General features: G+C 72.8%; 56 protein-coding genes and 1 tRNA gene (2 of these 57 only partly in view). 27 read left to right on the forward strand and 30 right to left on the reverse strand.

Going from position 1 to position 56,201, the window contains the following annotated elements; all coding sequences use genetic code 11:
- Positions 1-721, reverse strand: the 5' portion of a protein-coding gene (locus tag G514_RS0119025) for a hypothetical protein (RefSeq protein WP_028653037.1). 77 nt of this gene lie to the left of the window's left edge; only the first 721 of its 798 coding nucleotides appear in the window; it begins with the start codon at positions 719-721; its stop codon lies off the left edge, out of view.
- Between the two features lie 204 nt (positions 722-925).
- On the opposite strand from G514_RS0119025, the gene G514_RS0119030 reads away from it, so the two are divergent.
- The 5 genes from G514_RS0119030 to G514_RS0119055 are packed head-to-tail and all read left to right on the forward strand — an operon-like array spanning position 926 to position 4,996.
- Positions 926-2,464, forward strand: a complete 1,539-nt coding sequence (locus tag G514_RS0119030; protein WP_028653038.1) for a sensor histidine kinase — start codon at positions 926-928, stop codon at positions 2,462-2,464.
- Positions 2,461-3,129 carry a response regulator transcription factor gene (locus tag G514_RS0119035; protein ID WP_028653039.1) on the forward strand — a complete coding sequence of 223 codons (669 nt, stop codon included), beginning with the start codon at positions 2,461-2,463 and terminating at the stop codon, positions 3,127-3,129. The genes G514_RS0119030 and G514_RS0119035 overlap by 4 nt, the downstream gene beginning before the upstream one ends.
- Before the next feature lie 7 nt (positions 3,130-3,136).
- The gene (locus tag G514_RS0119040) at positions 3,137-3,493 is read left to right on the forward strand and encodes a hypothetical protein (protein WP_245582272.1); all 357 of its coding nucleotides are present in this window, start codon (positions 3,137-3,139) and stop codon (positions 3,491-3,493) included.
- Positions 3,490-4,200, forward strand: a complete 711-nt coding sequence (locus tag G514_RS31215; RefSeq protein WP_245582273.1) for a DUF3817 domain-containing protein — start codon at positions 3,490-3,492, stop codon at positions 4,198-4,200. Before G514_RS0119040 ends, G514_RS31215 begins: the two co-directional genes overlap by 4 nt.
- Positions 4,190-4,996, forward strand: a complete 807-nt coding sequence (locus G514_RS0119055) for a putative protein N(5)-glutamine methyltransferase (protein WP_028653041.1) — start codon at positions 4,190-4,192, stop codon at positions 4,994-4,996. The genes G514_RS31215 and G514_RS0119055 overlap by 11 nt, the downstream gene beginning before the upstream one ends.
- A gap of 116 nt (positions 4,997-5,112) precedes the next feature.
- Here the strand turns inward: G514_RS0119055 and G514_RS0119060 are convergent, their stop codons facing one another.
- Genes G514_RS0119060 through G514_RS0119075 form a run of 4 tightly spaced genes read right to left on the reverse strand, consistent with a single transcriptional unit; the run spans position 5,113 to position 8,294 of the window.
- Positions 5,113-5,697, reverse strand: coding sequence for a hypothetical protein (locus G514_RS0119060; RefSeq protein ID WP_157545028.1), 585 nt, complete (start codon positions 5,695-5,697; stop codon positions 5,113-5,115).
- 16 nt (positions 5,698-5,713) lie between these two features.
- Positions 5,714-6,280 carry a TOPRIM nucleotidyl transferase/hydrolase domain-containing protein gene (locus G514_RS0119065; protein ID WP_028653043.1) on the reverse strand — a complete coding sequence of 189 codons (567 nt, stop codon included), beginning with the start codon at positions 6,278-6,280 and terminating at the stop codon, positions 5,714-5,716.
- Positions 6,273-7,157: an alpha/beta fold hydrolase gene (locus tag G514_RS0119070; RefSeq protein ID WP_028653044.1), complete on the reverse strand. Its 885-nt coding sequence runs from the start codon at positions 7,155-7,157 to the stop codon at positions 6,273-6,275. Before G514_RS0119070 ends, G514_RS0119065 begins: the two co-directional genes overlap by 8 nt.
- A gap of 9 nt (positions 7,158-7,166) precedes the next feature.
- Entirely contained in the window at positions 7,167-8,294 is a 1,128-nt protein-coding gene (locus G514_RS0119075; protein ID WP_028653045.1) for an acyl-CoA dehydrogenase family protein, read from the reverse strand.
- Between the two features lie 102 nt (positions 8,295-8,396).
- Between G514_RS0119075 and G514_RS0119080 the strand changes: the two genes are divergently transcribed.
- From G514_RS0119080 to G514_RS0119095, 4 genes are read left to right on the forward strand one after another with little or no spacing between them, the layout of a single operon-like run.
- Positions 8,397-9,068 carry a winged helix-turn-helix transcriptional regulator gene (locus tag G514_RS0119080; RefSeq protein ID WP_028653046.1) on the forward strand — a complete coding sequence of 224 codons (672 nt, stop codon included), beginning with the start codon at positions 8,397-8,399 and terminating at the stop codon, positions 9,066-9,068.
- Positions 9,069-9,081: 13 nt separating this feature from the next.
- The gene (locus G514_RS27835; protein WP_036565545.1) at positions 9,082-9,945 is read left to right on the forward strand and encodes a carbohydrate kinase family protein; all 864 of its coding nucleotides are present in this window, start codon (positions 9,082-9,084) and stop codon (positions 9,943-9,945) included.
- Positions 9,942-10,886 (forward strand): pseudouridine-5'-phosphate glycosidase, encoded by a 945-nt coding sequence (locus G514_RS0119090; RefSeq protein WP_028653047.1) that lies wholly within the window; start codon positions 9,942-9,944, stop codon positions 10,884-10,886. The genes G514_RS27835 and G514_RS0119090 overlap by 4 nt, the downstream gene beginning before the upstream one ends.
- Positions 10,887-10,903: 17 nt before the next feature.
- A complete protein-coding gene (locus G514_RS0119095) occupies positions 10,904-11,083 on the forward strand; it encodes a hypothetical protein (protein ID WP_028653048.1) in 180 nt (59 codons plus the stop codon).
- Position 11,084: 1 nt separating this feature from the next.
- Here G514_RS0119095 and G514_RS0119100 read toward each other — a convergent pair whose 3' ends face one another.
- Entirely contained in the window at positions 11,085-11,612 is a 528-nt protein-coding gene (locus G514_RS0119100; RefSeq protein WP_028653049.1) for a GNAT family N-acetyltransferase, read from the reverse strand.
- 24 nt (positions 11,613-11,636) lie between these two features.
- Positions 11,637-11,963 carry a hypothetical protein gene (locus G514_RS0119105; RefSeq protein ID WP_028653050.1) on the reverse strand — a complete coding sequence of 109 codons (327 nt, stop codon included), beginning with the start codon at positions 11,961-11,963 and terminating at the stop codon, positions 11,637-11,639.
- A gap of 127 nt (positions 11,964-12,090) precedes the next feature.
- Here G514_RS0119105 and G514_RS0119110 point away from each other — a divergent pair, with 127 nt between their 5' ends.
- Positions 12,091-14,214: a thiamine pyrophosphate-dependent enzyme gene (locus tag G514_RS0119110; protein WP_036565547.1), complete on the forward strand. Its 2,124-nt coding sequence runs from the start codon at positions 12,091-12,093 to the stop codon at positions 14,212-14,214.
- On the opposite strand, the gene amaB is transcribed toward G514_RS0119110, so the two are convergent.
- From amaB to G514_RS0119170, 12 genes are all read right to left on the reverse strand, one after another.
- Positions 14,204-15,724, reverse strand: a complete 1,521-nt coding sequence (gene amaB, locus G514_RS0119115; RefSeq protein ID WP_028653052.1) for an L-piperidine-6-carboxylate dehydrogenase — start codon at positions 15,722-15,724, stop codon at positions 14,204-14,206. The genes G514_RS0119110 and amaB overlap by 11 nt on opposite strands.
- 44 nt (positions 15,725-15,768) lie before the next feature.
- Positions 15,769-17,136, reverse strand: a complete 1,368-nt coding sequence (locus tag G514_RS0119120; protein WP_028653053.1) for an NAD(P)/FAD-dependent oxidoreductase — start codon at positions 17,134-17,136, stop codon at positions 15,769-15,771.
- A 17-nt stretch (positions 17,137-17,153) separates the two neighbouring features.
- The gene (locus G514_RS0119125; RefSeq protein WP_028653054.1) at positions 17,154-17,663 is read right to left on the reverse strand and encodes a DUF1360 domain-containing protein; all 510 of its coding nucleotides are present in this window, start codon (positions 17,661-17,663) and stop codon (positions 17,154-17,156) included.
- 3 nt (positions 17,664-17,666) lie between these two features.
- A complete protein-coding gene (locus tag G514_RS27840; RefSeq protein ID WP_036565550.1) occupies positions 17,667-18,260 on the reverse strand; it encodes a hypothetical protein in 594 nt (197 codons plus the stop codon).
- 20 nt (positions 18,261-18,280) lie between these two features.
- Positions 18,281-18,766 carry a hypothetical protein gene (locus G514_RS27845; protein WP_036565551.1) on the reverse strand — a complete coding sequence of 162 codons (486 nt, stop codon included), beginning with the start codon at positions 18,764-18,766 and terminating at the stop codon, positions 18,281-18,283.
- 81 nt (positions 18,767-18,847) lie between these two features.
- Positions 18,848-19,852, reverse strand: a complete 1,005-nt coding sequence (locus tag G514_RS0119140; RefSeq protein WP_028653055.1) for a sugar phosphate isomerase/epimerase family protein — start codon at positions 19,850-19,852, stop codon at positions 18,848-18,850.
- Between the two features lie 22 nt (positions 19,853-19,874).
- The gene (xylA, locus tag G514_RS0119145; RefSeq protein ID WP_028653056.1) at positions 19,875-21,050 is read right to left on the reverse strand and encodes a xylose isomerase; all 1,176 of its coding nucleotides are present in this window, start codon (positions 21,048-21,050) and stop codon (positions 19,875-19,877) included.
- Positions 21,047-22,222, reverse strand: a complete 1,176-nt coding sequence (locus G514_RS0119150) for a Gfo/Idh/MocA family protein (RefSeq protein ID WP_028653057.1) — start codon at positions 22,220-22,222, stop codon at positions 21,047-21,049. Before G514_RS0119150 ends, xylA begins: the two co-directional genes overlap by 4 nt.
- Before the next feature lie 90 nt (positions 22,223-22,312).
- A complete protein-coding gene (locus G514_RS0119155; RefSeq protein ID WP_028653058.1) occupies positions 22,313-23,362 on the reverse strand; it encodes a substrate-binding domain-containing protein in 1,050 nt (349 codons plus the stop codon).
- Positions 23,363-23,413: 51 nt separating this feature from the next.
- Positions 23,414-24,460: an ABC transporter permease gene (locus G514_RS0119160; protein WP_028653059.1), complete on the reverse strand. Its 1,047-nt coding sequence runs from the start codon at positions 24,458-24,460 to the stop codon at positions 23,414-23,416.
- A complete protein-coding gene (locus tag G514_RS0119165) occupies positions 24,457-25,986 on the reverse strand; it encodes a sugar ABC transporter ATP-binding protein (protein WP_028653060.1) in 1,530 nt (509 codons plus the stop codon). Before G514_RS0119165 ends, G514_RS0119160 begins: the two co-directional genes overlap by 4 nt.
- Positions 25,983-27,239: an ROK family transcriptional regulator gene (locus tag G514_RS0119170; RefSeq protein ID WP_051247795.1), complete on the reverse strand. Its 1,257-nt coding sequence runs from the start codon at positions 27,237-27,239 to the stop codon at positions 25,983-25,985. The genes G514_RS0119165 and G514_RS0119170 overlap by 4 nt, the downstream gene beginning before the upstream one ends.
- Positions 27,240-27,431: 192 nt before the next feature.
- Between G514_RS0119170 and G514_RS0119175 the strand changes: the two genes are divergently transcribed.
- From G514_RS0119175 to G514_RS0119185, 3 genes are all read left to right on the forward strand, one after another.
- Positions 27,432-28,676 (forward strand): ROK family transcriptional regulator, encoded by a 1,245-nt coding sequence (locus tag G514_RS0119175; protein WP_051247797.1) that lies wholly within the window; start codon positions 27,432-27,434, stop codon positions 28,674-28,676.
- A gap of 13 nt (positions 28,677-28,689) precedes the next feature.
- A complete protein-coding gene (gene xylB / locus G514_RS0119180; protein WP_028653063.1) occupies positions 28,690-30,099 on the forward strand; it encodes a xylulokinase in 1,410 nt (469 codons plus the stop codon).
- A gap of 61 nt (positions 30,100-30,160) precedes the next feature.
- Entirely contained in the window at positions 30,161-30,535 is a 375-nt protein-coding gene (locus tag G514_RS0119185; RefSeq protein ID WP_028653064.1) for a DUF1801 domain-containing protein, read from the forward strand.
- Between the two features lie 78 nt (positions 30,536-30,613).
- Here G514_RS0119185 and G514_RS0119190 read toward each other — a convergent pair whose 3' ends face one another.
- From G514_RS0119190 to G514_RS0119210, 5 genes are all read right to left on the reverse strand, one after another.
- Positions 30,614-30,799: an ATP-binding protein gene (locus G514_RS0119190; protein ID WP_169576510.1), complete on the reverse strand. Its 186-nt coding sequence runs from the start codon at positions 30,797-30,799 to the stop codon at positions 30,614-30,616.
- Positions 30,799-32,463 (reverse strand): serine hydrolase domain-containing protein, encoded by a 1,665-nt coding sequence (locus G514_RS29505; RefSeq protein WP_028653066.1) that lies wholly within the window; start codon positions 32,461-32,463, stop codon positions 30,799-30,801. Before G514_RS29505 ends, G514_RS0119190 begins: the two co-directional genes overlap by 1 nt.
- A 66-nt stretch (positions 32,464-32,529) precedes the next feature.
- Positions 32,530-33,108, reverse strand: coding sequence for a dihydrofolate reductase family protein (locus G514_RS0119200; RefSeq protein ID WP_028653067.1), 579 nt, complete (start codon positions 33,106-33,108; stop codon positions 32,530-32,532).
- Between the two features lie 11 nt (positions 33,109-33,119).
- A complete protein-coding gene (locus tag G514_RS0119205; protein ID WP_245582274.1) occupies positions 33,120-34,070 on the reverse strand; it encodes an aldo/keto reductase in 951 nt (316 codons plus the stop codon).
- 39 nt (positions 34,071-34,109) lie between these two features.
- On the reverse strand, positions 34,110-34,439 hold the full coding sequence (locus tag G514_RS0119210) for a winged helix-turn-helix transcriptional regulator (protein WP_028653069.1): 330 nt from the start codon (positions 34,437-34,439) through the stop codon (positions 34,110-34,112).
- Between the two features lie 252 nt (positions 34,440-34,691).
- Here G514_RS0119210 and G514_RS0119215 point away from each other — a divergent pair, with 252 nt between their 5' ends.
- Genes G514_RS0119215 through G514_RS27855 form a run of 3 tightly spaced genes read left to right on the forward strand, consistent with a single transcriptional unit; the run spans position 34,692 to position 39,096 of the window.
- Positions 34,692-35,846: a hypothetical protein gene (locus G514_RS0119215; protein WP_051247799.1), complete on the forward strand. Its 1,155-nt coding sequence runs from the start codon at positions 34,692-34,694 to the stop codon at positions 35,844-35,846.
- Entirely contained in the window at positions 35,818-36,630 is an 813-nt protein-coding gene (locus tag G514_RS0119220) for a GSU2403 family nucleotidyltransferase fold protein (RefSeq protein ID WP_028653071.1), read from the forward strand. The genes G514_RS0119215 and G514_RS0119220 overlap by 29 nt, the downstream gene beginning before the upstream one ends.
- 42 nt (positions 36,631-36,672) lie before the next feature.
- Positions 36,673-39,096 carry a DEAD/DEAH box helicase gene (locus tag G514_RS27855; protein WP_084152240.1) on the forward strand — a complete coding sequence of 808 codons (2,424 nt, stop codon included), beginning with the start codon at positions 36,673-36,675 and terminating at the stop codon, positions 39,094-39,096.
- A gap of 193 nt (positions 39,097-39,289) precedes the next feature.
- Here the strand turns inward: G514_RS27855 and G514_RS0119230 are convergent.
- Positions 39,290-39,365: transfer RNA gene (locus tag G514_RS0119230), tRNA-Thr, on the reverse strand.
- 91 nt (positions 39,366-39,456) lie between these two features.
- A complete protein-coding gene (locus G514_RS30490) occupies positions 39,457-39,633 on the reverse strand; it encodes a hypothetical protein (RefSeq protein ID WP_157545034.1) in 177 nt (58 codons plus the stop codon).
- Positions 39,634-39,749: 116 nt separating this feature from the next.
- Here G514_RS30490 and G514_RS0119240 point away from each other — a divergent pair, with 116 nt between their 5' ends.
- Together G514_RS0119240 and G514_RS0119245 are read left to right on the forward strand one after the other, a co-directional pair.
- The gene (locus G514_RS0119240) at positions 39,750-40,667 is read left to right on the forward strand and encodes a LysR family transcriptional regulator (RefSeq protein ID WP_028653072.1); all 918 of its coding nucleotides are present in this window, start codon (positions 39,750-39,752) and stop codon (positions 40,665-40,667) included.
- A 43-nt stretch (positions 40,668-40,710) separates the two neighbouring features.
- The gene (locus G514_RS0119245) at positions 40,711-41,097 is read left to right on the forward strand and encodes a limonene-1,2-epoxide hydrolase family protein (RefSeq protein WP_028653073.1); all 387 of its coding nucleotides are present in this window, start codon (positions 40,711-40,713) and stop codon (positions 41,095-41,097) included.
- A gap of 12 nt (positions 41,098-41,109) precedes the next feature.
- Here G514_RS0119245 and G514_RS0119250 read toward each other — a convergent pair whose 3' ends face one another.
- The 3 genes from G514_RS0119250 to tmk are packed head-to-tail and all read right to left on the reverse strand — an operon-like array spanning position 41,110 to position 44,488.
- A complete protein-coding gene (locus G514_RS0119250) occupies positions 41,110-42,690 on the reverse strand; it encodes an alpha/beta hydrolase (protein ID WP_028653074.1) in 1,581 nt (526 codons plus the stop codon).
- Positions 42,687-43,850 carry a DNA polymerase III subunit delta' gene (locus G514_RS0119255; RefSeq protein WP_028653075.1) on the reverse strand — a complete coding sequence of 388 codons (1,164 nt, stop codon included), beginning with the start codon at positions 43,848-43,850 and terminating at the stop codon, positions 42,687-42,689. The genes G514_RS0119250 and G514_RS0119255 overlap by 4 nt, the downstream gene beginning before the upstream one ends.
- Entirely contained in the window at positions 43,847-44,488 is a 642-nt protein-coding gene (tmk, locus tag G514_RS0119260) for a dTMP kinase (protein WP_028653076.1), read from the reverse strand. Before tmk ends, G514_RS0119255 begins: the two co-directional genes overlap by 4 nt.
- A gap of 87 nt (positions 44,489-44,575) precedes the next feature.
- Between tmk and cax the strand changes: the two genes are divergently transcribed.
- Positions 44,576-45,682 carry a calcium/proton exchanger gene (gene cax / locus G514_RS0119265; RefSeq protein ID WP_051247801.1) on the forward strand — a complete coding sequence of 369 codons (1,107 nt, stop codon included), beginning with the start codon at positions 44,576-44,578 and terminating at the stop codon, positions 45,680-45,682.
- Positions 45,683-46,040: 358 nt separating this feature from the next.
- Here cax and G514_RS0119270 read toward each other — a convergent pair whose 3' ends face one another.
- Positions 46,041-47,192, reverse strand: coding sequence for an ROK family transcriptional regulator (locus G514_RS0119270; protein ID WP_245582275.1), 1,152 nt, complete (start codon positions 47,190-47,192; stop codon positions 46,041-46,043).
- 109 nt (positions 47,193-47,301) lie between these two features.
- On the opposite strand from G514_RS0119270, the gene G514_RS0119275 reads away from it, so the two are divergent.
- The 8 genes from G514_RS0119275 to G514_RS0119310 all read left to right on the forward strand — a co-directional run.
- Positions 47,302-48,714 carry an ABC transporter substrate-binding protein gene (locus tag G514_RS0119275; RefSeq protein ID WP_028653079.1) on the forward strand — a complete coding sequence of 471 codons (1,413 nt, stop codon included), beginning with the start codon at positions 47,302-47,304 and terminating at the stop codon, positions 48,712-48,714.
- A gap of 116 nt (positions 48,715-48,830) precedes the next feature.
- Positions 48,831-49,685: a carbohydrate ABC transporter permease gene (locus tag G514_RS0119280; RefSeq protein ID WP_157545036.1), complete on the forward strand. Its 855-nt coding sequence runs from the start codon at positions 48,831-48,833 to the stop codon at positions 49,683-49,685.
- A complete protein-coding gene (locus G514_RS0119285) occupies positions 49,682-50,557 on the forward strand; it encodes a carbohydrate ABC transporter permease (RefSeq protein WP_157545038.1) in 876 nt (291 codons plus the stop codon). The genes G514_RS0119280 and G514_RS0119285 overlap by 4 nt, the downstream gene beginning before the upstream one ends.
- Positions 50,558-50,562: 5 nt before the next feature.
- Positions 50,563-51,615, forward strand: a complete 1,053-nt coding sequence (locus G514_RS0119290; RefSeq protein WP_028653082.1) for a zinc-dependent alcohol dehydrogenase — start codon at positions 50,563-50,565, stop codon at positions 51,613-51,615.
- Positions 51,615-52,700, forward strand: coding sequence for a Gfo/Idh/MocA family protein (locus G514_RS0119295; RefSeq protein WP_028653083.1), 1,086 nt, complete (start codon positions 51,615-51,617; stop codon positions 52,698-52,700). Before G514_RS0119290 ends, G514_RS0119295 begins: the two co-directional genes overlap by 1 nt.
- A complete protein-coding gene (locus G514_RS27860) occupies positions 52,697-54,001 on the forward strand; it encodes a glycoside hydrolase family 36 protein (protein WP_084152241.1) in 1,305 nt (434 codons plus the stop codon). Before G514_RS0119295 ends, G514_RS27860 begins: the two co-directional genes overlap by 4 nt.
- The gene (locus G514_RS0119305; protein ID WP_051247803.1) at positions 53,998-55,686 is read left to right on the forward strand and encodes an alpha-amylase family glycosyl hydrolase; all 1,689 of its coding nucleotides are present in this window, start codon (positions 53,998-54,000) and stop codon (positions 55,684-55,686) included. The genes G514_RS27860 and G514_RS0119305 overlap by 4 nt, the downstream gene beginning before the upstream one ends.
- 18 nt (positions 55,687-55,704) lie before the next feature.
- Positions 55,705-56,201: the 5' portion of a cation:proton antiporter gene (locus G514_RS0119310; protein WP_028653085.1), read on the forward strand. It continues 772 nt past the right edge of the window; 497 of the gene's 1,269 nt are visible here — the first part of the coding sequence; it begins with the start codon at positions 55,705-55,707; its stop codon lies beyond the right edge, outside the window.

A 56,201-nucleotide genomic window follows, 5' to 3' on the forward strand; every position in this document is an offset into this window, starting at 1 on the left:
CGAGGTGTCCGGACGCCACCACCAGGAGCGCGCCGATCAGGAGGATCTCGGGCCGGAACGACACCTCCCGGTCGGCCGGCACGCCCGAGCGCTCTGCGAGCTCCACCGGGCGCGCGTCGATGCTGCTCGCCGCACCGCCGGAGGACCACCAGAGCGAGAACCCGACGGTGTCGGTCATGGTGTCGTTGCCCATCGCCTCGGCCGGCACGACGGTCATCCGCAGCCGGACGGGCTGCCGGCTGGTGACGGGCACGTCGACGAGCACCCCCCGCTCGCGGTCGGCCAGCTCCACCATCGTCCCGACGAAGAGCGGCACGGCGTCGGTGCCGGCGTCGGTGTCGTCGTCGGTGCTGTCGGTGCCGACGCGCTCGAGGCGCACCCGCAGCCACGGCAGCAGCTCCCCGGTCGTCGCACAGGTCGGGTCGCCGGCGAGCAGCTCGGGACGCACGCAGCCGTTCTCCTGCGAGGCGAGCCGGTCGACACCGAGGCGCACGTCGAGCGGCCGGTCGCTGCCCGTCACCAGCAGGACCTCGCGCGCGCTCCCGATCCCGGGCGCGAGCCGCTCGAACGACAGGTGACCGCCGTCGACCCGGAGCTCGACGCCTGCCCTCGGCGGCCGGTCACCGGCGTCCGCCGCGGGCGACCACGCCACGGCGAGGACCGCCGCCGCGAGGCAGAGCGCGCCGCGCACGCGCTTGACCGTGGCGGACCTCTCCCTCACCCGGCGGCCCGTCATCCCGCGACTGTGCACCGCGGCGGGGTGCCGCCGCTTCGGCGACGTTGGGGATCGCGGGGCTCGCCGGGATCAACAACTCTGACGATGCCCGGACCCACCCGTTGGGAGGAAGTCACGAGTCCTCGGTGCTGATACAACGTTCAACGGAGCCGGGGGGCTCCGCACGAGGGAGCACGGGGGACACGGGGGATGGAACACGCACGTCACGCGCGCCTGCACGCCGACCGCGCACAGCTCGACGGGCTGGAGCGGGCCCGCCTCGTCCTGGTCACGGCCGGTGCCGCGCTGCTGGCGCTGGTGACCTGGATGGTGGCCACGGCCGTCAGGGACGAGCTCGACCCGCGGCTGCTCGGCATCGCCTTCAACGCCGCGACGAGGCTGGGCTCCGCCCTGTTCCTCATCTGCGGGGTGCTGCTGTGGGCCTACGCCCGTCAGCACCGCTCCGACATGGCCGCGCGCGTCGGGGTCGCGGCGGTCCTCCTCGGGACGACCGGCGCGCTGACGGCGTTCGTCCGGGTGCTGCAGCCCCAGCAGTCCGGCTCCCTCGTCGGCCCGCTGGCCGCCACCACGGTCTCGATCCTCGCCGCCGGGGTGCTCCTGCCCGCCACGGCGCCCCGCGCCCCGCGACCGCTGCGAGCCAGCCACGCCGCGGTGCTGCTGGTCTCGGCGATCGGCCTGCTCGTCGGGCTCGGCGCCACGCAGGCCCAGCGGCCGACGCTGCTCGACGGCAGCCACACCGAGCACGCCCTGCTGGCGGCACTCGGCGCGAGCGCCTGGGCCGCCCTCGCCGTGCTCCTCCTGACCCGCCGCGAGTCCGCCGTCACGCCGCGGGGCCGGCGCCACCTGGCCTCGCTGTCGGCGCTGCTGTGCGCGGGCCACCTCCTGACGGCGGTCGACGGGGAGTCGATCTACCTGTTCGCGGTGCTCGCCGTGGTGCTGCGCATCGTCGCGGCCGCCCTGCTCCTGCGGGCCACCTGGTGCTCGCTCGACGAGCGGGTCAAGGCCGCGAGCCAGAGCCAGGCCCGCCTCAGCGCCGCGCTGGTGACCGCGATCGACGCCGCTCAGGACGAGGAGCGCAGCCGTGCCCGGATCACCCACGACGCGCGCAACGCGTGCGCCGGCGTCCGAGCCTCGCTCGAGATCCTGAGCGACCACGGTGAGGAGCTCGACCCGGCGACCCGCGCGCGGCTCCGCCAGGTGGCCATGTTCGGCGTGCTGCACCTCGAGCAGGTGATCACCCGCGCCGACCCCTACGCGCGCGACTTCGCGGTCATGGAGGTGGTGCGCCGGGTCGTCGACGGACGCCGCCTGCTCGGCAACGAGGTCGCGGTCCTCGGCAGCGACGCCGTCGCCCACGGCCGCGCGCACGACCTCGCCACCGCGCTCCTCAACCTGCTGGTCAACGCCGAGCGCCACGCGCCCGCCACCCAGGTCACCGTCGACGTGTCGGTGTGCGACGACCGGGTGCGGATCTGCGTAGCCGACGGCGGCCCCGGCGTCCCGTCCGAGCACCGGGAGCGCATCTTCTCGGCCGGCTGGCGCGGGGCGGCGAGCTGCGGACAGGGCCTCGGCCTCCAGACCGCCCGCGAGCTGATGCGGGGCCAGGGCGGCGACCTCGAGCTCGTGCCGAGCGCGCAGGGCGCGGCGTTCGTGCTGACCCTGCCCGCCGCGGCCCTCGAACCGACCCCCGAGCCGTCCCGGCCCCGACCCGCCCTCCAGGTCCAGTGAACGACGCCGCGGTCCGGGTCCTCCTCGTCGACGACCACGAGCTGCTCGCGCAGCCCCTGGCGATCGCGCTGGGGCTGCGGGACCTGGAGGCGCGGATCGCGCCCCTCGGCAGCGCGGCCGAGGTCGTCGCCACCGCCGAAAGGACCAGTTTCGACCTGGTCCTGCTCGACCTCGACCTGGGAGGCAGCATCGGCGACGGGGCCAACCTGGTGCCGGACCTGGTCGCGACCGGCACCCGCGTCCTCGTGGTCACCGGGTCCACCGCGCCGTCCGCCGCGGGCCACGCCCTCGAGCTCGGCGCCATCGGCGTGGTCTACAAGCACGAGCCGTTCGGCGAGCTCGTGTCCACCGTCGTCGCGGCCGCTCACGGGGAGGCCGTGATGGACCTCGAGCAGCGCCGTGCCCTGCTCAAGGCCGCGCGTGACGAACGCCGCCGGGTGGCTGAGCTCGGTGCGCCGTTCGACCGGCTCAGCGTCCGCGAGTCGCAGGTGCTGCGCGCCCTCGCCGACGGCCTGAGCGTGAGCCAGATCGCCGTGGAGTGGGTCGTCTCCGAGGCCACGGTGCGCACGCAGGTCCGCGGGGTGCTCACCAAGCTCGGCGTCGGCAGCCAGCTCGCGGCGGTTGCGCGGGCCCGCCAGGCGGGGTGGCTTCCCGACCCGGGATGATGTCGGCGTGCGCGTCCTCGACCAGATCAGCTGGATCGCGGTCGGCTACGCCGTGCTCGTCGCTCTCCTCGCCGGCTGGTCGGCGTACCGCTGGCGGCAGCGGCCGCCGTGGCTCGAGTCGATGGCCTGGATGCTGGAGGCCCTCCTCGCGCTCCGGGCGCTGACCGGCCTCGCCGTGGTGGCGTCGGGCGAGCGGCCCGACAGCGTCAGCACGCACGTCGGCTACCTGGTCGCCTCGGTCTGCATCGTGCCCCTGGCGCTGCGCTCGGTGCAGGACGACCACGAGGTGTGGTCGCTCGGCGTGATCGGGATCGCGGCGGCGACCGTCGCGGTGATCAGCGTGCGGATCGTGATGACCCTGTGACGCAGTCCGGCGCCTCCCGCTCGGGGGCGCACCAGCTCCTCCTCGCCGTCTACGCCGTCTTCACGCTGTCGGCCGGGGCGCGCTCGGCCGTCCAGCTCGCGACCAAGGCCGGCGACGCCCCGGTCGCGTACTCGCTGTCGCTGCTGGCGGCGGTCACCTACGCGCTGGGCTGGGTCGGCATCAGGCGGGCCTCGCAGGGTCGCACCCGGTTCGCCTCCTGGATGCTCTGGGTCGAGCTCACCGGCGTGCTGGGCGTCGGCACGCTGAGCCTGCTCCAGCGCGACTGGTTCCCCGACGCCTCGGTGTGGTCCGACTACGGCCTCGACTACGGCCTGGTGCCGGCGGTGCTCCCCGTCGCGGGCCTGTTCTGGCTGCGCACCCGCGACGCGGACCGGGTCGGCACCGGCACGGTGACGGCGTTCCGGGTGATCGCCTTCGCCGAGGCGCTGAGCTGGCTGGGACTCCTGACCGGCATGTTCTTCAAGTACGCCGTCGACGCCGGCGAGCAGGGCGTGCACGTGTTCGGGCCGATCCACGGCACCGTGTTCCTCACCTACGTGGTGGTCGCACTGCTCACCTGGCGCTCGCAGCGCTGGTCGCTGCCGACGGTGTTCGTCGCGCTGGCCTCCTCCGTGCCGCCCTTCTGCACCGTCGTCTTCGAGGAGTGGGCGCGCCGGACCGGCCGCCTCGAGCCCGGTGGACGCTGACGGGCTCGACGCCCTCGTCCGCCGGCTGCGGGCGGCGGGGTGCGTGTTCGCCGAGGACGAGGCGGCGCTGCTCGTCGAGGCGGCCGGCTCCCCCACCGAGCTCGACGACCTGGTCGCACGCCGCGAGGCGGGCGAGCCGCTCGAGCAGCTCGTCGGGTGGGTGGACTTCTGCGGGCTCCGGCTCGTGGTGGAGCCGGGGGTGTTCGTGCCGCGGCAGCGCACGGCGCTGCTCGTCGACGAGGTGGCCGCCCTCGTCGGGCGGGGCTCGGTGCTGGTCGACCTCGGCTGCGGCGTCGGCGCGATCGCCGCGGCCGTGCTCGCCCGGTGCCCCGGGGTCGAGGTGCACGCCGTCGACATCGACCCGGCCGCGGTGTCGTGCGCGCGGCACAACCTGCCGCCCGAGCGGGTCCTCCAGGGCGACCTCTACGACGCGCTGCCCGCCCGCCTGCGCGGCGAGGTGGACGTCGTGGTGGCCAACGCGCCGTACGTGCCCACCGAGGCGATCGCGCTGATGCCCCGCGAGGCCCGGGACCACGAGCGCCTCGTCGCGCTCGACGGCGGACCCGACGGGTTGGCCGTGCAGCGCCGGGTGATCGCCGAGGCGCCCGCCTGGCTGAGGCCGGGCGGCCACGTGCTGGTCGAGACCGGCCGGAGCCAGCTCGACGGCACCCGGTCCGCGCTCGTCGCCGCGGGGCTCGCGGTCACGGTCGCCGCCGACGAGGAGTCGGGAGGGCTCGTGGCCCGCGGCACGACGTACCCCAACAGCGGTATGGAAGGGGTCGGCGCACCCACCTAGACTGCGAGAGCACCGAGATCTCTCGGTCGGCGACGGCTCCCATCCCCATGTCCGCCGCAGCCCCGGTGGGGGGTGGCTGCGTTCGGGAGCCGTCGCCCTTGGGCGCTCGGCGCCCGTCAGCGCAGGGAGACGCGGCCGCGCACCCGCAGGGTGTCCTCGGAGAAGCCGGGACCGGAGCCGTTCTTCTCCTGCAGGTACGCCGAGACCCGCAGCACCCCGTCGCCCGTCGGCACGCAGCCCGCGGGCACGTCGACGCGCACGGTGCCGGACCGCCGCGAGGTGTGGACCTTGAGCAGGCAGGCGGTGTTGCCGGAGTAGGTGGTCGCGGTCTTGTGCTGCGGGTTGGCGAGCACGACCAGCTCGGCGAGCGGCCGGCCGGCCGGGACGAACTGCGCCTCCACGACCTGGTCGAACGTGCGGCCGGCGACGATCCGGGCGATGGTGAAGGTGAACCGGATGAGCTGGCCCTCCCGGGTCACCCCGAACTGCTCGAGGTCGATCGACCTGCGCTGCCCGGTCGTCGGCTTGGTCCCGCCGCCGTCGAAGACGTTGACGTCGCCGGTCGGGTCGGTCTTGTGGATCGGCAGGTCAGTCTGCGCCGCGACGGCAGCCGGCGCCCCGGGGAGGGACCCGGCGACCACCCCGGCGACCAACGTTGCGGCGAGGGCTGCGGCGAGAGCGGCTGCGGCGCGGAGGATCACGCGGGGGATCGTCCCATCACGAGAGCGCGTCGGCGAGCACCCGCTCGAGGGGTGTCGGCGCGGGGGTGTCGCCCAGCGCTTCGACGAGGAGCCGGCCGTAGCGGACCTTGCGGCCCGAGCCGGACCCGAGGAACCGGTGCAGCTGCTCCTCGGGCCGGCGGTCGCGCTGGGCGGGCTGCTGCTGCAGCCCGCGGAGGTGGGCCAGGTCGCCCTGCGCCTCGACCACGGCGAGCACCGCGGGCACGCCGAGCACGCGGATCAGCTCGTCCTCCAGGTCGCGCTCGCAGCAGTGGAACCCGAGCTCGGCCAGTCCCTCGCGGCCCGGACTGGGCACGAGCCCGCCCCGCTCGAGACCGCCGCGCACGAACCGCTCCTCGGCCGCGTCGTACAGCCCGGTGAGGCGCAGCCCCAGGCCGTGCGGGCCGAGCTCGGCGACGTGGCGAGCCACGTTGGTCGCCCCGCCCATCGCGACCACCTCGACACCTCGGTCCGGGAGGACGACGCCGCGCCGGGCCGCGAGCGCCAGCACGGCCACGCGGTCGCTCTCGCCCTCCACGAGGACGGCGACCCGCCGCTCACCCATCGGCGAGGACGAAGTCCGCGACCAGGTCGTCGACGACGTCCGGTCGCTCGACCTGGAGGAAGTGGCCGGCGCCCTCGACCAGCTCGAACCTCGCCGTCGACGGCAGCCGGGTCGCCGCGTGCTCGGCGTACGCCGCCTGGAGGCAGCCGTCGTCGGCGCCGTGCAGGTGCAGCGAGGGCACGGTCGGGACGTCGCCGAGGGTCCGCGCCCACGCATGGTGCGCCGGGGGCGCGGCCCACGGTGCGCGGATCGCCCGGTAGTAGCCCACCGCCGCGGCGACGTGCGCACGGGTCGGCCACGCCGCCCGCACCAGGGCGACGTCCTCGGCGCCGTCGTGGCCCGGCGACCAGTCGCGCCACAGCTTCGGCAACCAGCGGTCGACGGTGCGCTCGGGGAGCACCGGCAGCTGGTTGAACACCGTGTACCAGCTCTGCCGGACCTGCCGCGGCGCCAGCCGCAGCGGCGCACCCTGCATGGCGCCCAGCGGTGGCACCGCGAGGCTCGCGATGCGCCGGTAGGGCGAGTCGGGGTGGGCACCGAGCGCGTTGGCCGTGATCGCGCCCCAGTCGTGGCCGACCAGGACCGTGCGCTCGTCACCGCCGAGCGCGCCGTGCAACGCGACGGCGTCGGCCATCAGCCCGCCGACGTGGTAGCCGTCGGCCGCCAGCCCGCTCGGTGCGTAGCCGCGGAGGAACGGCGCCACGACCCGCAACCCGCGCGCGGCCAAGTGCGGACCGAGGTGCCGCCAGGTCCACGCGGTGTCGGGGAAGCCGTGCAGCGCGACCACCAGCGGCGCCTCGCGCGGCCCCCAGGTCAGGCACGAGAGCCGCACGCCCGGGAGCGCGACCTCGAGGACCTCGGGAGCGGTGGGCGGCACCGCCCCACACTAGAGACGACCCAGGACCTCGTCTCCTGCCATCAGCAGCGTGTCCTCGGGAGTGGTGGGGTGGAACTTGGCGGCCCGGATGTCGCGGTAGCAGCGCTCGACCACCGAGCCGCGGAAGAACGCCGATCCGCCCGCCACCTCCATCGCGAGGTCGCAGACCTCGATGCCCGCGAGCGCGACCTCGCGCTTGGCGAGCATGACCGCGGTCAGGGTCTCGGCGGAGGGCTGCGGGTCGGGTCCGACCAGGTCGAGCGCGCCGTCGAGCGCCCAGCCCGCCACCCGGAGACGGTGCTGCATGAGCCCGACCTGGCGGCGGACCGTCGGGTCGTTCGCGCGCCTGGCCGCGGCCCGGACCGCCGCCGCAGAGGCCGCCTCGGCCACGCCGAGGTAGGCCGCCGAGACGATCGGGAACGCGATGCTCCCGATCACCTGCAGCGGACCGTCGAGCACGCCGTAGGGCCGGTTTGCCAGCACCCGCTCGTCGGGCACGAAGACGTCCTCGAGCACCACGTCGTTGCTCGCGGTGCCGCGCATGCCGAGGGTGTCCCAGTTGTCGAGGACGGTGACGCCCTCGGACGAGAACGGCACGGCGAGGTTGAGCACCCGCCGGCCCTCCTCGGCGTCGTCGTAGGTCGCCATGGTGGACATCGCCGTACCCACGGTCGACTGGCTGGCGAAGCGCTTGTGGCCCGAGACGCGGTAGCCGCCCTCGACCCTGACGGCGGCGCCGTGCGGGTGCGTCCAGTCGCCACCGCCTGTCGAGACCAGCACGATGCCGTCGTCCGCGACGCGACGCAGCGTGGCCTCCGCGCCGGGCAGGCCGCGGCGGTAGCGCCACGCGGTGAAGCAGACGACGTGCTGGTGCATCGAGGTGGCGAGGGCCGTGGAGCCGCAGTGGTGCGCGAGCTCGCGCTGGAGCGCCGCGAGCTCGCGATTGTCCGCGCCGAGCCCGCCGAGCTCCACCGGCACGCCGGCGGCGAGCAGGCCCGCGTCGCGGATCGCGTCGAGGGCCTCGGACACGAAGCTGCCCTCGACGTCGTGGCGTCCGGCGTGCTCGGCGAGCACGGGGGCGACCGTCGCGGCGCGGTCGAGCAGGGAAAGGGTGCGGGTGTCGTCGAGAGTGGTCATGCGGAGAGGTTCCGCGCGGACGGCACGACCGGGATAGTGCAGGTTCTGGACCTGGCCAGTACAACTTCTGGACCCCAGCGTGCGCCGGTGCGACGATGAGCCATGCCGGAGTACGGGCGGTTCTGCCCCGTGTCGCTCACCACCGAGGTGCTCGCCGACCGGTGGACGCCGCTCATCGTGCGCGAGCTCGTGCTCGGCAACACGCGCTTCAACGACATCGCCCGCGGCCTGCCCGGCATCTCGCGCAGCCTGCTCACCGCCCGGCTGCGCCACCTCGAGAAGCGTGGCGTGGTGGAGCGGTGGGCGTCGGAGTACCACCTCACGCCCGCAGGCCGCGATCTCGAGAAGATCATCGACGCCTTCGGGCGGTGGGCGGTCGAGTGGCTCTTCGACGAGCTCTACCCGCACGAGGTGCACCCGCACACCCTGATGTGGTGGATGCACCGCCGGACCGACCCGTCGCGGTTCCCCGCCGAGCGGGTGGTGCTGGAGTTCGTGTTCACCGCGCCCGACCCGATGACGGTGTGGCTGGTGCTCGAGCACGGCGAGGTGTCGGTGTGCCACCAGCACCCCGGTTTCGACACTGACGTGCTGCTGCGGGCGACCACCGCGACCTACAGCGACATCTTCAACGGGCCGCTCACGTGGGCCGACGCGGTGCGGTCGGGGGCGATCGAGGTGGCCGGGTCGCCGCGGCTGGTGCGCGCGCTGCCGGGCTGGTTCCTCTGGAGCCCGTGGGCCGAGGCCACGCGTGAACGGATGGCCCGGTCCTGACTACCCTGTCGCCGTGAAACCCGTGCTGGTGGTCGGAGGGGCCAACGTCGACGTCAAGGCGCGCACGTCCGAGCGCCTCGTCGGGGCGACCAGCAACCCTGGCCTCGTGGACCGCACGCCCGGCGGCGTCGGCCGCAACGTCGCGGAGAACATCGCCCGGCTCGGCACGAAGGTCTCCCTCGTGACCGCCGTCGGCGCGGACGCCGACGGGGCGTGGCTGCTCGCGGAGACGGCGTCCGCCGGTGTGGACGTCGGCCACGCGGCGCGGGTCGGCACCAGGACGGGCGCCTACGTCGCGGTGCTCGACGTCGACGGCGAGCTGGTGGCCGGCGTGTCCGACATGGCGGCGGTCGACGCGCTCACGCCGGAGCTCGTGCCCGAGACGCTGGTCGCCGCCGCGGCGCTCGTCGTGGTCGACGGGAACCTGCCGTCACCCACGGTCGCGCACGTTCTCGAGGCGGCGGCGCGCGCCGGGGTCAGGGTGGTGCTCGACCCGGTGAGCGTGCCGAAGGCCGCGCGCATCGAGCCGCTGCTCGACGGCAACGTCTTCGCGGTCACGCCCAACGAGGACGAGCTCGCGGCCCTCGGGTCGGTGGAGAAGCTGCACGCCCACGGCGTCGAGGTGGTCTGGGTACGCCGCGGCGCGTCCGGCTCGCTGCTCAGCACGCCCGACGGCGAGACCGTGCTCGAGGCTCCCGAGACCACGACCGTCGACGTGACCGGCGCCGGCGACGCGATGCTGGGCGCGTTCTGCCACCGGCTGGTGGAGGGCGCCTCGCTCGTCGACGCGGCGACGTACGGCCACCGGGCGGCGGCGCTCACGGTCGCCAGCTCGCAGACCGTGCGGCGCGACCTGCGCGCCAAGATGGCTCGGTGACCGTGCCATCGACAGTGGTGGCCACCGACGAGGTGGCCGAGGCGCTCGCCGCAGGCCGTCCCGTCGTGGCGCTGGAGAGCACGATCATCAGCCACGGCATGCCCTACCCGCAGAACGTCGCGATGGCCACCGAGGTCGAGGACATCGTCCGCGACCACGGTGCCATGCCGGCGACGATCGCGGTGCTCGCCGGCGTGCCCAAGGTCGGCCTCTCGCCCGAGGACCTCGAGCTGCTCGCGAGCGACCCGTCGGTGGTGAAGGCCAGCGTCCGCGACCTGCCCTCGATCATCGCCCGCAAGGGGCACGGCGCCACGACCGTGGCGGCCACGATGCGGCTCGCCTCCCTCGCCGGCATCCGGGTCTTCGTCACCGGCGGGCTCGGCGGCGTGCACCGGGGCGCCGCGACGTCGTTCGACGTGAGCGCCGACCTCACCGAGCTGTCGACGACGCCCGTCTGCGTGGTCTGCGCCGGGGTGAAGAGCATCCTCGACATCGGGCTCACCCTGGAGAAGCTCGAGACCCTCGGGGTGCCGGTGCTCGTCGACGGCAGCGACGAGTTCCCGTCGTTCTACTCGCGCGGCAGCGGCTTCGCCGCGCCGCTGCGCGCCGACGGCCCCGAGGAGATCGCTCGCGCGATGGACGCCGCGTGGTCGCTCGGGCTGACCAGCGGACTCGTGGTGGCCCACCCGATCCCCGTCGCCGACGAGATCGCGGCCTCGGAGATGGACCCGGTCATCGCCCGGGCCCTCGCCGACCTCGACGCGCGCGGCATCGGCGGGCGCGACGCGACGCCGTACCTCCTCGGCCGGATCGTCGAGCTCACCGACGGGCGGAGCCTGACGGCGAACATCGCGCTGGTCCGCGAGAACGCGCGCGTCGGCGCCGAGATCGCCGTGCGCTACGCCGCCCTGTCCGCGGCGTCGTCACCGGACCCCGCCTGAGCGGGTACCACCCCGTCATGACCTCCACACCGTTCGACGAAGCGAACGAAGCCGACGTCGCCGAGCAGCAGCGCCCCGTCCTGGACGACGACGACCCGCGCCCGGTGCCCACCGCCTCCCTCGACCAGGCCGACGAGGCCGACGTCCTCGAGCAGGGCGCCGAGATAGCCGACGACGACGAGGACTACGAGCGCTAGGTCAGAGCGGTCTCGACGTGCGCAGGTTGGTCCCGCGGGCCTCGACCGTGCGCTCGGTCTCGACGAACCCGAGCTTCGCCAGCACCCGGCGCGAGGCGACGTTCCAGTCCCAGACCGTGGCGCACAGGCGCTCGAACCCGGATGCCTTCGCCCAGTCGAGGACCGCCTGCGCGGCTTCGGTCGCGTAGCCCTGTCCCCAGACCCGGCGCAGCAGCTCGTAGGCCAGCTCCGGGCCGTCGTCAGGGGCGTCGCTGTCGACGAGACCGCAGTAGCCGATGACGTCGCCGGCGTCCTTGCGCTGCACGGCCAGCAAGCCCGTGGTCGACGGCCGGCTGGCCCTGATCCACTCCTCGATGTCGGCGATCGTCGGTCGACCGCCCGCACCGATCCGGCGGTGCGGCGGCACCCGCGGATCCCGTTCGAGCCACAGCTCCCGCTGGACGGCGGCCTCGGACACCTGCCAAGGACGCAGCAGGAGCCGCTCGGTCTCGAGCCTGACCTCCTGCCCCGAAGCCGTCCCCTCCGCCATGGTCGCCATGGTCGCCGACGACGACTACGAGCGCGGCTGACCGCTCGGCGGCGCGGAGGACTCCCGCGCGGCGTCCTGGTCTCGCATGATCGCCTGGTCGCGCAGGTTGAGCATGACCAGCACGCAGGCGAACGACGGGATGGCGCAGGCGCCGGCCAGGAGTCGCAGGCCCGTCACCAGCGCGTGGTCGGCAGGCCCGTAGGCATCCTCGTCGAGGTACTCCGCCGCGATCGCGAAGTAGCCGCCCAGCGCACAGAGCGTGAGCAGGACGACGCCGAGCAGACGTGCGAGCCCCGTGCTGTCTCGCGGAGAGCGAGGCTCTTGCTCGCTGCTCGAACTTGGCGTCGGCATGGCGGCAGTGTCGCATCGTTGGCCACGGCCCTCCAGGGATCGGGCCGATGTGGTTCAGTCCTGCTGCGGGACGACGGTGCCGATCCCTACGTGACCACAGCGGACGGACGTGCCACCCTCGGGTGCCGTGGAGCCCGTCGACGAGCACTTCCTCAGCGCCGTCGACGGCCTGCGCACGCGCGACGACGCCCCGGAGCCCGACGCCGACCTGGTCGCCCGCCTCGAGGCGCTCTTCCTCGCGCAGGCGGAGAGCCGGCACCTCGACCTCGCGGCCAGACAGCTGCAGCAGAGGGGCATCGGGTTCTACACGATCGCGTCGGCGGGGCACGAGTCGAACGCCGCGCTCGGGCTGCTGTCGCGGGCGACCGACCCGGCGCTGCTGCACTACCGCTCGGGCGGGTTCTACGCCGCTCGCGCGCACGTCGCCGGCGGCGTCGACCCGGTGCGCGAGACGCTGCGGAGCCTGACCTGCTCCGCGGCCGACCCGATCTCGGGCGGCCGGCACAAGGTGTTCGGGCACGCGGGGCTGCACGTCGTGCCGCAGACGTCGACGATCGCCTCGCACCTGCCACGGGCGGTCGGGCTCGGGTTCGCGCTGGGGCTGGCGAGGCAGCTGGGCCGGGAGACGCCGTGGCCCGAGGACGCGGTGGTGATCGCCACCTTCGGCGACGCCTCTCTCAACCACTCGACGGCGGCGGGCGCGTTCAACGCAGCGGCCTACCTCACCCACGTGCGGCGCGACTGCCCGGTGCTGCTGGTGTGCGAGGACAACCGGATCGGCATCAGCACGCGTACGCCGGCTGGCTGGCCGGCCACGGTGCTGCAGCACCTGCCGGGCCTCCCCTACGTCCACGCCGCCGGGCACGAGCCCGTCCAGCTGCTCGAGACGACCGCCGCCGCGCTCGACGCCGTACGCACCCGGCGCGCGCCCGCGGTGCTGCACCTGAGCACCGTCCGGTTCATGGGCCACGCCGGGTCGGACGTCGAGATGGCCTACCGCTCGCAGGCGGCGATCCAGGCCGACCTCGCGCTCGACCCGCTGCTCGGCACCGCACGCGCGCTGGTCGAGGGCGGGCACTGGAGCGCGGAGGACGCGCGGGCGCGCTACGAACAGGTGCGGCAGTGCGTGCACGACGAGGCGCTCGACGTCGGAGGCGAGCCGCGGCTCACCAGTCGCGAGGAGGTGATGGCGCCGCTGGAGCTGCCGCGCCCGCTCACCCGGCCGACGCCGCAGCCGCCCGACCCGAGCCCGCTGACGCTCGCCCAGGCGATCAACCGGACCCTCGCCGAGGCGCTGGAGGAGCACGCCGACGTGCTGGTGTTCGGCGAGGACGTCGCGGTCAAGGGCGGCATCTACGGCGTGACGCGCGGGCTGCGCCGGCGCTTCGGCGCGGCGCGCGTCTTCGACACCCTGCTCGACGAGCAGACCGTTGTCGGCACCGCGCTCGGCACCGCGCTGGCGGGGTTCGTGCCGGTGCCGGAGATCCAGTACCTCGCCTATCTCCACAACGCCGAGGACCAGCTGCGCGGCGAGGCGGCCACGCTGCGCTTCTTCTCCGACGGCCAGTACTCCAACGGCATGGTCGTGCGCGTCCCCGGCCTGGCCTACCAGAAGGGGTTCGGGGGCCACTTCCACAACGACAACGCGCTCGCCGTCCTGCGCGACGTCCCGGGCATCGCGGTGGCGGTCGCGAGCCATCCCCACAGCGCGCCGGGGCTGCTGCGCGGCTGTCTCGACCTGGCCCGCGCCGGCCGCGTCTGCGTGTACGTCGAGCCCATCGCGAGGTACCACACCCGCGACCTCTTCGACGGCGACCAGGGCTGGCTCGCGCCGTTCGACTCCTCGACGCGCGCCACGACCAGCGACCTCGTCGGCTACGGCACCGGCCGCGACCTCGTCATCGTCACCTTCGGGAACGGCGTGTTCATGAGCCTGCGCGTGGCCAGGGCCCTGCGAGCGGAGGGCTTCGGCTGCACGGTGCTCGACCTCGCGTGGGTCGCGCCGCTGCCCGTCGGGGCGCTGCTCGACGAGGTCGCGCACGCGGCGGCGATCCTGGTCGTCGACGAGACGCGCCGCAGCGGCGGGGTCTCCGAGGCCGTGGTGACGGCGCTCGTCGACGCGGGGGTCGAGGCGCCGGTCGCGCGGGTCGCGAGCGCGGACTCGTTCGTCCCGCTGGGCCCGGCCGCGGACACGGTGCTGCTGCAGGAGGACGAGATCCTCGCCGCCGCGCTCGCGCTGCTCAGACCGTGAAGTCGACGCCCTGCGCCAGCGGGAGCTCGCCGGAGAAGTTCACGGTGTTGGTCGCGCGCCGCATGTAGGCGCGCCACGCGTCGGAGCCCGACTCGCGCCCGCCGCCGGTCTCCTTCTCACCGCCGAACGCACCGCCGATCTCGGCGCCGGAGGTGCCGATGTTGACGTTGACGATGCCGCAGTCGGAGCCCTCGTCGGACAGGAACAGCTCGGCCTCGGCCTGGTCGCTGGTGAACACGCTCGACGACAGCCCGTGCGGCACCGCGTTGTTGAGGGCGATCGCCTCCTCGAAGTCGTCGTAGGGAACGACGTAGAGCAGCGGGGCGAACGTCTCCCGGCCCACCACCGCCGTCTGGGTCTCGACGCGCACGATCGCAGGCTGCACGTAGTAGGCGCCCGGCGCCTCGTCGCCGAGCACCCGCCCGCCCCCGGTCACGACCTTCCCGCCCTCGTCGGTCGCCTGCGCGATCGAGCCCTGCATCGCGTCGTACGCCGCCCGGCGGACGAGCGGGCCGACGAGGGTGCCCTCGGCCATCGGGTTGCCGATCGGCAGTCGCTCGTAGGCCGAGCGCAGTCGGTCGGACAGCTCGTCGACCACGGAGCGGTGCGCGATCACGCGGCGCATGGTCGTGCAGCGCTGGCCGGCGGTGCCCGCGGCGGAGAACACGATGCCGCGGGTGGCCAGGTCGAGGTCGGCGCTCGCGCTGACGACCGCCGCGTTGTTGCCGCCGAGCTCGAGCAGGCTGCGCCCGAACCGGCCGGCCACGCGCGGCCCGACCGCCCGGCCCATCGCCGTCGAGCCGGTGGCGCTGAGCAGCGCCACGCCCGGGTGGTCGACCAGCGCCTGGCCCACCTCGGCGGCGCCGACGAGCACCTGCGAGACGTCGGCCGGCGCGCCGTGCTCCGCGATCGCGCGCTGGAGGGTGGCGGCGCAGGCCAGCGAGGTCAGCGGCGTGAGCTCAGACGGCTTCCACACCACCGGGTCGCCGCAGACCAGGGCGACCGCGGTGTTCCACGACCAGACCGCGGCCGGGAAGTTGAACGCGCTGATCACGCCCACGACACCCAGCGGGTGCCAGGTCTCCATCAGGCGGTGGCCGGGGCGCTCGGAGGGCATCGTGCGGCCGTAGAGCTGGCGCGACAGGCCGACCGCGAAGTCGCAGATGTCGACCATCTCCTGGATCTCACCGCGCGCCTCGGAGGTGATCTTGCCGACCTCGAGGCTGACCAGGGTGGCGAGGTCGTCCCGGTGCTCGGCGAGCAGCTCGCCCCACCGCTTGACCAGGGCGCCGCGCGCGGGCGCCGGCACCCGGCGCCACTCGAGGAACGCCGTCTGCGCTCGCTGGACGGCGTCGTCGACGGACGACGCGTCGGCGTGGGTCAGCGAGCTGAGCGGCTCGCCGTTGACCGGCGAGACCTGGACGTGGTCGCCGTCCGGCAGCGGCACGCCGATGCGGGCGAGGACGTCGCGGGCGAGCGTGGTGGCCTCGTCGCGGCTGGGGATCGGCACGGCTCAGTCCTACACGATGCGGCCGGGGCCGCGGGCGGGCGCCGTCACGAGTCGAACCCCAGCCCGGCCCGGTCGAGCGCCCGCAGCCAGAGGTTGCGGCGCCCGGTGCGGTCGTGGCGCGCGAGCGAGCGCCGGGTCGCCTGGATGCCGAGCCACGCCAGCGGCTCCGGCGGGAACGGCAGCGGCTGCTCGCGGACCATCCGCAGCCGCGTCCGCTCGGTCGGCTCACCGGAGAGCAGGTCGAGCATCACGTCGGCGGCGAAGCGCGAGGCGCCGACGCCGAGGCCGGTGAACCCCGCGGCGTAGGCCGTGCGCCCGGCGTGGGCGAGCCCGTAGAACGCGCAGAACCGCGTGCACGTGTCGATCACTCCCGACCAGCGGTGCGTGAACCGGATGCCCTCCAGCTGCGGGAACGTCGCGGCGAAGTTGCGCGCGAGGACCTCGAACGTCGCCGGGCGGTCGTCGTGCTCCGGGGCGATCGAGCGGCCGTAGTGGTAGATCGCGTCGTAGCCGCCCCACAGGATCCTGCGGTCGGGCGTGAGGCGGTAGTAGTGGAACTGGTTGCCCGAGTCGGCGACCCCGATCCCCGGGTCCCAGCCGAGCGCCGCGAGCTGGTCGTCGGTGAGCGGCTCGGTCGCGAGCACGTAGTCGTAGACCGGCACCACGCGCCACGCGCTGCGGCGCAGCGGGCCGGGGAAGACGTTGGTCGCGAGCACGGCCCGCCGGGCGCGCACCGACCCGGAGCCGGTCCCGGCGACCACTCCGCCACCGCTCTTCCGCAGCGACTCGAGCCGGGTGCCCTCGGCGATCCGCACCCCCAGCCGCTCCGCTGCGTCGGCCAACCCCCACGCCAGCCGGGCCGGGTCGACCATCGCGGCGCCGTGGGCGTCCAGCCGGCCGGCGAGGTAGGTCGGCGAGTCGACCAGAGCCCGCACCGCCTGCGCGTCGAGGAACCCCGGCACCTCGGGCTCCAGCCCGGCGACCTCGTGCGGCCGGGTGGCGACCGTGAGCTGCCCGCCCCGGGCCCACCCGCACCCGATGCCGTGGCGCTCCAGCGTCTGCTCGATCTCGTCGAGGTTGCGCAGGCCGAGCTCGTCGAGCGCGTCGTACTCCTCGGGCCAGCGCTCGAGACCGTTCGGCTCGCCGTGGGTGAGGCTGGCCTCGCAGAACCCGCCGTTGCGACCGGTCGCGTGCTCGGCGATCCGGTCGCCCTCGATCAGGAGGACCCGCCGGCCCGGCTCCCGCTCGACCGCGCGCAGCGCCGTCCAGAGGCCGGTGAACCCGCCGCCCACGACGAGCAGGTCGGTCTCCACACCGCCGTCGCGGTCAGCGTCGAGGGCCGGCCGCGGTGCGGGCCGCTCCGGGTTGTCGAGCCACAGCGGCCCGAGCACCGATCCGGCGAGCGCGTCCACGCCGCCATCGTGCCCGATCAGTCGGTGCGGACCCGCGCGTAGCCGTGCTGGAGCGCGTCCGACAGCGCGTGGACCCCGAAGACGGCGGCCCAGGCGCGGGCCGGCCGCGGCGCGAGCGTGAGTGCGGCGACGTACGCCGTGCTCACCCAGACCCCGAGGCAGAACGGGCAGGTGAGCAGCTCGCCGACCGTGTGCCGGGCGCCCTGCTCGCCGCGGGGGCTCTCGTCGTGCTCGCCCGAGCCGGCCGCGCCGTCGAACTCGGTGAACGGCGCCCGCAGCGGGCTCGCTACCGAGGACTTCGAGACCAGCCGGGTGAACTTGTGGACGGCCAGGCCGCCGAGGAGGACGTCGGTCACGGCGTAGCGCTCGGGGAGCCGCCGGCCCCCGAGCACCCCGCCGGCCAGCAGCGTGCCGACCGAGGCGGCGTAGGCCGCAAGGCTGCCGCTGAACCCGCGCAGGTCCACGTCACCCTCGACGTCGTAGCGGTCGACCAGCGATGTCATGGCGCCGGGTAACCGCGCGCGCACGTCCTAATCCTGCTTCCGCGCGTCCTTCGCCGCGTCGACCAGGTCGTCGAGGCGCTCGGCATCGGCGCGCTCCTCGGCCGCGGCCTCGCGGGTCTCCCGGGCGTCGTCGAGCTCGGCCCCGGCGCGCTGCTGGGCGGTCCGCTTCTTCGCCGTGGCGGCGGCCTCGACGCGCTCCTTGCGCCGCTCGGCGACCTCCTCGCGCTTCTCTGCGCGCTCGTCGGCCGCGGCCCTCTTCGTCGCGGCCGTCCTCGCGGCAGCGGCCTTGGCCTGCTGCTTCCCCCGGGCCTCGGCGACGTCGGCCTCCTGCAGACCCGAGACGGCGGTCTCGCGAGCCTGCTCGCGCTTGGTGTCGGCCTCCTGCTCGAGCCGCGCGGCGGTGCGGACCTTCTCGGCGTGCTGGAGCCGGTCCGAGCCGCGCTTGGCGATCTCGCGGTCACCGATCAGGGTGCCGGCGAGCTTGTCGGCCGAGCCGATGGCCCGGTCGAGGGTCATCCGGGCCACCGAGGTCTCGGCGAGGCGGCTCGTGAGGCTGTGGTCGACCGCCACCAGCGGCAGGCGGGCGATCTCGTAGGGCATGGAGATGAGCGTGCGGATCATGGGTGCTCCTCAGTTCTGGGTCAGTTCTGGGTCTCGGCGCGCAGCTGCGCGGCCTTCTGGTCGGCACGGTCGGCCTCGGACTCGAGGGCCGCGGCCCGGTCGAGCCGGTCCTCGGCGATCGCGTCGGCGCGGCGCTCGGCGGAGTCCTGCCCGGCCGCCTCCAGGCGCGCCGCGTCGGCCGACGCGGCGGCGTGCTCGCTCGCCCGCTCCCGCTCGGCGAGGGCCTCCTCGCGCTCCGCCTGGGCCCGGGCCGCGCCCTGCTCGCGGGCCGCCTCCCGGCCGGCCTCGCGGAGCTCCTGGGCGGCCTCCTCGCGCTGGGCGTCGGCGATCGCCTCGTCGGCGAGGGCGTCCTTGCGCTTGCGGGCCTCGGCCTGCTGGAGCTGTCCCTCCTCGGCGAGGTCGTCCCTGCCGGTGACGGCCCCGGCCACTTCCTTCGCCTTGCCCGCGATGGTGTCGACGAGGCCCTCGCGCGCCTCTGCTGCTCGGTCACTGGTCGAGTCGTTCATGACCGACCGGTGCCCGGGGAGCCGCGCCCCGACGCCACCCGAACGGGTGCGCGGCGCGTGACCCCCCTCACGCCAGGTGGATCAGCTGTCGGTCGCGAACGCCGCGTCGAACGCCGCCTCGGGCGCGTCGAACGCGAGCCGGCGCACGAACTCCAGGGCCTCGGGCGCACCGAGGAGCCGGTCCATGCCGGCGTCCTCCCACTCGACCGAGATCGGGCCGTCGTACCCGATGGTGTTGAGCATCCGGAAGCACTGCTCCCACGGCACGTCGCCGTGGCCGGTGGAGACGAAGTCCCACCCTCGACGCGGGTCGGCCCACGGCAGGTGCGAGCCGAGGCGGCCGTTGCGCCCGTTGCCCGTCTGGCGCTTCGCGTCCTTGCAGTCGACGTGGTAGATCCGGTCCTTGAAGTCCCAGAGGAAGCCCACCGGGTCGAGGTCCTGCCACACGAAGTGCGAGGGGTCCCAGTTGAGGCCGAACGCCTCGCGGTGCCCGATCGCCTCCATCGTCGCGACGGTCGTCCAGTAGTCGTAGGCGATCTCGGAGGGGTGCACCTCGTGGGCGAACCGCACCCCGCACTCGTCGAACACGTCGAGGATCGGGTTCCAGCGGTCGGCGAAGTCCTGGTAGCCCGCGGCGACCTGGTCGGCGGTGGCAGGCGGGAACATCGCGACGTACTTCCAGATCGAGGAGCCGGTGAAGCCGATCACGGTCTTGACGCCGAGCTTCTGGGCCAGCCGCGCGGTGTTCTTCATCTCCTCCGCCGCGCGCTGGCGGACCCCCTCGGGGTCGCCGTCGCCCCACACCTGGGAGGACAGGATCGCCTGGTGGCGGGCGTCGATCGGGTCGTCGCAGACCGCCTGGCCCTTGAGGTGGTTGGAGATCGCGAACAGCTTCAGGCCGTGCTTCTCGAGCAGGTCGAGCCTGCCCTGCACGTAGCCGTCGTCGTCCCACTGCCAGGGGTCGAGGTGGTCGCCCCAGCAGGCGAGCTCGAGGCCGTCGTAGCCCCACTCCGAGGCGAGCCGGGCCACCTCCTCGAGGGGCAGGTCGGCCCACTGGCCGGTGAACAGGGTGATCGGTCGAGGCATGGCTTCTTCTCCTGTCGCTGGCTCAGCGGACGCCGAGCAGGTGCTCCATCGCGAGCTGGTCGAGGGCTTCCATGGCGACGCTGCGGCCGCGCAGCGCGTCGAGGTCGGCGGTGCTCATGCTCCGGACCGCGTCCCGGACGTCGTCGAGCGACTCCCCCGGGGCCACGGTGGGCCGCTCGAGCTCCATGACGCCCGCCGCCTCGAGGGCAGCGGCCACCTCCGGGTCGGCGCGGAAGGCCTGCACCTTCTCCCGCAGGATCAGGTAGTTGCGCATGCAGGCGCGCGCGGACTCCCACACGCCGTCCATGGCCTCGGCGCGCGGCGGCTTGTAGTCGAAGTGGACGTAGCCGTCGTAGCGCCGATCGGTGCCCGAGCCGAGCATCGCGTCGACGGTCCAGAACGCCCCGCGCAGGTTGCCGGCCCCGAAGCGCAGGTCCTGGTCGAAGCGCGGCCCGTGCTGGCCGTTGAGGTCGATGTGGAAGAGCTTGTCGTGCCACAGCGCCTGCGCGATGCCGTGCGCGAAGTTCAGCCCGGCCATCTCCTCGTGCCCGACCTCCGGGTTGAGTCCCACCATCTCCGGATGGTCGAGCTCGGAGATCAGCGCGATCGCGTGGCCGATGCTCGGCAGCAGGATGTCGCCGCGCGGCTCGTTGGGCTTCGGCTCCAGCGCGAACCTCAGGTCGTAGCCGTGCTCGCGGACGTAGCCGCACACGAGGTTCAGCGCGTCGCGGAACCGGTCCATCGCCGCGCCGACGTTCTTGCTGCCACCGTGCTCGGCACCCTCGCGGCCGCCCCACATCACGAACGTCTTGGCGCCCAGCGACGCGGCGAGGTCGATGTTGCGCAGCACCTTGGCCAGCGCGTAGCGGCGCACCTCGCGGTTGTTGGCCGTGATCGCCCCCTCCTTGAAGACCGGGTCGGAGAAGGTGTTGGTGGTGACCATCTCGACGACCAGCCCGGTCTCGTCGAGCGCCTTCCGGAACCGGTCGAGCGTCGCCTCGCGCTCGCTCTCGTCGGGGACCAGGTCGTCGTCGTGGAAGGTCACGGCGGCCGCGCCGAGCTCGGCGAGCCGGTAGGTCGCCTCGACCGGGTCGAGCAGCTCGCGGCTGGCGGGGCCGAACACGTCGACGCCCTGCCAGCCCACGGTCCAGAGCCCGAAGGAGAACTTGTCCTCGGCGCGGGGGGTGTAGTCACTCATCGGGGGATCTCCTGCCAGGCGTGGGTCTCGGAGCTGGTCTCGACGGCGGCCAGCACGCGCTGGACCTGGAGCCCGTCGGCGAACGACGGCGCGGGCTGGCTGCCCTCGGCGATGGCTGTCACCAGGTCGACGGCCTGGTGGGTGAAGCCGTGCTCGTAGCCCAGGCCGTGGCCGGGCGGCCACCACGCACCGACGTAGGGATGCCCGGGCTCGGTGACGATGATGCGCCGGAAGCCAGCCGTCTCGGCGGGCTCGGACGCGTCGTAGAAGTGCAGGACGTTCATGTCCTCGAAGTCGAAGGCCAGGCTGCCGGCCGAGCCGTTGACCTCGATGCGGATGGCGTTCTTGCGGCCGGTGGCGAACCGGGTGGCCTCGAAGACCCCGAGCGCTCCGCCGTCGAAGTGCCCGATGAACACCGCGGCGTCGTCGACGGTCACCGGACCGCGCTCGGTGCCGGCCGAGCCGGAGAGACCGGCGTGCTCGGTGGCGACCGGACGCTCCTTGACGAAGGTCTCGAGCCGCCCGGAGACGTCGCTGATCAGCCGGCCGGTGATGTGCTGGGTGAGGTCGATGATGTGCGCGCCGATGTCGCCGAGCGCGCCCGAGCCGGCCTTGGTCTTGTCGAGCCGCCACGACAGCGGCGCCTCGGGGTCGGCGATCCAGTCCTGGAGGTACTGCGCCCGCACGTGCCGGACCTCGCCGATCCGGCCCTCGGCCACCAGCTGTCGCGCGAGGGCGATCGCGGGCACCCGTCGGTAGGTGAAGCCCACCATCGCGCGGACGCCGTGTTGCGCCGCCTCCTCGGCGGCGGCGGTCATGGCCTCCGCCTCCTCGACGGTGTTGGCCAGCGGCTTCTCGCACAGCACGTGCTTGCCCGCGGCCAGCGCCGCGATCGCGATCTCGGCGTGGGTGTCGCCCGGGGTGCAGATGTCGACGAGGTCGACGTCGTCGCGCTCGACGAGGCGCCGCCAGTCCGTCTCGGTGCCGGCCCAGCCGAGCCGGGCGGCCGCGGCGGCGGTGCGCTCGGCGTCTCGGCCGCACACCACCTGCATGGCCGGGGCCAGCGGGAGGTCGAAGAAGCGCGGCGCGGTCCGCCACGCCTGGGAGTGGGCGGCGCCCATGAAGGCGTAGCCGACCATGCCCACGGCGAGCGTGGGGCGGGTGCTGGTCATCGTCATCATCCGTTCGAGGTGCCGGGAGGGTGGCCGTGGTGCCGGTGGGCCGGGCCGGTGCGCCCGGCCCACCGGGTCAGTGGCGGTCGGTCAGGACTCGAACGCGGTGTCGATGAACTGGTCGACGTTGTCCTTGGTCACGACCGGCGCGTAGAGCTGCACCGTGCGCGGGACCTCGACCTCGACCAGGTCGCCGAGCGCCTTGCCCTGGACCAGCAGACGGGCGAGCTTGATGCCGTCCGCGGCCTGGGTCGACGGGTAGATGACCGTCGCCTTGAGCACGGTGTTGTCGGCCTGGATGTCGCGCATCGCGTTGGCCGAGCCGGCGCCGCCGATCATGACGAACTCGTCACGCCCGGCGTTCTTGATCGCCTGCAGGACGCCGACGCCCTGGTCGTCGTCGTGGTTCCAGAGGAAGTCGATCTTGGGCGCGGCCTGCAGCAGGTTGCCCGCCGCCTTCTCGCCCGACTCCACGGTGAACTCCGCGGCGACGCGGTTGTCGACGTCCTGGCCGCACTCGGAGAGCGCGTCCTCGAAGCCCTGGCTGCGGTCCTGGGTCAGCGGCAGCGAGTCGATGCCGGCGATCTCGGCGACCACGGCGTCCGCGCCCTCGTCGAGCTGGGAGCAGATGTAGGCACCGGCCGAGACACCCATGCCGTAGTTGTCACCGAGGATCGTGACGCGCGCGGCGTTGGGGTCGTCGAACTCGCGGTCGACATTGATGACCGGGATGCCGGCGTCCATGGCCTTGAGGGCCACCGGCGTCATCGCCGCGCCGTCGAAGGGCAGCAGCACGATGGCGTCGACGCCGTCGTTGATGAACGTCTCGACCTGGGAGATCTGCAGGCTGACGTCGTTGGTGCCGTCGGCGACGCGCAGCTCGACGTCGTCGTACTGCTCGGCCACCTTCTTGGCGGACTCGGTGATCGAGCCCATCCAGCCGTGGTCAGCGGCCGGGGCCGAGAAACCGATGACGACCTTGTCGCCAGCCTCGTCGTTGGAGCCGGAGTCGGCCTGTGACGTGCCGCCGCCGAGCTTCTTGTCGTCGTCGCCCGAGTCGTTGCCGGTGCAGGCGCCGAGCGCGAGCACGGAGAGGCCGGCGACGAGCGTGACGCCGAACCGGTTGCGGATGGACTTCATCGTGCTGCTCCTTGGTGCAGAGGAATGGTGCTGGGCTCGACGCCGACGGCGTCAGGTACTGCTGTTCCGAGACGCCAACCGCTGCTGGAGCAGGACGGCGGCGACGATGATGGCTCCCTTGAGGAGCTGCTGCTCCGACTGCGAGCGGTTGTTGAGGACGAAGACGTTGGTGAGGATCGAGAAGATCAGCACGCCGAAGACGGTGCCGACGATCGTGCCGCGGCCGCCCGAGAGCAGCGTCCCGCCGATCACGACCGCGGCGATGGCCTCGAGCTCGTAGAGGAGCCCGTGCGTCGAGCTGCCGGTCGACGTCCGGGCGATCAGCAGCACGGCGGCGATGCCGCAGCAGACGCCGAGCAGCACGTAGAGCATGACGGTGTGCCACTTGACGTTGATGCCCGCGAGCCGGGCCGCCTCGGGGTTGCCGCCGACCGCGATGGTGCGGCGGCCGAACGTCGTGCGGTTGAGCAGGACCCAGCCGACGATCGCGACCAGGGCGAAGACGTAGATGGAGATCTGGACGCCGAGGATCTCCTTGTTGAAGAAGTCGATGAACTCCGGGACCTGGACGATCTGGGTCTTCTTGTTGGAGATGATCTCGGCCAGTCCGCGGGCGCTCGCCAGCATCGCGAGCGTCGCGATGAACGGCACCACGCCGCCGTAGGCGATCAGCAGCCCGTTGACGAGCCCGCAGGCCGCGCCGACGGCGAGCGCGACGCCGACCATGACCAGCCAGGTGGAGTCCTGGGCCATCTGCTGCGTCGCGAGGGTCGTGCACCACACCGAGGACAGCGCGAGGATCGCGCCGACCGAGAGGTCGATGCCGCCGCCGATGATCACGAAGGTCATGCCGACGCTGACCACGCCGATGGTCGCGGCGTAGCGCAGGATGGTCAGCGCGTTGTCGGTCGAGGTGAACCGGTCGCCGGCGGTCGCGGCTCCGACGACGCAGAGGATCACGAGCGCGACGACCAGGCCGGCGTTGCGGCCGACGCTGCTGTTGAGCACTGCGAGCGCGCCGGTGCCCTCGCGGGTGGTCTCCTGCGCGGCGGCCTCCACGCGCGCCGTCTCGTCGCTCGCGGGGATGTTGTCGGTCATGCTCTTCCTTCCATGACGAGGTCCAGCACCGTGGACTCGTCGAGATCGGTGGCGGCCGCCTCGTGGACGACCTCGCCCTCGCGGACGACGAGCACCCGGTCGGCGAGGCCGAGGACCTCCTCGACCTCGCTGGAGACCACGACCACGGCGACACCGGAGTCGGCGAGGCTGCGGACCAGCTGGTAGATCTCGGTGCGGGCGCCGACGTCGACGCCGCGGGTGGGCTCGTCGAGCAGGAGCACCCGGCACTCGCGCAGGAGCCAGCGGGCCAGGACGACCTTCTGCTGGTTGCCTCCGGACAGCGTGCGGACCGCGCGGGTCACCCCGGAGGGGCGTACGTCGAGCGAGGTGGTCAGCTCCTGGGCCCGGCGCTTCTCCGCGGCGCGGTTGAGGAAGCCGCCGCGGGAGAACGCCCCCAGCGACGACACCGTCACGTTGCGGTAGACCGCCTCGTCGAGGAGCAGCCCCTGGCTCTTGCGCTCCTCGGGGGCGAGGCCGACGCCCGCCTTGACCGACGCGGTCACGGACCCGCGGGGCAGCCGCCGGCCGTTGACGGTGACCGTGCCGGAGCTGGCGCGGCGCGCGCCGTACACCGTCTCGAGGACCTCCGAGCGGCCGGCGCCGACGAGCCCGGCGAGGCCGACGATCTCACCGGCGCGGACGGAGAGGTTCACCCCGCTGAACACCCCGCTCAGCGAGAGGTCCTGCACGTCGAGGACGACCTCGCCGTCGGCCGCGACGGTCGGTCGCTGGGGGAAGACGTACTCGATCGCCCGGCCGGTCATCAGCTTGATGAGCTCGGGGGTGGGCGTCTCCGCGACCGGGAGGCCAGTGGCGACCGTGCGGCCGTCCTTGAGGACGGTGATCCGGTCGCCGATCTGGCGGATCTCCTCGAGCCGGTGGGAGATGTAGACGACCGCGACACCGTCGGCGGTGAGGCTGCGGATCACCCGGAACAGGTTGGCCACGCCCTCCTGGTCGAGCACCGCGGAGGGCTCGTCGAGGATCAGCAGCCGGGTGTCGCGGGACAGGGCGCGCGCCATGCTCACGATCTGCTGGCCCGCCGGGGCGAGCGACCCGACGCTGCGGGTCGGCGAGATCTCGGAATGGCCGAGCCGGGTGAGCAGCTCACGGGCCATCCGGTTGGCCCGGAGCCGCTGGGAGAACCCGGCTGTGGAGAGCTCGTGGCCGAGGAAGATGTTCTCCGCGACGCTGAGGTGCGGGACGAGGTCGAGCTCCTGGTAGATCGTCGCGATGCCCGAGCGCAGCGCGGCCTGGGGCGAGGAGAGGCTGACCTCCTGCCCGTCCCAGACGATCGTCCCCTCGTCGGGCTGGTGCACGGCCGCGAGCACCTTGATCAGCGTCGACTTGCCCGCGCCGTTCTGCCCGAGGAGGCAGTGCACCTCACCCGCGCGCACGTCGAGGTCGACACCGCCGAGCGCGCGGACGCCGGGGAACTCCTTGACGATCCCCGTCATCTGCAGCAGCGCACCTGCGCTGGTCGGTGCTGTCATCGGCTCGCTCATCGGGTCGCTCCTGCGGCCACGGGACGGCGCTCGACGCTCGTCGGGTCGGCGAAGACGCGGTCGAGCGAGAGCCCGGCTCCGCCGCGAACGGCGGCGGTGAAGCCGAGCGTGGAGAGCTCGACGCGGGTGCCTCCGGCGTCGGGGGCGAGCACGCCGTCGCGCAGCCGGCTCTCGATGGCCGGGCGCATGTGCTCCCCGACAGCGGCGAAGTAGCCGCTGAGCACGATCGCGGCGGGGTTCAGCGCGTTCGCGAGCATCGCCGCGCCGAGGCCGAGCCAGCCGCCGACCTGCGCCAGCGCGTCGAGCGTCCGGGTGTCACCCAGCGAGGCGCGCCGGTTGAGCTCGGCGAGCCGCTCGTCGATGGCCATGGCCGGGTCGCGCACCTGGTCGTCGGGGTCGGCCGCGAGGTCGAGGAGGGCTCGCAGCCCGACCACCGTCTCCCAGCACCCGACCCGGCCGCAGCCACAGCGCCGGCCCTGGGGCTCGACGATCATGTGGCCGAACTCGCCGGCGTACCCCTGGCGGCCGCGGAGCGGACGACCCTCGGCGACGATCCCGCCACCGACGCCGACCTCGCCGAACAGCACGAGCACGTCCTGCCGGTCGCGGTCCCCCGGGGTCGCCTCGGCGAGGGCGGCCAGGTTGCCCTCGTTCTCGACGGTGATCGGGTAGGCCTCGCCCAGCCGGTCGCGCAGCAGCTCGTGGACCGGCACGTCCTGCCAGTCGAGGTTGGGTCCGAAGGTGAGCCAGCCACGCTCGCGGTCCACGAGCCCGGCGACCCCGACGGTGAGGCCGATCGGGTCGATGCCGCGGCGGGTGAGGTCGGCGGTCGTCTGCCGCACCAGGTCCGCGAGCCGGTCGAGCACCGCCTCGACGGTGAAGGCGTGCGCGTCGAGGGCGAGCTTGTGCTCGCTCACCACCTCGCCGGTCAGGTCGAGGGCCATGGTCGAGACGTGGTTGACGTTGACCTCGGCGCCGAGGCCCGCGACGGCGTGACCGTCGAGCTGGACGCTCGTGCCCGGGCGGCCGACGGCTCCTCGCTCGAGGTCACCGATCCTGACCAGCCCGCGCGCCTCCAGCTCGCCGACCAGGGTCGAGACAGCCGACCGGGTCATCCCGAGCTCGGCCGCGAGCTTGGCGCGCGAGCGCGGGCCGCGGTCGCGCAGGAGGCGAAGGACCAGCCCGAGGTTGGTGCGCCGCAGCGTGAGCTGGTCGGCACTCGAGGAGGTCTCGTCGCCGTCGAACGTCCGCACCGGAGCCGCACCTCCCCACCCTGATCGAGACGCAGACCTCGTGACCGGCGTCACCCATTTGTCGTGGCGCAGCACAAACTAGAGGGCTTGAGGCCCGGTGGCAAGGCCCGCTCCCCAGTCTTTGCCGGTGTCACGCTTAGAACTTTCGCCAGCATTGGACAAAGTTTCGGCATAAGAACGCACACTAGGTCCATGGAGTTGCTGCCTGGTGCGTGCGAGGATGCGGCCGTGCGGCACTCGTTGGCCGGCCGGGCGGAGAGCCCGGTCCAGGCCCGGCTCCTGGCCCTGCTCCGCGACGAGGGCCCGCTGTCGAAGGCCCAGCTCGCCGACGGCCTGCAGGTCTCGCGCACCACCGTCGGCGCCGAGGTGGCCCGTCTCGCCGAGCTCGGCCTGGCCCTGGAGGCAGGACCTGCCGCGTCGCGCGGAGGCCGCCGGTCGACGCTGGTCGACCTCTCGCCCGACATCCGCTTCGCGGGGATCGCGATCGGCGCCACCGGCCTGTCGGTCGGGGTCACCGACGGGCGGCTGGGCGCCCTCGCCGTGCGCCACCGCGAGTGCGACATCACGCAGGGTCCGGAGAAGGTGCTGGCCCTCGCGCTCGAGACCACCCGCGAGGTGATGGCCGAGGTCGGGGTCGGCGCGCTCAGCGGCGCGGGCGTCGGCGTACCGGGTCCGGTCGACTTCCACCGCGGGGTGTCCGTCTCGCCGCCGATCATGCCCGGCTGGGACGGCTACCCCGTCCGCGACGCCGTCTCGCGCGACCTCGGGTGCCCGGTGGTGCTCGACAACGACGTCAACGTGCTCGCGCTGGGCGAGCAGCACGCGGGTGTGGCGCGGGCCGCCAAGGACTTCCTCTTCGTCAAGATCGGCACCGGCATCGGGTGCGGCATCGTCGTCGACGGCGAGCTCTACCGGGGCGTGGACGGCTGCGCCGGCGACATCGGCCACATCCGCGTCGACGACTTCGGCCCCACCTGCGCGTGCGGGAACACCGGCTGCCTCGAGGCGCTGGCCGGCGGCGCGGCGCTGGCCCGCGACGCGACGGCCGCGGCTCGCTCCGGGCGCTCCGACGCGCTGGCCGCCCTGCTCGCCGAGGGAAGTGCGCTGACCGCGGCCGACGTGGGCCAGGCGGTCAGCCAGGGCGACCCCGTCGCCGTCCAGCTGGTCCGCGACTCCGGACGCCGGGTCGGCCAGGTGCTGGCGAGTCTGGTGTCGTTCTTCAACCCCGGGCTCATCGTCATCGGCGGCGGCGTCACCGGCGTCGGCCACGCGCTGCTCGCGGAGATCCGCGGCGTCACCTACCGGCGGTCGCTCCCGCTGGCCACCGGCAACCTCCCGATCGTGCAGAGCGAGCTCGGCGCGGAGGGCGGCGTCATCGGTGCGGCCCGCATGGTCAGCGGAGCCGTCTACTCGTCCGACCCCAGCCGCTCCGCATGACGAGGAGAACGACATGACGCTCGTGGCAGGCATCGACTCCTCGACCCAGTCCTGCACGGTCGTGGTCGTCGACGCGGAGGACGGCTCGGTCGTACGCCGCGGCCGGGCCGCGCACCCGCCGGGCACCGAGGTCGACCCGCAGGCCTGGGAGTCGGCGCTCGACGAGGCCGCCGCGGCCGCCGGCGGGCTGGCCGACGTGGCGGCGCTGGCGGTCGGCGCGCAGCAGCACGGCTACGTCTCGCTGGACGAGGGCGGCGACGTGGTCCGTCCCGCGCTGCTCTGGAACGACAACCGGTCGGCACCCCAGGCGGCGGCGCTGATCTCCGAGCTCGGCGGCCCCGACGCCTGGGCGCAGTCGGTCGGGTCCGTGCCGGTGGCGTCGTTCACCGCGACCAAGGCCCGCTGGGTCGCCGACCACGAGCCCGACCACGCGCGCCGCACGGCGGCCGTCTGCCTGCCGCACGACTGGCTCACCTGGCGGCTCCTCGGGGCGACCGGTCTCGACGCCCTCACCACCGACCGGGGCGACGCGAGCGGGACGGCGTGGTTCGACGCGCGCGCCGACGCCTACCGCGACGATCTGGTCGAGCTCGCGCTGGGGCACCGGCCCGTGCTGCCGCGGGTGCTCGGTCCGACCGAGACCGCGGGCGAGGCACGCCGGCTCGCGCCCGGTGCCGTCCTCGCCGCCGGCACCGGCGACAACATGGCCGCGGCCCTCGGCCTCCAGGCCGAGGTGGGCGACGTGGTGCTGAGCATCGGGACCTCCGGGGTCGCGTGCGCGGTCGCGACCGAGCAGACCACCGACGCCACCGGCACGATCGCGGGCTTCGCCGACGCGACGGGCGGGTTCCTGCCGCTCGTGGCGACGCTCAACGCCGCGCGGGTGCTCGACGCCGGCTCCCGCCTGCTCGGGGTCGACCACGCGGCGTTCTCCGACCTCGCGCTGACCGCCCCGCCGGGCTGTGACGGCCTCGTGCTCGTCCCCTACCTCGAGGGCGAGCGCACGCCGGCGCTGCCCGACGCCACGGGCTCGCTGCTCGGGCTCACCCTGGCGACGATGACCCCCGGCCACCTCGCGCGGGCGTGCGTCGAGGGCGTGCTGTGCGGCCTGGCCGACGCGCTCGACGCGCTGCGCGACACCGGCATGCGGATCGAGCGGGTGATCATGGTCGGCGGCGGCGCGCAGTCGGGAGCCGTGCGCAGCATCGCCCCGCAGGTCTTCGGCACCGACGTGCTCGTGCCTCCGGCCGTCGAGGCCGTCGCCATGGGCGCGGCCCGGCAGGCCGCGTGGGCGCTGGCCGGCACTCCCGAGCCGCCCGCCTGGCCGGTGCCGGGCGTCGACCGCTACGCCGGTGACCCCGTCGCCGCCGTGCGCGAGCGCTACGCCGAGGCGCGGCAGCACGTGCTGACACGTGGCCGATGAGGATCGCGATTTCCCCGGGTCGGTCTCGTCGCACACCCCGCACCCAGAGCAAGGACCGACCATGACCGACACCGCCAGCGCGAAGGCCGTACCCGAGCTCCCCGCCGAGGTCGTCTCGTACATCGAGCAGGTGCGCCCAGAGCACCGGGCGCTCTTCGACCGGCTCCACCAGCTGGTGCTCGCGAGCTTCGGTGGCGACGAGGTCGTCCTCAGCTACAAGATGCCGGCCTACCTCGGGCCGAAGGACCGTGTCTCGCTGAGCGACGGCCCCAAAGGGGTGAGCATCTCGACCAGAGTCCCCGAGCCGGTCGCCGACTTCCACGCGCGACAGCCGCAGTTCAAGGTCGGCAAGGTCTCGGTCCTTTTCCGCCCCGACCAGGAGCTGCCCGCCGACGACGTGACGGCGCTGGTCCGGCAGGCGACGGGCGCCGCGTAGCCCGCGTGGACCCGCGGCCCGGGCCATCGGCTGGGCAGCGTCGGGGCCGTCGGCGGGAGTGGACGGGTGGTTCGGTGATCACCTGGTCACGGTGAGCACGAACGTCGTGGCATGCCCCTCGCGGCCGGGCGACTCGCCGAGGAGCTCACCGCCATGCGCTCGGGCCACCTGGCGCGCGATCCGGAGCCCCAGGCCGCTGCCCGGCCGGTCGACGAGGTCGTCGAGGGAGTCGGCGGGGATGCCGGGGCCGCGCACGACCTCCATCAGGTCTGCGGGGTGCCGGTCGATCGATGCCGCCTGCGACCGCGCGTCGACCATGAGGCGGTCGAGGACGAGTCGCATGCTGCTGCTAGAGGACGAGGGTCGGCCGCTCGGCCGGGCCCTGGGCGGCCCCGACCCCCGCCCTGGTCGTCGAGGGCGTACCAGAGGAGCAGGCTCTTGTCGGAGCCGGTGACGAGCACGTAGGTGCGCAGCTCGCTGCCCTGGGCGATCGTGCCCTGCAGGGTCACCTCGTCGATGCCGCCGAGCGCCTCCGAGAGGGCCTCGCGCTCGTCCTCGCCCACGTCGCTGTCGCCGGTCAGGAGCGCGACGACCCCCGCCTCGTGCGCCGCGACGTCGTCCGTCGTCACGCCGGCCCGCAGGCTGAACAGCGCGTCGACGGCTCCGTCCCCGACAGCCTCGACCGCGACCCCCTTCGGGTCCGCGCGGACCACGAGCTCCGAGCCGTCCTCGACCCGATAGGTGCCCTCCATCCGCGCGACCAGGTCGGGGTCCGGCGCCGTCACGTCGGCGCCCGCCGGCTCAGGGACGGGCCGTCCCGCGACCAGGGCCGGGACGATGGCCTGCAGCAGCTGCTCGGCACTCACGTCCGGTGTGCTGGAGGCGACGGCGATCGCGGTGTCGGCGCCGGGCAGGTAGGCCACCACCGCGTCGTGGCCCGTGTCGCCGCCACCGCCGGCGGCGGCGAAGCCCTCCGCCCCGAACAGCCGGGCGTCGTACCGGACCCAGCCGAAGGTCTCGCTGGTGCCGTCGCCGTGGTCCCAGCGTGGCTTCTCGAGCTGCGCCGTGGCGCGCGCCGGCAGCAGCTCGCCCCGGAACAGCGAGGCCGTCAGCTCGGCGAGCGTCGGCACGCTCATCGCGAGGTCGCCGTTGCCGCTCGTCGCCCAATGCGGCCCGGCGAACTCCCCGGTCACGTCGCTGCGTCCCTCCTCGGTGTAGCCGACCGCACGAGGTCCTGCGGCCGCCGGCACGCCGTCCCAGAACCCGGCGCCGGGACGGCCCGCCAGGAGGGTGGACCTGAGGTACTCCCGGTAGTCACCGGTCAGCTGCTCGATGACGAGGGCGAGCAGCGTGTACCCGGCGTTCGTGTAGCCGAAGTCCGTCCCGGGTGCGAACGTGCTCGGCAGGTCGCTGATCGAGGCGATCGCGTCCGCCGCGCTCAGCGGGCGGTGGTCCGGCCCGGCGTCGCCGTGCACGCCGCTCGTGTGGGTGAGGAGCTGCTCGACGGTCGCCGCCGCGGCGGGCCCGGCCAGCCCCGGCACGAGGTCGCCGGCCCGGTCGGAGAGGTGGAGCCTCCCGTCGGCCACCAGCCGGAGCACCGCGGCAGCGGTGAAGGACTTGCTCACCGATCCGATGGCGAACACGGTGTCGTCGGTCATGGGGAGCCCCGCCTCGCGGTCGCGCACGCCGACGGAGGTCACGCAGCGGTCGGCCCCGCGGACGACGGCGATCGTGCCGTCGAACCCGACGTCGCCCCAGGCCTCCATGGTGCTGGCGAACCCGTCGGGGCAGCCGGCTGGCTCTGCCCGTGGCGCCGACCCTCGCGATGCCGGTCGTTCCCGCTCGTCGGGCTCGCACCCGGTGGCGGCGAGCGCCAGCACGCCGGCGAGGGTGACGGTGAGGGAGACGGCGGCAGCGCGGCGAAGCATGCGCCAAGGTCTAGTCGCGGGGGCGTGAACCTGGTGTGAACGGCGGCCCGGCCACGGGGGCTCGCGCTAGCGCTGCCCGGTCTCTCGGACGACGTCCCACACCTGCATCTGCACGCCGTTCGCGTACGACGCGTGCTCGACGAGACGCAGGAGGGTCTTGTCCTGCGCCTGGTTGGCCCAGAGCCGGTTGCCGTCGCCGAGCAGGACCGGGTAGACGAGCAGGTGGTAGCGGTCGACCAGGCCCGCCGCCGCGAGCGACCGGGCGAGCTTCGAGCTGCCCTGGACGATGATCGGCCCGCCCTCGTCGTCCCTCAGCCGCGCGACGTCGTCGAGGCTCCGCAGCACCGTGGTCTGCGACCAGAGCGTGGTGTCGGGATCGCCGGTCGAGACGACGTACTTCGGCATCGCGCCGTAGCCCGCGAACTCGGGCATGGTCGGCCAGACCGGCGCGAAGATCTCGTAGCTGCGGCGGCCGAGCAGCAGCGCGGTCGCCTCATCCTGCTCCCGACCCTTCAGCTCGTAGACCGCCGGCTCCGGCTCGAGGTCCTTGTAGGTCCAGCCGGCGTGACGCAACCCGTCGTCGCCACCGGGCGAGTCGACGACGCCGTCGAGCGAGATGAACTCACTGACGATGATCTGGCGCATGCGGTGTCCTCTCAGTCGTGCGGTGGTGTCCAGGCACTGGCCTCGTCGAGCAGGGCGACCTCGTCGGCGCCGAGCTCGAGGCTCAGGAACGGAAGCAGGTCGAGCAGCTGCCCGGGCGTTCGCGCCCCGGCCAGCGGCGCCGCCACGGTCGGCTGGGCGGCGAGCCACGCGAGCGCGACGGCGGGCATCGTCGTGCGCCGGGCCCGGGCGACCTCCTCGACCGCGGCGAGGACCGCCGGGCCGTTGCCGTCGAGGTGCACGCTCGCCCGGTCCGCCCGCGCGCTGACCACGGCGGGCCCGCCGGGACGGTACTTGCCGGTGAGGAACCCGCGCGCGAGCGCGACGTACGGCAGGCACGTGAGGCCGGTCTCGGCGACCGCGGACGCCAGGTGCTCCTCGTAGCCACGACGCTGCACGAGGTTGTACTCGGCCTGGAGCGCGACGTACGCCGTGAGCCCCTCGCGGCGGGAGAGGTCGACGGCCGCGCGGAGCCGGTCCGCGCTGTAGTTGGACGCGGCGACGTGGCGCACCTTGCCCGACCGGACGAGCTCGTCGAAGGCGGTGAGCGTCTCGAGGAGCGGCGTGCCCCGGTCGTCCACGTGGGCGTAGTAGAGGTCGATGTGGTCGGTGCCGAGCCGTCGCAGCGAGTCGTCGACGGCGGTGCGGATGGTCTCCGCCCTGAGGTTGTCGAGCCCCGGCAGGGCGCCGACCTTGGTGGCGATCACCACCTCATCGCGATTGCCGCGCGAGCGCAGCCAGCGCCCGATGATGCGCTCCGACTCCCCGCCCACAGCGCCGGACGCCGAGGTGCCGTACATGTCCGCCGTGTCGACGAAGGTGCCGCCCGCCGCGACGAAGCGGTCGAGCACGTCGAACGACGTCGCCTCGTCAGCGGTCCAGCCGAAGGCGTTGCCGCCCAGGCAGAGTCGCGACACCTCGAGGTCGCTGGTTCCGAGCCGCACGACGAGCACCCTAGGAGGCCGTGGGGAACCCCGGGGTGCCTAGCGCAGGTCGTCGGCGTGGTCCTCGGCCCAGCGCGCGAGCACCGAGATCGGGCCGAGGAGGCTCTCGCCGAGATCGGTGAGCCGGTACTCCACGCCCGCCGGGGCGGTGGACAGGTCCCGCCGCTCCACGAGATGGTGGCTCTCGAGGCTGCGCAGCGTCTGGGTCAGCATCTTGTTGCTGATGCCGCCGATCCGCTCGCGCAGGTCGGTGTAGCGCCGGGGGCCGCCACCCAGCCCGTAGACCACCACCACCGACCACTTGTCGGAGACCAGGTCGAGCGTCGTGCGCGCCGGGCAGTCGGCGAGGAACACGTCGTACTTGCTCACGGGAGTTGATACTCCTGGAGCCGCCTGTCGGAATCGAACCGACGCCTATTCATTACGAGTGAATCGCTCTGCATCCCGCCATGATCTGTGCGCTGACCTGCGCGCGCGGTTGCGCCCGGGGCGGGAGGAGGTGAACGTCACCGACCTGCTCCCCCAGCCGAAGCAACAACGGCGGACTGCATGATCCAGCTTCATGAATTTCTCGAAAATAGCAATCTTCCACGATGTGCGGAACTCGGCTATTATCGATAAATGGCTGGAGTTCAACGCACGCTCACCCTGCCTTCCGAAGGGTACGGCGATGAGCCCAAGAGCGAGGCAGACGTCCTGCTGACGGCGGCTGCCAGGATCCAGGCCGCACTCCCACGGGGCTGGACGGTCCAGGCAACGACCGAGGCCGGCGGACTGGACGGCTCCAACACCGCCTCCCGCCGCCCGCACGCTCGGCTTTCTCTCGTGCGGGGAGGCAACACCGTGGCGACGTACGCCGTCGCGGCCAAGCGTGCCCTGGCTTCGAGCAACCTGCTCCCCGCCGTCAATCAACTCCTCGCCCTGCAGGGCGACAGCTCGGCCAGAATGCGGCCGATGCTGATCGCTCGCTACCTCAGCACCCAGCAGCAGCGCGTGCTGCAAGAACGGGGCATCGCCTACGCCGACGCCACCGGAAACCTGTACCTGATGTCGGAAGACCCGCTGGTCCTGCTGTCCGATCGAGGCGCGAGCGCCGATCCGTGGCGGGGTCCCGGACGGCCGACGACCAGCCTGAAGGGCCTCCCTGCCGCCCGGCTCGTCCGTGCCCTGGCTGACTTCGTCCCGCCGTACTCCGTCTCTGAACTCGCCGACTTGGCCGGCGCATCGCTCGGCGCCGCCTACCGCCTCAGCGACTACCTCGTCGGTGAAGGGCTGCTCGCTCGCAGCGAACGTGGGCCGATCACGGATGTCGACTGGCCCGAGCTACTTCGGCGGTGGGGCCAGGACGCTCGATATCTCGACACCAGCACGACGCGTGGCTTCCTCGAACCGCGCGGGCTCGACAGCCTCGTCGAGAAGCTCGGCAAACAGCCGTCATCGCAGCGCTACGCGGTGAGTGGCTCGTTGGCCACTCAGCCCTATGCCTCATACGCCGAGGCTCGGTTGGGCCTCATCTACGCGGACGACCCACTGGAACTCGCGTCGGACCTTGGACTGCGCCCCGTCGATGCTGGCGCCAACGTCATCCTCACGGCGCCGCGTTCACCCGTTGTCTTCGAGCGCACATCGAAGTGGAGAGACATCACCATCGTTGCTCCCAGCCAGGCAGTCGCCGACCTACTCGGCGGCCCCGGCCGAAACCCTGCTGAAGGCGAATACCTGTTGGACTGGATGAAGGAGAACCCAGATGCCTGGCGCAGACAACTTGATCGTTGAGGCACGTACCGCTTTGCTCGACGCGATCGCAGCTCTCGAAGCCCACAAGGCATCGGTGATCCTCATCGGTGCCCAAGCGATCTACCTACGCACAGGCAACGCCACCTTCGCCCTGGCCGAGGCAACCAAGGACTCCGACCTCGCCATCGACACCCGCGAACTTGGTGAGGATCCCCTTCTCGAGGAGGCGATGACCAGCGCGGGCTTCATTCTCAACCCGGTCAGTCAGCAACCCGGCGCCTGGATTTCGCCCAACGGGATCCCCGTCGATCTGATGGTCCCTGAGCACCTTTGGCTCCGGCAGCCGACGCGGCGTCCGCGCATCCCGCCCCACTCCAAGCACGCGGCACGCCGGGCGGCCGGACTGGAGGCCGCGCTCATCGACCAGTCACCGATGACCATCGACTCGCTGAACGGCGACGGCCGGAGCGCCGTCATCAACGTCGCAGGCTCTGCGGCACTGCTCGTGGCGAAGCTCCACAAGCTGGGCGAACGGGTCGACACTCCCGACCGTCTCAACGACAAGGATGCGCACGACATCTACCGACTGCTGGTGGCTACCGAGACTCACGATCTCGCCAAGAGCATGCAGCGCCTCCACGCTGACGAAGTCTCGCATGGGGCCACAACACGGGCGTTGGGCTACCTGGAGCAACTCTTCGCAAACGCAGACGCCCTCGGTGCCACGATGGCCGGTCGCGCCGAGGAAGGAGTCGGCCAGCCAGACACGGTTTCGGCTTCGGTCAGCCTCCTCGCGCAGGACCTACTCTCAGCCTTGGCGTGATCGGCCACGGGGCCTCGGCTCCGAACCACGAGGATTGACACCGTGAGCGATCTGCAAGCCGAGCTGGAGAGCCTGCGGACCGAGAACGCCCGCCTGCGCAAGCTCCTCAAGCTGACTGACGCGGAGGCGGCTCCAGTTCGTGGCACCCAGGCAGCGTGGTTCGACAAGGCACCGGGTCCGGTGGACGGGCGTTCCTCCTCGCGAGCCAAGGTCGAGTTCTATGCCGCGTTGTTCGGCGCAAGACGTGACGTCTACGCCGTGCGCTGGGAGAACGCCCGCACGAACAAGTCGGGGTGGATGCCTGCCGTCGAGGGCGGCTGGCGCAAGGGCCGCGCGGCCTCGGACGTGCGGCACCTCCCACTGACGCCCGAGGTCCTGACCGCGCATCTGACGGGCGAGGTCCACATCGGGCTCTATCCGATGCTCGCCGGCGACCAGACCTGTTGGCTCGCTGCCGACTTCGACGGGCAGGCCGCCATGCTCGACGCGCTCGCCTATCTGAAGGCGGCACGAGCCGTTGGCGCGCCTGCCGCGCTTGAGGTTTCCCGGTCAGGGATCGGCGCTCACGTTTGGATCTTCTTCACCGGCCCCGTGCCAGCTGCCACCGCACGTCAACTCGGGACCGCTCTTGTCCGCGAATCCATCGCCATCCGTGGCCGGATGGACCTTCGCTGCTATGACAGGCTCTTTCCCTCCCAAGACGTGCTGCCTGGCCAGGGCCCTGGGAACCTGATCGCGGCCCCGCTCCACGGCAAGTCACGAAGGCAAGGCACCACGGTCTTTCTCGACCTGGCCACGCTGGAGCCGTTCGTGGACCAGTGGGAGTACCTCTCCACCTTGGAGCGCCTTACCCCGAAGCAGGTCACAAAGCTCGCCTCGGCGCTCCAGGAGCCGAAGGTCGGGGCACGTGTCGACAGCGCGCAGCCCGCCCGGTCAACCAAGACCCAGCCGAATCCGGCACCGATCGTTCATCTGCGCCTTGACGGCACGGTGCGGATTCCCGGCTCGGAGCTGAGCCCCTCGCTGTATGCGACCTTGAAGCACGCCGCCTCGACGTACAACCCGGAGTTCTACGACCGCCAGCGACGCCGGCAATCGACGTGGAACGTCCCGCGCATCATCACCTCCTACGACGAGACGCTCGACGACCACCTCGTCCTCCCGCGCGGACTACGCGACACCTCGACGCGGCTCATCGAGGGGGCCGGAAGCAAGGTCGAGGTCGACGATCAGCGGGGCGCCGGAGTTCCTCTGCACCTCTCGCCGACCTTCGACCTCAGGCCGCAGCAGCAGGGAGCAGTGGAGGCCGTACTGCCGCACGAGTTGGGACTCTTGGTCGCTCCGCCCGGCTCTGGGAAGACCGTCATGGCGTGCGCAGTCATCGCCCAGCGAACCGTTTCCACGCTGGTGCTGGTCGACCGCAAGACGCTCGCCGACCAATGGCGCCGCGAGATCACCGACCTCCTCGGCATCAAGCCGGGGCAGCTCGGCGGCGGCCGATCCAAGCTCACCGGCATTGTTGACATCGCCACTTTGCAGACGCTCGCCCGCCGCACCGAGCTCGCCGAGAAACTCGGCGCCTACGGCCAGGTCATCGTCGACGAGTGCCACCACGTCCCGGCTGCCGCGTTCGAGGCCGCTGTCCGCGCCATCCCCGCGCGCTACTGGGTCGGGCTCACCGCCACGCCTTATCGGCGTGACGGCCTCGATGACCTGATCGGCTTTCAACTCGGCCCGGTCCGCCACACCTTCGTGCACGCCGACCCCGACACGCTCGAAGGTGCCAACGCCGAGCGGCCACGCCCCGTACTCATCGTCCACCCCACAGCCTTCCAGTTGTCGGACCCGGTCAACTTCGCCATTCCGGGCGCAATCGCGAGCGTCCACACGGCCCTCGCAGAGGATGGGGCCCGCAACCAGCAGATCCTCGCCGATGTGGTCGAGGCCCTGGGGCGCGGACGACACTGCCTGGTCCTGGCCCAACGCACAGGCCACGTCGACCACCTCGCGGCAGCGCTCACCGCGCAGGGGCTGGACCCAGTGGTTCTCAAGGGTGGAATGGGCGCCAAGCAACGCGCAGGGGCGACCGAGCGCCTGGTCCCCTCCGATGACGGCCCACCATTGCTCGTCGTTGCCACTGGCCACTTCGTCGGGGAGGGATTCGACTGTCCAGCACTCGACACGCTCTTCCTGGCCGGGCCGATCTCGTTCAAGGGACGCCTCGTGCAGTACGCCGGACGGGTCCTTCGAGCTCATCCAGGCAAGCACACTGCAGAAGTGCACGACTACCACGACGTCGAGGTTCCAGTCCTCGCGGCAGCGCTCACCAAGCGCGCACCCGGTTACACCAGCCTCGGCTTCCCCGACCCTCGCAGCACCAAGTCACCCTCCACCAAACCGGCTCGAGTGATGCCCGAGAGTGGTGCACGTAGCCCCGGAACGGTGTCCAACGGCGGCATTCACTGATCCGGCGCGAACGGCGACTAGGCCGTTAACCCGCGGTTTCGCAGATCTCCGCTGACGACCGCCAACTGAGAAACCTCGTGGCACCCACGGCAGTTCTTGCAGACCAACACGCGGAGCGGAGGCGAGCCAGCGCGCGACGACCCCCCAAACCGAAGGTCGCGTGTCACCTCTCAGGCGAGGTAACACATCAACATGGAGCCGCCTGTCGGAATCGAACCGACGACCTATTCATTACGAGTGAATCGCTCTACCGACTGAGCTAAGGCGGCGCGCTGCCGCGAGGGCAACCCGCGGAAGTCTACGGACGCGACGACGCCCGGTCCAAAACGGACCGGGCATCGGGGATCGGTGGATCCAGGCTCAGGCGGCGACGGGCTCGCGGTGGTCGGAGGTGCGGCCGGTGACCAGGGTCTGCTCGGCCCCGCACCAGCACTCGAAGGCGACCAGGATGCCGTGGTCGGTGTTGACGAGCGAGGTGACCTGGCTCGGGAAGATCAGCTGGCGCTTGTCGCACGCCGTGCAGTGGTGGTCGAACATCGAGGGGCCCCCTTCAGGTCGCTCGCGAGAGTCAGTGCTGCCGTACACCTCAAGTGTGACCGGCCGGTAGCAATAGGGGTAGCCTGACTTTCCAGTGCCTTCCCAAGGAGAGTCCTATGCTTTCCCTGCACCAGCTGACCTGCTTCCTGACCGTCTACGAGCAGGGGTCGCTGACCCGGGCCGCGGAGGAGCTCGGCTACGCGCAGCCCTCGGTCTCCGAGCAGGTCCGGGCGCTCGAGAAGTCGCTGGGCGTCCAGCTGTTCCGTCGGGTCGGGCGCGGCGTCGTGCCGACCACGGTCGCCGACACCCTGCGCCCCCACGCCGAGCGCACGCTGGCCGCCGCGGAGGAGACGCGGCGGGCGGTGCAGGCGGTGAAGTCCTTCGAGACCGGCACGATCCGGTTCGGGATGTTCGGCACGGCGCGGCTGTACGCCGGCGCGGGGCTGGTCGCCGACGTGCTCCGGCGCTACCCCGGCGTGCGGGTCGAGCTGATCGGCCAGAACTCCAGCGACGTCGCCGACGACCTCCGGCGCGGCCGGCTCGAGGCGGCCATGATCGCGATCCACTCCGTCGAGAGCGAGGGCATGCAGATCACCCCGGTCGCGAAGGACGAGGTCGTCTACATCAGCAACGACCCAGAGAAGCTGGCCGGTCCGATGACCGCCAAGCGGCTGTCCGAGGCGAGCCTGGTGATGCCGGAGACCACCTGGCGCGCGACCGACTCCACGCGCATCCTGCTGCGCCAGCTGCTGCACGAGACCGGGCACAACCCGCCGACCCGGATCGAGGTGGAGGACGTCGAGATCGCGGTGGAGCTGGTCGGCCTCGGGCTCGCCGACTCGGTCATCCCGCGCGGGGCGGCCGAACAGCTGCTGCCCCGGCTGGCACCGGACGCCGGCTGGGTGAGCTTCCGGCCGCGGCTCTACGACAACTTCGCGATCGTGCACCGCCGGGGTGCGACCCTCTCGCCCGCCGCGCAGCTGATGATCGAGCTGGCCACCGCGCGCATCCAGTCGATCGCGCAGGCCGTCTAGCGGGCCGTCCGGCAGGCCTTCAACGGCTGTCTACGCTGGAGGCATGGACCCCGAGCAGACCGTCCGCGAGTTCTTCCGCCTGCTGGCCCTGCCCGACACCGAGGCCGCGGTGGCGCTGCTGGCCGACGACGTCGTCTGGAAGAACACCGGCCTGCCGACGTTCACCGGCCGCAAGGTCGGCGGCCTGCTCCTCGACGCCGAGAAGCGCGGGGTGACCGTCGACATCACCGTCCACCACGCGGCGGCGAACGGCGACGTGGTGCTGACCGACCGCACCGACGTGCTGCGCAAGGGAAAGTGGGAGACGTCGTTCTGGGTGCGCGGGACCTTCGAGGTGCACGACGGCCGGATCACGCTGTGGGACGACGCCTTCAGCTGGGCCGACCTCGCCCGCGGCAGCGTGATGGGCCTGACGAAGCTGCTGGGTTGATCGCGGCCTTCCCTAGCACTCGAGGCCGTCGGGAGGCACCGTGCCGTCGACGAGGTAGCCCTCGATCGCCTCGTCGACGCAGTCGTTGCCGGAGTTGTAGCCGGTGTGCCCGTCGCCGTCGCGGCTGACCAGCACGCCCGACTCCAGCTGGTCGGCGAGGTGCACCGCCCACTGGTAGGGAGTGGCGGGGTCGCGGGTGGTGCCGACGACGACGATCGGGGCGGCGCCCGCGCCGTCGACCTCACCGATCGTGTCGGTGGCGCGGGTCTGGACGCCGTGGCACCACACGAGGCCCCACGCGAACACGTCGCCGAACGTCGGGGAGGCAGCCTCGAACGCCGGCAGCTGCGCCGCGACCTCGTCAGCGGTGATCGACCACGGGTCGTCGAGGCAGTTGATCGCGAGGATCGCCTCGGCGCTGTTGTCGGAGTAGGTGCCGTCGTCGTCGCGTGACTCGTAGATGTCGGAGAGGCGCAGCAGCAGCGTCCCGTCGCCGTTGTCGATCGCCGACTCCAGCGCCTGGTCGAGGATCGGCCAGTAGTCGCGGTTGTAGAGCGGTGCCACCAGGCCGTAGAACGCGTTGCCGACCTCGAGTGGACGCTCGAGCGAGGTCGGCAGCGCCTTGTCCTCCACCTGCGCGATGAGGTCCTGGATGGTGGCGAGGCCCTCGTCGAGGCTGTCGCCGAGGAAGCACCCGTCGTCGCCGACGCAGTCCTGCACGTAGGAGCGCAGCGCGACCTCGAAGCCGCCGGCCTGCTCGAGGCTGAGCTGCCGCGAGTCGATCGAGAGGTCCACCGCGCCGTCGAGCACGAAGCGTCCGACCTTGTCGGGGAACAGCTCGGCGTACGTCGCGCCGAGCTTGGTGCCGTAGGAGGCGCCGAAGTAGAGCAGCTGCGCCTCGCCCAGCGCGGCGCGGAGCACGTCCATGTCGCGGGCCGCCTCGACGGTGGTGACGTGGCCGACGAGGCTGTCGGAGCCCTCGACGCAGCCCTGGAAGAACGCCTCGTAGGACTGCTGGTAGGCCTGCCCTTCCTCCGGCGTGTCGGGGTCGGGGTCGGTCGCGACCAGGTCGTCGAGCTCGGCGTCGGAGATGCAGTCGACCGGGTCGGAGTCGCCGGTGCCGCGCGGGTCGAAGCCGACGATGTCGAAGTGGTCGCCGAGCACGGGGCGGAACGCGAACGAGGAGTTCTCGGCGTACGACGTGCCGGGCGCGCCCGGACCGCCGGGGTTGACGACCAGCGAGCCGACACGCTGGTCGAGCTGGTCGGCGGGGTCCTTGAGGAGGGCGAGCTCGATGGTCTCGCCGGCGGGGTCCTTGTAGTCGATCGGCACCTCGAGCGTGGCGCACTCGAAGTCGCCGCGGCACGGCTCCCAGGTCAGCTGCTGGGAGTAGAACCGCGCGAGGTCCGGCTGCGGCGGCTCGCTGGAGCCCGGCTGCGGCGTCGGGGTCGGCGCCGGGACCCTGGGTCCGGACGTCTCGGTGTCGGAGCCCGTGCCGTCGCCGTCCTGCTGCAGGCTCTGGGCGACCCCGAGCGCGACGGCGGCCACGAGCGCGAGGACGACCAGCCCGCCGATCAGCCGCGACGCCCTCATCCGCGCGCCCGGTCGGGAGCCCTGAGGGCGACCATCATCGACTCCAGGGCGAGGGCCACCGGCACATTGAACTCCAGCATCTGCTCGCGCGCGGCCAGAATGGCCGCGATGCGCTGCAGGTTGAGCTCCGGTGTCGAGGTGCGGGCGACCGTCTCGACGTCGCCGCGGATCTCCTCGTTGACCAGCGCCCCGGGCGCGCCGGTCGCGACCGCGATCGCATCGCGGTAGACCGACATCAGGTCCATCAGCCCGCGGTCGACCATGTCGAGGTGGCGGCGCTTGGCGCGGGTGCGCTGGCCGCGCTCGAGGGCGGAGAGGGCCGGGGAGTACTCCCGCGGCCGGCGGCCCCGCTCGACGACGCCGTAGGCCGCGTCGAGGTCGGACTTCTCGCGTGCGTCGAGCTCGCTGGTGAGCTGGTCGGCCTCCTCCTTCGTCACCTCGGCCAGGTTGGCGGCCGCGGTCATGCAGGCGCCGAGCGAGGTGAGGCGCGCGGGGTAGGAGACGACCTCGCGGCGGCGGTTGCGGGTGCTCTCGTCGAGCGCGAGGGCCCGCGCCCGGCCGATGTGCCCCTGGCTGGCGCGGGCGGCGTAGGACGCCAGCGACTCGGGCACGCCGTGCTTGCGGACGAGGAACGCCGCGACGTCCTGGGTGGTCGGCGTGGTCAGCGTGACCAGCCGGCACCGCGAGCGGATCGTCGGGAGCACGTCCTCGACGGTCGGCGCGCAGAGCATCCAGACCGTGCGCGGGGTCGGCTCCTCGATCGCCTTGAGCAGCGCGTTGCAGGCCTGTTCGGTCAGCCGGTCGGCGTCCTCGACGATGAAGACCTGCGAGCGCCGGCCGGCCGGCGACAGCGCGGACCGGCGCACCAGGTCGCGGACCTCGTCGACGCCGATCGAGAGCTTCTCGGTGCGGACCATCGTCACGTCGGCGTGGGAGCCGGCCAGCACCGTGTGGCACTCGTGGCACTCGCCACACCCGGCCTCCGGGCCGGGGCCGTGGACGCACTCCAGGGCCGCGGCGAACGCGACCGCGGCGTTGGATCGGCCCGACCCCGGCGGCCCGGTGAACAGCCAGGCGTGGCTCATGCCGTGGCCGTCGGCCGCGCCGCGCAGCGCCTCGGTCACCCGGCGCTGGCCGACCAGGTCGTCCCAGACCGTCACGGCGCCACCAGGAGGGGCGCGAGCCGGTCGTCGATGGCCGCGGCGATCTCGTCGACCGGCAGCCGCGCGTCGAGGACGACGTAGTGGTCGGGGTCGGCCGCGGCCAGCTCGAGGAACGACCGCCGCGCACGGTCGTGGAACTCCAGGCCCTCGGCCTCGATCCGGTCGCGACCCTCGAACCTGCCCAGCCCCTCGCGCGGGTCGACGTCCAGGACGACGGTGAGGTGCGGGCGCAGGCCGTGGGTGGCCCACCGCGCGACCTCCTCGACCTCGGCCATCCGGAGCTCGCGCCCCGAGCCCTGGTAGGCGAGCAGGGTGTCGACGTAGCGGTCGGTGATCACGACCTCGCCGCGGTCGAGGGCCGGCTGCACGACGGTGTCGACGTGCTCGGCCTTGTCGGCGGCGTAGAGCAGCGCCTCGGTGCGGTGGGAGAGCTCGCCGGTCTCGGGGCTGAGCACGATCCGGCGCAGCTCCTTGCCGACCTCGGTGTCGCCGGGCTCGAAGGTGAGCAGCACGGTGTGTCCCGCGGCCCGGAGCCGCTCGCCCAGCAGGCGCGCCTGGGTGGACTTGCCGGAGCCCTCACCGCCCTCGAAGCAGACGAAGACGCCGGTGCGGGCGTACGTCGCGGGGAGGTCCACGCGCCGAACCTACGGGGCGGTGCCGACACGTCCAACACCACCTCGACACCCGGCTCTGCGCCCCACCGGCCCGATAGCGTGCCGGCCATGCCGGCCACCGCTCCAGCTGCTCCGTCAGCCGCGTCCTCCCCCACCTTCATCCGCTCCGACAGGATCGTCGTGGGCGGGGCCGGGGTGCTGGTCCTGCTGTCCGGCACCGCGCACTTCGCGGGCTGGAACTCGGTGCTCGCGTTCCTCCTTGCCGCCGGGGCGATCTGCCTGCTGGCCTCGCTCGTCGGGCGCTCGGTGGAGCAGCTCGGCGACCGGTTCGGCGCCGGCGCGACCGGCGTGCTGCAGTCGGCGCTCGGCAACCTGCCGGAGCTGTTCATCTGCATCTTCTCGCTCAAGGCGGGGTTGGTCGGCGTCGTGCAGGGCGCCCTCGTCGGTTCGATCCTGGCCAACCTGCTGCTCGTGCTCGGCCTGGCGTTCTTCGTCGGCGGGCTCCGCCACGGGCCGCAGCAGCTGGGGTCGGACCGCGCGCGCACGATCGTGGTGCTGATGCTGCTCTCGGTGACCGCTTGGGTGATCCCGTCGCTCGCGCACTTCGTGCACGCCCCTGCCTCCGAGCACGAGAAGACGTTCTCGGCGATCGTCTCGGTGGTGCTGCTGATGCTGTTCGCGCTGTCGCTGCCGTTCTCGCTGCGCCGCGACGCCAACGACCCGAAGAAGGAGCCTGCCGGGCACGAGCCGCCGCGGTGGCCGATGGCACTGGCGATCGGGATCCTCGCCGTGGCCGGTGCGGGCGCGGCGTTCGTCTCCGACTGGTTCGTGGTCGCCCTCGAGCCCACGATGGACTCCGTCGGCATCTCCGAGGCCTTCGCCGGGCTGGTCGTCGTGGCCATCGCCGGCAACGCCGTCGAGAACGTCGTCGGCATCCAGCTCGCGGCGGCCGGCAACTCGGAGTACGCGTTCTCCATCGTGCTCAACAGCCCGATCCAGATCGCGCTGGTGCTCGCGCCCGTGCTCGTCATCGTGTCGCAGGTCTTCGGCCTGGCCACGCTCACCCTCGTGCTCAGCCCGATGCTGGTGGTCTCGCTCCTGCTCGCGATCATCCTCGCGGCGTTCATCGCCTTCGACGGCGAGTCGACCTGGCTGGAGGGCGCGTCCCTCGTCGCGCTCTACGGCATCATCGCCACAGCGTTCTGGTGGGGATAAACGAGCCGCGAGCGAGGGACGAGCTCGCGGCTTGAGTTATCCCGGTTGAGCGAGCGTCGCGAGTGAGGAACGAACTCGCGACAGCGAGTCGAAACCACCGCAGGGAAGGCACCCAACCCGACCCTGACAGTCGCAGCCCACGCTGCGGAGGTCTCGACAAGCTCGACCAGCGGCGGGCGAGCGAGCAGCCGGCCGCGAGGTACGAGCGGAAGACGGGGGCTCGCGAAGGTTGAGCGAGCGTCGCGAGTGAGGAACGAACTCGCGACAGCGAGTCGAAACCACCGCAGGGAAGGCACCCAACCCGACCCTGACAGTCGCAGCCCATCCTGCGGAGGTCTCGACAAGCTCGACCAGCGACTCACCGCAGCTTGGCGTTGACCGCCTCGGCGGAGAACTCGTGGTCCACGACCATCCGGGTCAGGCCGACGACGGCCGCGTCCTCACCCAGCGACCCGAGCTGGAGGGCGAGGTGCCGGGTCGCACGCGGCAGCGCGATGCGGTAGAGCGTCTCGCGGATCCCGGCGAGCAGCGGCGCCGACGCCATCGCGCCGCCGATCAGGACGACCTCGGGGTTGAGCAGGCACACCACCGTCGCCATCACCTCGCCGATGCGGCGGCCGGCCTGCTGGGTCAGCCGGGCGGCGTCGGCGTTGCCGGCGGCGAGCAGCTCTCCCACGTCTCGTCCCGACGAGACCGGGTGGCCAAGCGCGGTGAGCTCGCGGGCGACCGCGCGACCGCTCGCGACGGCGGCGAGGCAGCCCTGCATGCCGCACTGGCACAGCGCCTCGGAGTTGGGCGAGACCCGCACGTGCCCGATGTCGCCGGCGCCGCCGTCCGCGCCGGAGTAGGAGCGTCCGTCGATCACGATGCCCGTGCCGATGCCGGTCGCGACCTTCACCAGGCACAGCGACCTCGCGCCGGCGTGCCCGGCGGCGTACTCCCCGAGAGCCGCCGCGTCCGCGTCGTTGGCCGTGAGGACCGGTACGCCGGGCAGGTCGGCCTGGAGGTGCTCGGCCACGGGGTAGGCGTCCCACCCGGGCAGGATCGGCGGCTGGCTCGGCCGACCGGATACCGGGTCGACCGGCCCGGGGAGGCTCAGCCCAGCTCCGCACAGGTCGCCCGGGGTGACGTCCTGCTTGTCGAGCAGGGCGACCATGCTCGACGAGATCCGGTCGAGGACCTCGGACGGGCCGGCCTCGACGGTCACGTCGATCTCGGTGTCCGCCAGCACGGCGCCGCCGAGGTCGGTGATCGCGATCCGCGTGTGCGTGGTGTCCACGGCGGCCGCGAGCACCCGCGACTGCGAGGTGTTGAACGACAGGCTGCGCCGCCTTCGGCCGCCGGTCGCCTGGCCGGTCTCGCCCTCGACGACCATCCCGGCCCCCAGCAGGGCGTCGAGACGCTGGGCAACGGTCATCCGCGACAGCCCGGTCACCTCCAGCACGTCTCCGCGCGTGGTGGCGCGGCCGTGCCGGATCAGGTCGAGGATGTCGCCGGGTCCGGTGGGCACGGGGCCCATCGTAGCCAGATGCGTAGCGATTGGACATCAAATGCTTGACAGTTGGGTGACATAGGTCCAGTGTCTGGACAAAAGTGTGACCACCACCCACGGAGGCTCCATGACCACACACCGCACGCGCCGCGCTCGGGCCGCCGCGCTCCTGGCCACCGCGACCATCGCGGGGGCCTCCCTGGCCGCCTGCAGCTCCGACGACGACGGGGGCGACGGAGGCGACGGCGACAGCAAGTCGATCACGGTCTGGATCGAGGAGGACCTGCCCGACCGGGTCGCGGCCACCCAGACGATCGTCGACGCGTTCACCAAGGAGACCGGCATCAAGGTCGACCTCGTCGCGGTCGCGGAGGACCAGTTCAACCAGATCCTCACCTCCAACGCCGCCGCCGGCGACCTGCCCGACGTGATGGGCGGCATCCCCCTCGGACAGATCCGCACGCTGTCGGGCAACGAGCTCATCGACACCGACGCCGTGGCCGGCGTGCTGGACGAGCTCGGCTCCGACACGTTCAGCGAGAGCGCGCTCGAGCTGACCGCCGACGGCGACACCCCCCTCGCCGTGCCGAGCGAGTCGTGGGTGCAGCTGCTGCTCTACCGCAAGGACCTATTCGACGACGCCGGCCTGGCCGCTCCGGAGACCTACGACGACGTGCTCGCGGCCGCCGAGGCGCTCGACAGCTCGGACGTCGCGGGCTTCGTCGGTGCGAACGTCGCGGGCGACGCGTTCACCGAGCAGACCTTCGAGGAGATCGGGCTCGGCAACGGGTGCGAGCTGGTCGACGACGACGGCGAGGTCACCTTCGACAGCGACGAGTGCGTCGAGGCCATGGAGTTCTACGGCCAGCTGCAGACCGACTACTCCGTGAGCGGCGCGCAGGACGTCGACACGACGCGCGCGTCGTACTTCGCCGGCCAGGCCGCGATGCTCATCTGGTCGAGCTTCATCCTCGACGAGCTCGCCGGCCTTCGGAACGACGCGCTCCCGACGTGCGCGGAGTGCGCCGACGACCCGTCCTACCTCGCCAAGAACAGCGGCGTCGTGACCGCCCTGCAGGGACCGTCGGGTGACGAGCCGGCGACGTTCGGCGAGATCACGTCGTGGACGATCCCGGCCGAGGCGGCCAGCGACTCGGCGCAGAAGTTCGTGGAGTACATGATGACCGACGGCTACGAGCCGTGGATCGCGATCGCTCCCGAGGGCAAGATCCCGGTGCGCGCCGGCGACTCCGCCGACTCGACGACGTACGCCGACGCGTGGGCCGCGATGGACGTCGGCGTCGACACCAAGGCGCCGCTGTCGGACTTCTACGGCCAGGACGTCATCGACGCGCTGACCGGTGGCACCGACACCCTGAAGCGCTGGGCCATCCCACAGGGCCAGGGCGACCTGCTCGGAGCGATCCAGGGTGAGCAGCCGGTCGCGAACGCCGTCAACGAGGTCGCCAACGGCACCTCCGCCGAGGACGCGGTGAAGCAGGCCGCCGACGCGATCAGCGCGGCCGCCGACTCGCTGTGACCGTCAGCGACACCAGGAGCGCCCCCGCCGTCCGACGGGGGCGCTCCGCCCGGTCCCGTGAGGACCGCCGCACCGGCTACCTCCTGATCTCACCCACCTTGGTCATCGTCTTCACGATGGTCGTCCTGCCGATCCTCTGGACCTTCTCGCTCGCCTTCCAGCACGTGCGGCTGCTCAACCTGCGCCGGACCGGGCTGATCGGCGACTTCAACCTCGACAACTTCGACAACGTGCTGACCTCGCCGGGGTTCGTGGACGCGCTGATCACCACCCTCGTCTACTCGGTGGCCGGCACCGCCTGCGCGATCGGGCTGGGCCTGGTCGCGGCACTGGCCCTGCGCCGGCCGTTCCGCGGCCGCGGGCTGGTCCGGGCCTGCATGCTCGTGCCGTACGTCGCGCCGGTGGTGGCCGCGACGTTCGTCTGGAGCACGATGCTCAACCCCCAGTTCGGGGTCGTGAACCACTACGGGACCACGCTGCTCGGGTGGGACGAGCCGATCGCCTTCCTGAGCTCGGGCCGGCCGATCTCGCCGTTCGGGCTCGACCTGCACGTCAGCATGTCGCTGGTCACCGTCGTGCTGTTCGAGGGCTGGCGTTCCTTCCCGTTCGCGTTCCTCTTCCTCACCGCTCGGATGCAGGCGATCCCGGACACGCTGGAGGAGGCCGCGACCATGGACGGCGCGACGCCGTCCCAGCGTTTCCGCCACATCGTGCTGCCCCAGCTGCTGCCGACGATCGCGGTGCTGACCGTGCTCCGCTTCATCTGGACCTTCAACAACTTCGACGACATCTACCTGCTGACCGGCGGCGGCTCGGGCACCCAGGTCGTGGCGGTCCGCGTCTACGACTACCTGATCAACCGGGGCGACATCGGCGCCGCGGCCGCCCAGGCGCTGGTGCTCGCCGCGATCCTGGCCGTGCTCGTGACGGTCTACCTCAAGCTCTTCGGCCGGCCGGAGGAGGTCGCATGAGCTCGATGTCGAGGGACGCGCTCGAGCGCAGGGTGCTCGGGGTGCTCCGGCCGCTGGTCATCGTCTTCCTGCTCGTGATCACCCTGTTCCCGTTCTACTACATGGTGCTGCTGTCCTTCCGGCCGCTCGAGTCGGTGCTCCAGGACCCCGGCGCGCTGTGGCCGAAGCCGGGCGAGATAGAGCTCGGCACCTACCGCGACGTGCTCGCGTCTCAGGCGGACGGCGGCCAGGGCTTCCTGAACTTCATCAAGAACAGCTTCATCGTGGCGATCGGCACGGTGGTGCTGACCCTGATCGTGGCGATCCCGGGTGCGTACGCCGTGAGCCGGCTGGAGTTCTTCGGGCGCCGCCAGATCGGCGCGCTCTTCCTCGGGATCTACTTCTTCCCGGCGATCCTGCTCGCCATCCCGCTGTTCGTGTTCTTCACCCGCATCCAGCAGCGCGGCACGCTGACCGGCCTGCTCGTCGTCTACGTCGCGCAGGTGGCCGCCGTGTCGATCTACATGCTGCGCAACTACTTCGACACCATCCCGGCCAGTCTCGAGGAGGCGGCGGCCATCGACGGCTGCACGCGGATCCAGGCGATGCGGCACGTCAGCCTGCCGCTGGCGATGCCGGCCATCGCCTCCAACGCGCTGTTCGTGTTCATGATCGCGTGGAACGAGTTCCTCTTCGCGCTGCTCTTCCTCGTGGAGAAGCGCGACAACTGGACCGTCTCGCTCGGTCTCTCGCAGCTCTCCGGGAGCATCGAGGTGCCGACCACCGTGCTGATGGCCGGCTCGGTCATCCTGACCCTGCCCATCATCGCGCTCTTCTTCCTCAGCGAGCGCTGGCTGGCCGGTGGGCTCACCGCCGGTGCCGAGAAGGGGTGAGCGCCGTGCCCGAGATCGTGTCCTTCACCGCCCCCGGCGAGGTGGCGCTCGTGCCGTGCGAGGCGCAGCCGCTCGCACCCGGATCGGTGCGGATCCGCACCTGGTACTCCGGCATCTCGGCCGGGACCGAGCTGACGGCGTACCGCGGGTCGAACCCCTACCTCACGAGCACGTGGGACGCCGAGCGACGGCTGTTCGTCGACGGCGCCCCGACCTTCGCCTACCCGGTCTCGGGCTGGGGCTACTCCGAGGTCGGCGAGGTGGTCGAGGCGGCCGAGGACGCGCCGGCCGACCTGGTCGGCGAGGTCGTGCACGGCATCTGGGGGCACCGCAGCGACGCGGTGGTGCCGGCGGCCGCCGTGCGCGAGCGGGTCTGGACCGGGCAGGACCCCGTCTCGGGCACGTTCGCGCGGGTCGGCTCCATCGCGCTCAACGCCGTGCTCGCCGGTGACGTGCGGCTGGGCGACCGCGTCGCGGTGTTCGGCCAGGGCGTGATCGGCCTGCTCGCCACCCGGCTCGCCGTCCTCGCCGGCGCCACGGTCGTGGCGGTCGACACGGTGCGCTCCCGGCTCGACGCGGCGCTGCGCTGCGGAGCCGCCGAGGTGGTCCGGGCCGACGCCGACGGCGGCGCCGGCGCCGTGGTGCGCGCGCGGTCGGGCGGCGGGGTCGACTCCGCGATCGAGCTCAGCGGCAGCGACCGTGCGCTGCACGAGGCGGTCCGGTCGGTCGTGGTCGACGGGACCGTCGTCGCCTCCGGCTTCTACCAGGGTGGCGCCGAGCACCTCCGGCTCGGCGAGGAGTTCCACCACAACCGGGTGCGGATCGTCGCCAGCCAGATCTCGGGCACGCCCGTCTCGCTCGGCCCACGCTGGGACCAGCCCCGGCTGGTGCGCACGTTCATGGACCAGGTGCGCACCGGTCGCGTCGACGTCCGGTCACTCGTCACCGACGTCGTCGAGGCCGCCGACGTGGCCGCGATCTTCGCGCGCCTCGACCGCGGCGACCCGGACGTCCTCCAGTCCGTGCTGCGCTTCGAGGCCGCACCCGAGCCGGCGTGATGCCGGACCTTCCGGACGCGCCGGACACCGCGCCGCGCTTCCCCGAGGACCCCGCCGCCCGGACCGGGGTGGCGATCCTCGGGTGCGGCAGCATCGCGCAGTCGGCCCACCTGCCGGCCTACGAGCAGTACGGCGTCGGTGTCGCCGGGGTGTGGAGCCGCAGCGCCGCGACGACGTCCGGCGTGCGCGAGCGCTTCCCGTTCGTGGGCCGCGTCTACGCGAGCGCCGAGGAGCTGCTCGCGGACCCCGAGGTGCGCTACGTCGACATCGCGACCGGACCCGACGGCCGGCTGGCCTGGATCGAGGCCGCGGTCGAGGCGGGCAAGCACGTGCTCGCGCAGAAGCCCCTGACGCTCTCCGCGACCGACCTCGCGGCCCTGCCGACCGTGCTGGCGCGGGCCGCCGAGCTCGGCGTGCGGGTGGCGGTGAACCACAACGGCCGGTGGGCGCCACCCTGGCGCGCCGCGACCCTGCTCGTCCGCGAGGGCGCGATCGGCGCGGTCGTCGGCGTCACCCACCTCCACGACAAGCCGCTGCCGCCCCTGGCCGGCACGCCGTTCGACGAGGTCCCGCACATGCTGCTCACCGACTACCTCCTGCACTGGGTCGACATCACGCGGGGCTGGCTGGGCGACGGAGCGGCCGGACCAGTGGTGACGGTGCAAGCGGTCGACAGCCGGGTGCCGGGCCAGCCGGACCAGGCGCGCAACCCGTGGTCGGCCACCCTCACCATGGGGACCGCCTCCGGCGCGACCGCGACGGTCCGAATCACGGGAAGTAACGTCGCCAGCGCGCCGGGCTGCCCGTTCTGGGTGCACGGGACCACCGGCACCCTGCGCGGGAGCGTCCTCCTCGACTCCGACCGGCTCGAGCTCGACGACGGCTCGGCGACCCGGCCGGTGCCGCTGACCGGGGCGTGGTTCGTCGACGGTTTCGCCGCGGCGATGGGCGAGCTCATGTGCGCTGTCGAGGAGGGGCGCGAACCGGAGAACTCCGCGGCCGACGCCGCCGAGTCCGTGCGCCTCGTGCTCGCGGCCCGCGCATCGGCGGAGCAGGGCGGGCTCCCCGTGCAGGTCGGCCGATGAGCGAGGTCGTCGACGAGATCCCGGTCGATCCCGCCTCCGCGCGCGTCTACGCCGAGGGCTGGCAGAGCTGGAGCCCGGCGGCGTGGCACACCGCCGGCGCGACCGGTCCTGCGCCGACGGAGGAGTGGCAGCACCTGATGCGGTTCCGCCCCGGGACGCCGGTCGCGACCGACGGGCTGCAGGGCGAGGGCCTGCTGGTCGTCGACCCCGGTCGCGGCGAGCCCGTGCGTCTCTACGGCGCGACCGACCCGGTCCGGGTCCCCACGCTGCACGCGCGCCTGGTCGCCGACCACGTCGTGGTCGAGGCCGGTGGTCCGGTGCACACCACGACCGCCCCCGACGCGGAGACCGCCCTCGCGGCGTACGCCTCCGAGCTGGGCGGGAGGCCGACCGCACCACCCCGGGTCTGGTGCTCGTGGTACCGCTACTTCGAGCAGGTCACCGCGGCGGACGTCGTGGAGAACCTCCGCGACCTCGAGCGGCTCGACCTCCCCGTCGACGTGGTGCAGGTCGACGACGGCTGGAGCCCTGGCCTGGGCGAGGGGCTGGTGGAGTCCGACGGCTTCGGCTCCCTGGCCGGCCTGGTCGACACGATCCGCGGCAGCGGGCGGCGTGCTGGGCTCTGGCTGGCGCCGTTCCTCGTCGGCAGGGAGACGACCCTGGCTCGCGAGCACCCCGACTGGCTCACCGGCCCGGCGGGACGCAACTGGGGCCAGGAGCTGGCCGGCCTCGACCTGACGCACCCAGCGGTGAGGGAGCTGCTCGCCAGCCACCTGCACCGACTGGTCGGCCACGGCATCGACTACCTCAAGCTCGACTTCCTCTACGCCGGCGCGCTGAGCGGCGAGGCGGCCTACCGCTCCGCGCTCGAGCTGGTCCGCGAGGCGGTCGGGCCCGACGTCTACCTCGTCGGCTGCGGCGCCCCGTTGCTGCCCAGCGTCGGGCTCGTCGACGCGATGCGGGTCTCCCCCGACACCTTCCACGAAGGAGGCGAGGACGGCTCGACCGGGCTGCGCGGACTGATGCCGCTCGCCGCCCGGGCCTGGCAGCAGGGCCGGCTGTGGGTCAACGACCCCGACTGCGTCGTGGCCCGGCCGTCGTACTCCCAGCGCGAGCGGTGGGCCGGTGCCGCCCGCCGCTTCGGCGGGCTGCGCTCGTTCTCCGACCGCATCTGCGAGCTCGACGAGTGGGGGCTGGCTGCGGTGCGCGACCTGCTGGCGGACGGCGGCCTCGCCGAGCCGCTCCCCCTCGCCGAGGTCAGGGCGGGGGCGGCGCTGGCCCAGGACGAGGCAGCGACGTGAGCGCCGACGACCTGCGCGCCCGAGTCGACGCCCTGCTCCGCCCGCTCTACCCCGGGGAGCACGCCGGGCTCGCCGAGCGGCTGGTCGCGATGGCCGAGTCCTACCGGCGCCGGCTGGGTGGGCGGGAGGTCGAGAGGGCCACCGAGCGCACGACGTGCCTGATCACGTACGGCGACGGCATCCGGCGGCGCGGCGAGACGCCGCTGCACACCCTGGCGGCGTTCCTGCGCGACCACGTCGGCGACGTCGTGAGCGACGTGCACCTGCTGCCCATGTTCCCGTGGACGTCCGACGACGGGTTCGCGGTCGTCGACCACCGCGCGGTCAACCCGTCCCTCGGCACCTGGGCGGACGTCGAGGACCTCGCCCGCGACCACGCGGTGATGTTCGACTTCGTGGCCAACCACACCTCGAGCGCCAGCACGTGGTTCCTCGGCTGGCTCGCCGGCGACCCGGCGTACGCCGGCTTCTACGTCGAGCGCGACCCGAACTTCGACGACTCGCGCGTCGTCCGGCCGCGGACCACACCTCTGTTCCACGCCTATCCCCGCACCGACGGCTCGAAGGCCTGGGCGTGGACGACGTTCGGCGAGGACCAGGTCGACGTCGACGCCCGCCGGCCGGAGGTCCTCGCGGAGCTCACCGACGTGCTGCTCGGCTACCTGGCGCACGGCGCCTCGGCGGTGCGGCTCGACGCGATCGGGTTCCTGTGGAAGGAGTCGGGCACCACCTGCCTGCATCTGCCGCAGACCCACGCCGTGATCAAGGTCTGGCGGACCCTCGTCGACCACGTCGCGCCGGGCGCCCGGCTGCTGACCGAGACGAACGTGCCGCACGCGGAGAACATCGCCTACTTCGGCGACGGCCGAGACGAGGCCAACCTCGTCTACCAGTTCGCGCTGCCGCCGCTGGTGCTGCACTCCTTCGTCGCGGGGTCGACCGCTCGCCTCAGCGCGTGGGCCGAGGGCGTGGGACCGGTGAGCGAGACGGCCACGTGGTTCAACTTCCTCGCCAGCCACGACGGCATCGGGCTGCGCGCAACCGAGGGCATCCTCGACGACACCGAGAGGGAGGCCCTGGTGGAGCGCACCCGTGCCCACGGGGGCCGGGTCTCGTGGGCGAGCCGGGGCGACGGCTCCCGCACCGTCTACGAGCTCAACCTCAGCTACCTCGACGCCCTCTGCACGGTGGCCGAGGCGCGCGACCACGAGGTGGTCGCCGCGAAGGCGCTGGCCGCGCACAGCATCCTGCTGAGCTTCCTCGGCATCCCGGCCATCTACTACCACTCGCTCGTCGGCTCGCCACCGGACCTCGAGGGCATGGTGACCAGCCGCATCAACCGGCGGATCAACCGCGCGGTGCTCGACGCCGACCGGCTCGCGACCGAGCTGCGCGACGACCCGCGTCGGCGGGCGGTCTTCGACGGGCTGCGCCACCTCCTCGACGTACGCCGGCAGCACGCGGCGTTCGACCCCTTCGGCAGCCAGCGCGTCGAGCGGCTCGACGACCGGGTGTTCGCCCTGGTGCGCGGCGAGGGCACCGACGACGAGCTGCGGTGCGTCACCAACGTCACGGGCGAGTCCGTGTCGCTGCCCGGGGTGCGCGGGACCGACGTGCTCACCGGCACCCGGGCCGACCCGCTGGTGCTCGGCCCGTGGGCGACCGCGTGGCTACGTCCCGACTGAGTCGGGTACCCGCCAGCGGTGACCGCCGACCTCGTCTACCTCGTGGCCGGCGCGAGCCTGCTCCTCGCCGTCGTCCTGCCCGACCTGCTGCACCGGTGGGCGATCTCGGCCCCCATGGTGCTGGTCGGCGTGGGGATGCTCATCGGCCTCACGCCCCTGCCCGACGGCCTGCCGATCGACCCGCAGGACAACCGGGCCGCGATCGAGCACGTGACCGAGCTCGTCGTCATCGTGGCACTGATGGGCGTCGGCCTGGCCATCGACCGGCCGCTGCGACCCCGTGACCGCGCGAGCTGGGCGCGCTGGGGCGTCACCTGGCGGCTGCTGGCGATCGGCATGCCGCTGACGATCGGCGCGGTGGCGCTGCTCGGCTGGCTGGCGGGCCTGGCCCCGGCCGCGGCGCTGCTGCTCGGCGCCGCGCTCGCGCCGACCGACCCGGTGCTCGCCTCCGACGTGCAGGTCGCGGGTCCGCAGACCGGCGACCACGAGGTCGACGAGGACGACGAGGTGCGCTT

This window comes from Nocardioides halotolerans DSM 19273 (genome assembly GCF_000422805.1).
Taxonomy (GTDB): domain Bacteria; phylum Actinomycetota; class Actinomycetes; order Propionibacteriales; family Nocardioidaceae; genus Nocardioides; species Nocardioides halotolerans.

Coding starts and splice junctions, on each gene's coding strand:
- G514_RS0119190 (WP_169576510.1), bottom strand. CDS start 30,799: ATGGAGGTCGTGCGCGGCCCCGGCATCCCCGCCGACTCCCTCGACGAC.
- G514_RS27845 (WP_036565551.1), bottom strand. CDS start 18,766: ATGAACGACTCGACCAGTGACCGAGCAGCAGAGGCGCGCGAGGGCCTC.
- G514_RS0119155 (WP_028653058.1), bottom strand. CDS start 23,362: ATGAAGTCCATCCGCAACCGGTTCGGCGTCACGCTCGTCGCCGGCCTC.
- G514_RS0119185 (WP_028653064.1), top strand. CDS start 30,161: ATGACCGACACCGCCAGCGCGAAGGCCGTACCCGAGCTCCCCGCCGAG.
- G514_RS0119080 (WP_028653046.1), top strand. CDS start 8,397: ATGCCGGAGTACGGGCGGTTCTGCCCCGTGTCGCTCACCACCGAGGTG.
- G514_RS0119280 (WP_157545036.1), top strand. CDS start 48,831: ATGGTCGTCCTGCCGATCCTCTGGACCTTCTCGCTCGCCTTCCAGCAC.
- G514_RS0119160 (WP_028653059.1), bottom strand. CDS start 24,460: ATGACCGACAACATCCCCGCGAGCGACGAGACGGCGCGCGTGGAGGCC.
- G514_RS0119140 (WP_028653055.1), bottom strand. CDS start 19,852: ATGCCTCGACCGATCACCCTGTTCACCGGCCAGTGGGCCGACCTGCCC.
- G514_RS0119240 (WP_028653072.1), top strand. CDS start 39,750: ATGCTTTCCCTGCACCAGCTGACCTGCTTCCTGACCGTCTACGAGCAG.
- G514_RS0119295 (WP_028653083.1), top strand. CDS start 51,615: ATGCCGGACCTTCCGGACGCGCCGGACACCGCGCCGCGCTTCCCCGAG.
- G514_RS0119245 (WP_028653073.1), top strand. CDS start 40,711: ATGGACCCCGAGCAGACCGTCCGCGAGTTCTTCCGCCTGCTGGCCCTG.
- G514_RS27840 (WP_036565550.1), bottom strand. CDS start 18,260: ATGATCCGCACGCTCATCTCCATGCCCTACGAGATCGCCCGCCTGCCG.
- G514_RS0119150 (WP_028653057.1), bottom strand. CDS start 22,222: ATGACCAGCACCCGCCCCACGCTCGCCGTGGGCATGGTCGGCTACGCC.
- G514_RS0119175 (WP_051247797.1), top strand. CDS start 27,432: ATGGAGTTGCTGCCTGGTGCGTGCGAGGATGCGGCCGTGCGGCACTCG.
- xylA (WP_028653056.1), bottom strand. CDS start 21,050: ATGAGTGACTACACCCCCCGCGCCGAGGACAAGTTCTCCTTCGGGCTC.
- G514_RS0119075 (WP_028653045.1), bottom strand. CDS start 8,294: ATGACCACTCTCGACGACACCCGCACCCTTTCCCTGCTCGACCGCGCC.
- G514_RS0119065 (WP_028653043.1), bottom strand. CDS start 6,280: ATGGGTGAGCGGCGGGTCGCCGTCCTCGTGGAGGGCGAGAGCGACCGC.
- G514_RS0119200 (WP_028653067.1), bottom strand. CDS start 33,108: ATGCGCCAGATCATCGTCAGTGAGTTCATCTCGCTCGACGGCGTCGTC.
- G514_RS0119100 (WP_028653049.1), bottom strand. CDS start 11,612: ATGGCGGAGGGGACGGCTTCGGGGCAGGAGGTCAGGCTCGAGACCGAG.
- G514_RS0119215 (WP_051247799.1), top strand. CDS start 34,692: ATGGCTGGAGTTCAACGCACGCTCACCCTGCCTTCCGAAGGGTACGGC.
- xylB (WP_028653063.1), top strand. CDS start 28,690: ATGACGCTCGTGGCAGGCATCGACTCCTCGACCCAGTCCTGCACGGTC.
- G514_RS0119030 (WP_028653038.1), top strand. CDS start 926: ATGGAACACGCACGTCACGCGCGCCTGCACGCCGACCGCGCACAGCTC.
- G514_RS0119250 (WP_028653074.1), bottom strand. CDS start 42,690: ATGAGGGCGTCGCGGCTGATCGGCGGGCTGGTCGTCCTCGCGCTCGTG.
- G514_RS0119220 (WP_028653071.1), top strand. CDS start 35,818: ATGCCTGGCGCAGACAACTTGATCGTTGAGGCACGTACCGCTTTGCTC.
- G514_RS0119095 (WP_028653048.1), top strand. CDS start 10,904: ATGACCTCCACACCGTTCGACGAAGCGAACGAAGCCGACGTCGCCGAG.
- G514_RS29505 (WP_028653066.1), bottom strand. CDS start 32,463: ATGCTTCGCCGCGCTGCCGCCGTCTCCCTCACCGTCACCCTCGCCGGC.
- cax (WP_051247801.1), top strand. CDS start 44,576: ATGCCGGCCACCGCTCCAGCTGCTCCGTCAGCCGCGTCCTCCCCCACC.
- G514_RS27860 (WP_084152241.1), top strand. CDS start 52,697: ATGAGCGAGGTCGTCGACGAGATCCCGGTCGATCCCGCCTCCGCGCGC.
- G514_RS0119165 (WP_028653060.1), bottom strand. CDS start 25,986: ATGAGCGAGCCGATGACAGCACCGACCAGCGCAGGTGCGCTGCTGCAG.
- G514_RS0119285 (WP_157545038.1), top strand. CDS start 49,682: ATGAGCTCGATGTCGAGGGACGCGCTCGAGCGCAGGGTGCTCGGGGTG.
- G514_RS30490 (WP_157545034.1), bottom strand. CDS start 39,633: ATGTTCGACCACCACTGCACGGCGTGCGACAAGCGCCAGCTGATCTTC.
- G514_RS0119275 (WP_028653079.1), top strand. CDS start 47,302: ATGACCACACACCGCACGCGCCGCGCTCGGGCCGCCGCGCTCCTGGCC.
- G514_RS0119105 (WP_028653050.1), bottom strand. CDS start 11,963: ATGCCGACGCCAAGTTCGAGCAGCGAGCAAGAGCCTCGCTCTCCGCGA.